This window comes from Pseudomonas syringae group sp. J254-4 (assembly GCF_032586855.1).
GTDB lineage: Bacteria > Pseudomonadota > Gammaproteobacteria > Pseudomonadales > Pseudomonadaceae > Aquipseudomonas > Aquipseudomonas amygdali.
In genome coordinates this window covers 228831-286501 of record NZ_JAWHOO010000002.1, presented here as the reverse complement: position 1 = coordinate 286501, position 57671 = coordinate 228831, and the positions used below count along the sequence as shown (strand labels likewise).

General features: G+C 59.9%; 49 protein-coding genes (1 of these 49 only partly in view). 27 read left to right on the top strand and 22 right to left on the bottom strand.

The window, feature by feature from the left end; genetic code table 11:
- The 7 genes in view from mdcH to mdcA are tightly spaced (at most 1 nt apart) and all read right to left on the bottom strand, a layout consistent with a single transcriptional unit that may run on beyond the window.
- Positions 1-136, bottom strand: partial view of a malonate decarboxylase subunit epsilon gene (mdcH, locus tag RYB09_RS04480; protein WP_316887589.1) — the beginning only. It extends 800 nt beyond the left edge of the window; the window shows 136 of its 936 coding nt (coding positions 1-136); its start codon is at positions 134-136; its stop codon lies beyond the left edge, outside the window.
- On the bottom strand, positions 133-771 hold the full coding sequence (locus tag RYB09_RS04475) for a malonate decarboxylase holo-ACP synthase (RefSeq protein ID WP_316887588.1): 639 nt from the start codon (positions 769-771) through the stop codon (positions 133-135). The genes mdcH and RYB09_RS04475 overlap by 4 nt, the downstream gene beginning before the upstream one ends.
- The gene (gene mdcE / locus RYB09_RS04470) at positions 765-1565 is read right to left on the bottom strand and encodes a biotin-independent malonate decarboxylase subunit gamma (protein ID WP_219170821.1); all 801 of its coding nucleotides are present in this window, start codon (positions 1563-1565) and stop codon (positions 765-767) included. The genes RYB09_RS04475 and mdcE overlap by 7 nt, the downstream gene beginning before the upstream one ends.
- Positions 1562-2413, bottom strand: a complete 852-nt coding sequence (locus RYB09_RS04465) for a biotin-independent malonate decarboxylase subunit beta (RefSeq protein ID WP_005747356.1) — start codon at positions 2411-2413, stop codon at positions 1562-1564. The genes mdcE and RYB09_RS04465 overlap by 4 nt, the downstream gene beginning before the upstream one ends.
- Complete coding sequence (locus RYB09_RS04460) at positions 2406-2705, bottom strand: malonate decarboxylase subunit delta (RefSeq protein ID WP_004654333.1); 300 nt, start codon at positions 2703-2705, stop codon at positions 2406-2408. Before RYB09_RS04460 ends, RYB09_RS04465 begins: the two co-directional genes overlap by 8 nt.
- A gap of 1 nt (position 2706) precedes the next feature.
- Complete coding sequence (locus tag RYB09_RS04455) at positions 2707-3582, bottom strand: triphosphoribosyl-dephospho-CoA synthase (RefSeq protein ID WP_316887587.1); 876 nt, start codon at positions 3580-3582, stop codon at positions 2707-2709.
- Positions 3582-5258, bottom strand: a complete 1677-nt coding sequence (gene mdcA / locus RYB09_RS04450) for a malonate decarboxylase subunit alpha (protein WP_058399827.1) — start codon at positions 5256-5258, stop codon at positions 3582-3584. Before mdcA ends, RYB09_RS04455 begins: the two co-directional genes overlap by 1 nt.
- Positions 5259-5520: 262 nt before the next feature.
- Between mdcA and RYB09_RS04445 the strand changes: the two genes are divergently transcribed.
- Complete coding sequence (locus tag RYB09_RS04445; RefSeq protein ID WP_316887586.1) at positions 5521-5913, top strand: PAAR domain-containing protein; 393 nt, start codon at positions 5521-5523, stop codon at positions 5911-5913.
- A 221-nt stretch (positions 5914-6134) separates the two neighbouring features.
- Here the strand turns inward: RYB09_RS04445 and RYB09_RS04440 are convergent, their stop codons facing one another.
- Positions 6135-6914 (bottom strand): ParA family protein, encoded by a 780-nt coding sequence (locus RYB09_RS04440; RefSeq protein ID WP_122259101.1) that lies wholly within the window; start codon positions 6912-6914, stop codon positions 6135-6137.
- Between the two features lie 308 nt (positions 6915-7222).
- Here RYB09_RS04440 and RYB09_RS04435 point away from each other — a divergent pair, with 308 nt between their 5' ends.
- Genes RYB09_RS04435 through RYB09_RS04345 form a run of 19 tightly spaced genes read left to right on the top strand, consistent with a single transcriptional unit; the run spans position 7223 to position 24144 of the window.
- Positions 7223-7942, top strand: a complete 720-nt coding sequence (locus RYB09_RS04435; RefSeq protein WP_002551689.1) for a beta-ketoacyl synthase chain length factor — start codon at positions 7223-7225, stop codon at positions 7940-7942.
- Positions 7918-8730, top strand: coding sequence for a lysophospholipid acyltransferase family protein (locus RYB09_RS04430; protein ID WP_058399824.1), 813 nt, complete (start codon positions 7918-7920; stop codon positions 8728-8730). The genes RYB09_RS04435 and RYB09_RS04430 overlap by 25 nt, the downstream gene beginning before the upstream one ends.
- Positions 8705-8965, top strand: coding sequence for a phosphopantetheine-binding protein (locus tag RYB09_RS04425; protein WP_002551687.1), 261 nt, complete (start codon positions 8705-8707; stop codon positions 8963-8965). Before RYB09_RS04430 ends, RYB09_RS04425 begins: the two co-directional genes overlap by 26 nt.
- A gap of 9 nt (positions 8966-8974) precedes the next feature.
- Complete coding sequence (locus RYB09_RS04420) at positions 8975-9229, top strand: acyl carrier protein (RefSeq protein WP_002551686.1); 255 nt, start codon at positions 8975-8977, stop codon at positions 9227-9229.
- Entirely contained in the window at positions 9226-9771 is a 546-nt protein-coding gene (locus RYB09_RS04415) for a hypothetical protein (RefSeq protein ID WP_316887585.1), read from the top strand. The genes RYB09_RS04420 and RYB09_RS04415 overlap by 4 nt, the downstream gene beginning before the upstream one ends.
- Positions 9772-9781: 10 nt before the next feature.
- Positions 9782-11464 (top strand): acyl-CoA synthetase family protein, encoded by a 1683-nt coding sequence (locus tag RYB09_RS04410; protein ID WP_193601002.1) that lies wholly within the window; start codon positions 9782-9784, stop codon positions 11462-11464.
- Entirely contained in the window at positions 11457-12191 is a 735-nt protein-coding gene (locus RYB09_RS04405) for a glycosyltransferase family 2 protein (protein ID WP_122259098.1), read from the top strand. The genes RYB09_RS04410 and RYB09_RS04405 overlap by 8 nt, the downstream gene beginning before the upstream one ends.
- On the top strand, positions 12188-13135 hold the full coding sequence (locus tag RYB09_RS04400) for a glycosyl transferase (RefSeq protein WP_316887584.1): 948 nt from the start codon (positions 12188-12190) through the stop codon (positions 13133-13135). The genes RYB09_RS04405 and RYB09_RS04400 overlap by 4 nt, the downstream gene beginning before the upstream one ends.
- Positions 13116-14663 (top strand): histidine ammonia-lyase, encoded by a 1548-nt coding sequence (gene hutH / locus RYB09_RS04395; RefSeq protein WP_058407752.1) that lies wholly within the window; start codon positions 13116-13118, stop codon positions 14661-14663. Before RYB09_RS04400 ends, hutH begins: the two co-directional genes overlap by 20 nt.
- Positions 14653-15078: an acyl-CoA thioesterase gene (locus RYB09_RS04390; protein ID WP_057412034.1), complete on the top strand. Its 426-nt coding sequence runs from the start codon at positions 14653-14655 to the stop codon at positions 15076-15078. Before hutH ends, RYB09_RS04390 begins: the two co-directional genes overlap by 11 nt.
- Positions 15075-15689 carry an outer membrane lipoprotein carrier protein LolA gene (locus RYB09_RS04385; protein ID WP_316887583.1) on the top strand — a complete coding sequence of 205 codons (615 nt, stop codon included), beginning with the start codon at positions 15075-15077 and terminating at the stop codon, positions 15687-15689. Before RYB09_RS04390 ends, RYB09_RS04385 begins: the two co-directional genes overlap by 4 nt.
- Positions 15673-18036, top strand: coding sequence for a hypothetical protein (locus tag RYB09_RS04380; RefSeq protein ID WP_316887582.1), 2364 nt, complete (start codon positions 15673-15675; stop codon positions 18034-18036). Before RYB09_RS04385 ends, RYB09_RS04380 begins: the two co-directional genes overlap by 17 nt.
- 54 nt (positions 18037-18090) lie before the next feature.
- On the top strand, positions 18091-19338 hold the full coding sequence (locus RYB09_RS04375; protein ID WP_316887581.1) for an NAD(P)/FAD-dependent oxidoreductase: 1248 nt from the start codon (positions 18091-18093) through the stop codon (positions 19336-19338).
- On the top strand, positions 19335-20069 hold the full coding sequence (locus tag RYB09_RS04370; RefSeq protein ID WP_219170813.1) for a class I SAM-dependent methyltransferase: 735 nt from the start codon (positions 19335-19337) through the stop codon (positions 20067-20069). Before RYB09_RS04375 ends, RYB09_RS04370 begins: the two co-directional genes overlap by 4 nt.
- On the top strand, positions 20066-20548 hold the full coding sequence (locus tag RYB09_RS04365; protein ID WP_057403621.1) for a hypothetical protein: 483 nt from the start codon (positions 20066-20068) through the stop codon (positions 20546-20548). Before RYB09_RS04370 ends, RYB09_RS04365 begins: the two co-directional genes overlap by 4 nt.
- Positions 20545-21741, top strand: a complete 1197-nt coding sequence (locus RYB09_RS04360) for a beta-ketoacyl-[acyl-carrier-protein] synthase family protein (RefSeq protein WP_122259091.1) — start codon at positions 20545-20547, stop codon at positions 21739-21741. Before RYB09_RS04365 ends, RYB09_RS04360 begins: the two co-directional genes overlap by 4 nt.
- Complete coding sequence (locus RYB09_RS04355; protein ID WP_058407757.1) at positions 21738-22193, top strand: hotdog family protein; 456 nt, start codon at positions 21738-21740, stop codon at positions 22191-22193. Before RYB09_RS04360 ends, RYB09_RS04355 begins: the two co-directional genes overlap by 4 nt.
- The gene (gene fabG, locus RYB09_RS04350; protein WP_058399814.1) at positions 22190-22918 is read left to right on the top strand and encodes a 3-oxoacyl-ACP reductase FabG; all 729 of its coding nucleotides are present in this window, start codon (positions 22190-22192) and stop codon (positions 22916-22918) included. Before RYB09_RS04355 ends, fabG begins: the two co-directional genes overlap by 4 nt.
- Positions 22918-24144 carry a beta-ketoacyl-ACP synthase gene (locus tag RYB09_RS04345; RefSeq protein WP_122259090.1) on the top strand — a complete coding sequence of 409 codons (1227 nt, stop codon included), beginning with the start codon at positions 22918-22920 and terminating at the stop codon, positions 24142-24144. The genes fabG and RYB09_RS04345 overlap by 1 nt, the downstream gene beginning before the upstream one ends.
- Positions 24145-24575: 431 nt before the next feature.
- Here the strand turns inward: RYB09_RS04345 and RYB09_RS04340 are convergent, their stop codons facing one another.
- Positions 24576-25469, bottom strand: coding sequence for a LysR family transcriptional regulator (locus tag RYB09_RS04340; protein WP_122259088.1), 894 nt, complete (start codon positions 25467-25469; stop codon positions 24576-24578).
- A gap of 116 nt (positions 25470-25585) precedes the next feature.
- Here RYB09_RS04340 and RYB09_RS04335 point away from each other — a divergent pair, with 116 nt between their 5' ends.
- From RYB09_RS04335 to RYB09_RS04310, 6 genes are all read left to right on the top strand, one after another.
- Positions 25586-26842 carry an MFS transporter gene (locus RYB09_RS04335; RefSeq protein ID WP_219170810.1) on the top strand — a complete coding sequence of 419 codons (1257 nt, stop codon included), beginning with the start codon at positions 25586-25588 and terminating at the stop codon, positions 26840-26842.
- A 77-nt stretch (positions 26843-26919) separates the two neighbouring features.
- A complete protein-coding gene (locus tag RYB09_RS04330; protein ID WP_316887580.1) occupies positions 26920-28197 on the top strand; it encodes an AAA family ATPase in 1278 nt (425 codons plus the stop codon).
- Positions 28194-28835: a retron system putative HNH endonuclease gene (locus RYB09_RS04325; protein WP_316887579.1), complete on the top strand. Its 642-nt coding sequence runs from the start codon at positions 28194-28196 to the stop codon at positions 28833-28835. Before RYB09_RS04330 ends, RYB09_RS04325 begins: the two co-directional genes overlap by 4 nt.
- Before the next feature lie 297 nt (positions 28836-29132).
- The gene (locus RYB09_RS04320; RefSeq protein ID WP_058408260.1) at positions 29133-30482 is read left to right on the top strand and encodes a GntP family permease; all 1350 of its coding nucleotides are present in this window, start codon (positions 29133-29135) and stop codon (positions 30480-30482) included.
- On the top strand, positions 30483-31343 hold the full coding sequence (locus tag RYB09_RS04315) for a MurR/RpiR family transcriptional regulator (RefSeq protein ID WP_005743109.1): 861 nt from the start codon (positions 30483-30485) through the stop codon (positions 31341-31343).
- A gap of 3 nt (positions 31344-31346) precedes the next feature.
- The gene (locus tag RYB09_RS04310; RefSeq protein WP_219170808.1) at positions 31347-32822 is read left to right on the top strand and encodes an N-acyl-D-amino-acid deacylase family protein; all 1476 of its coding nucleotides are present in this window, start codon (positions 31347-31349) and stop codon (positions 32820-32822) included.
- Between the two features lie 60 nt (positions 32823-32882).
- Here RYB09_RS04310 and hemE read toward each other — a convergent pair whose 3' ends face one another.
- The 13 genes from hemE to RYB09_RS04245 all read right to left on the bottom strand — a co-directional run bounded on the left by hemE (position 32883) and on the right by RYB09_RS04245 (position 54029).
- Positions 32883-33947: a uroporphyrinogen decarboxylase gene (hemE, locus tag RYB09_RS04305; RefSeq protein ID WP_004666485.1), complete on the bottom strand. Its 1065-nt coding sequence runs from the start codon at positions 33945-33947 to the stop codon at positions 32883-32885.
- A gap of 142 nt (positions 33948-34089) precedes the next feature.
- Positions 34090-37314 (bottom strand): dermonecrotic toxin domain-containing protein, encoded by a 3225-nt coding sequence (locus RYB09_RS04300; protein ID WP_316887578.1) that lies wholly within the window; start codon positions 37312-37314, stop codon positions 34090-34092.
- A 328-nt stretch (positions 37315-37642) separates the two neighbouring features.
- Positions 37643-39190: an amidase family protein gene (locus RYB09_RS04295; protein ID WP_122259084.1), complete on the bottom strand. Its 1548-nt coding sequence runs from the start codon at positions 39188-39190 to the stop codon at positions 37643-37645.
- A 165-nt stretch (positions 39191-39355) separates the two neighbouring features.
- Positions 39356-40774 carry an FAD-dependent oxidoreductase gene (locus RYB09_RS04290; protein ID WP_002551661.1) on the bottom strand — a complete coding sequence of 473 codons (1419 nt, stop codon included), beginning with the start codon at positions 40772-40774 and terminating at the stop codon, positions 39356-39358.
- A gap of 122 nt (positions 40775-40896) precedes the next feature.
- A complete protein-coding gene (gltB, locus tag RYB09_RS04285) occupies positions 40897-45342 on the bottom strand; it encodes a glutamate synthase large subunit (RefSeq protein ID WP_058408266.1) in 4446 nt (1481 codons plus the stop codon).
- Positions 45343-45702: 360 nt separating this feature from the next.
- Entirely contained in the window at positions 45703-47316 is a 1614-nt protein-coding gene (locus RYB09_RS04280; RefSeq protein ID WP_058408267.1) for an SPOR domain-containing protein, read from the bottom strand.
- Positions 47317-47326: 10 nt separating this feature from the next.
- Positions 47327-48430: a 3-dehydroquinate synthase gene (gene aroB, locus RYB09_RS04275; protein ID WP_044322855.1), complete on the bottom strand. Its 1104-nt coding sequence runs from the start codon at positions 48428-48430 to the stop codon at positions 47327-47329.
- A gap of 115 nt (positions 48431-48545) precedes the next feature.
- Positions 48546-49064, bottom strand: coding sequence for a shikimate kinase AroK (gene aroK, locus RYB09_RS04270; RefSeq protein ID WP_058399805.1), 519 nt, complete (start codon positions 49062-49064; stop codon positions 48546-48548).
- 4 nt (positions 49065-49068) lie between these two features.
- On the bottom strand, positions 49069-51174 hold the full coding sequence (pilQ, locus tag RYB09_RS04265) for a type IV pilus secretin PilQ (protein ID WP_005743117.1): 2106 nt from the start codon (positions 51172-51174) through the stop codon (positions 49069-49071).
- Positions 51175-51221: 47 nt separating this feature from the next.
- Entirely contained in the window at positions 51222-51749 is a 528-nt protein-coding gene (gene pilP, locus RYB09_RS04260; RefSeq protein WP_002551655.1) for a type 4a pilus biogenesis lipoprotein PilP, read from the bottom strand.
- Complete coding sequence (pilO, locus tag RYB09_RS04255; protein WP_002551654.1) at positions 51746-52369, bottom strand: type 4a pilus biogenesis protein PilO; 624 nt, start codon at positions 52367-52369, stop codon at positions 51746-51748. Before pilO ends, pilP begins: the two co-directional genes overlap by 4 nt.
- Positions 52366-52965: a PilN domain-containing protein gene (locus tag RYB09_RS04250; protein WP_004654254.1), complete on the bottom strand. Its 600-nt coding sequence runs from the start codon at positions 52963-52965 to the stop codon at positions 52366-52368. The genes pilO and RYB09_RS04250 overlap by 4 nt, the downstream gene beginning before the upstream one ends.
- Positions 52965-54029 carry a pilus assembly protein PilM gene (locus tag RYB09_RS04245; protein ID WP_002551652.1) on the bottom strand — a complete coding sequence of 355 codons (1065 nt, stop codon included), beginning with the start codon at positions 54027-54029 and terminating at the stop codon, positions 52965-52967. Before RYB09_RS04245 ends, RYB09_RS04250 begins: the two co-directional genes overlap by 1 nt.
- Positions 54030-54238: 209 nt before the next feature.
- Here RYB09_RS04245 and RYB09_RS04240 point away from each other — a divergent pair, with 209 nt between their 5' ends.
- Complete coding sequence (locus RYB09_RS04240; protein WP_373561872.1) at positions 54239-56680, top strand: penicillin-binding protein 1A; 2442 nt, start codon at positions 54239-54241, stop codon at positions 56678-56680.
- Positions 56681-57671 lie beyond the last annotated feature (991 nt).

Genomic DNA, 57671 nt, shown 5'->3' with positions numbered 1-57671 from the left:
CCAGCGCCAGTACGTCTTCGCCCAGAGCATCGGCAGCTTGCTGCAGGCAATCGTGGACGACAGGGTCGTCAGGCAACTGATGCAGCATGCCGGCCTGCTGCGCGCCCTGACCGGGGAACACCCACAGGCTGCTCATGCGCACGCCTCGATCAGATGCCACGGATCTGCAACCAGCCGCGCCCCTGCTGCGGTCTTGAGCAACACCCGCCCCGCTGGCCGCGCCCATTCACGCAGCGCCACAGCGCCATGATCGAGTTGCAGCTGCACATCGACCCGGCAGACCGATGTTTCCAGCGCCTCGACCAATTCGGCTGCGCAACTGCGACTTAACGGCTCAGGCGTACGCAAAATCAGGTCCAGATCGCTGTCCTGATTCAACGCCGCAATACCACTGGCCAATTCGAACCCGGCGCTGCCACCGACACCCCAGACCAGTTCCAGCGCATCCATCACCGGGCGGACCTGGCGCAAGGCACGCAATGCGGGCCAGTCCTGAGTATTCTCGGTCGGGCACAAGACCAGTTGCTCGGGGATTACCCGCCGATAGACATCCGCCAGCAGCATGCTCGCGGCATAGCGCTGCTCACGACCGTAGCCGCGCAACCCTACGGCCACCTGACCGGCTGGCATGGCCTGCCGACGCACCACGACCGGCTGCCCGGCCAGCACCGTTTCGACCGCCCATTTGGGCGCATCGCCCGGCAAGGCAGACAGCGGCATGCCCCACAGCAAATCATGGGGCAGTACTGCGCAAGCGCTGTCGATCACCATTGCGCCCGCAGCAACTGGCGCACGGTGGCCGATGCCGCACGATTGCTCGCGCCCAGACGGCTGCTCAGGTCGACCCCGCTGGCCCGCACGTCTCTGATCGCACTGCTCAGAACATTGCGAACCTGAGTCAGGTCATCCGCAGTGGGCTGCTCGATCTGGCTGACCGAAAGGGTTTCCCACAGCAGACCAAGGCTGGCATAGCTGTCGATGTCGTAGGCCATTGGCGGGATGCTGGCGGCGAGCTTTTCCAGGTCTTCGACACTGCGCAGCGTTACCCGAGCGGCGGAAGCCTTGCCCATCGCATGCACCATCACGCCGGGATCACGCAGTGCGATCAACCGATTGGCCTGATACCCGTGGGCCAGAAACGCGCCGGACATAGCCTTGCCGACCAGCAGACCAATCACCGCATGCCCGGCAAGACGTGCCCGCGCATAGCTGTCCACCGCACCGGCCAGCGCCTGATGAATGCCCAGCGCTTCTTCGCGGCGGCCATAGGCCTGGCTCGGCACATCGACAATCGCAATCAGTGCACGTTTTTCGGCGCGGTCGCGGTCCTGCTCGATGGCATCATCCACAGCTTTGGCCAGGCCCCAGCCTTCCAGCAGACCGACCTCGCCCTGACGCGCCCGAGGGAAACGATTGCCGGTATCGGCAACCACCGCCACAAAGCGCACTGGCTGGTCGCCCAGCAAGCCATCGGCGACCTTGAGCGAGGCAGGCAGACCGTCAACTTGCGTAGCACCTGCGCTCAATGCGTTGAACCAGTGCAAACCCCGTTGTGAATAGCTCATGACCGGGCTCCTTGATAAAGGGTACGTACACTCTGCGGATCGATTTGCGCTTCGGTGTCGAGGCTGGTGAGGCGCTGCAGAAACAGTTCGTACTGGCTACTGCGATGCGCTGCCGGTACGCCCTGCTTGAGCCAGCCGCTGACCTGCTGCCGGACATCGGCCACATCGTCTGCGGCAAAACCGTCCACCAGATCACTGGCAAACCGCTGCTCGCCACCGGTCAGGCTCCAGATGAACGGGCGGTCACGGGAATCGTATTCTTCGATGCCGGCTTCCTGCTCGATCACCTGCGGGCCGTTCAGGCCCAGGCGGGCTTCCTGGGTCACCAGCAAATAGCTGCACAAGCCCGCAGCAATGGACATCCCGCCAAAACAGCCGACGCTGCCAGCCACTACGCCGATCACCGGCTGGTACTGACGCAAGTCGACCATCGCGGCATGAATCTCGGCAATCGCTGCCAGACCCAGATTGGCTTCCTGCAAACGCACGCCACCGGTTTCCAGCAGCACGATGGCTGCGGTGGGAATACCGTTGCGGTTGTCTTCGGCGGCCAGCTCAAGCGCACCGGCCATTTTTGCGCCGCCGACTTCGCCCATGCTGCCGCCCTGAAACGAGCCTTCGATGGCCGCAATGACTACCGGCCGTCCATCAACAGTGCCCTTGGCGACCACCACGCCATCGTCGGCTTGAGGGACAACGCCTTGTCGGGCAAGCCAGGGCGACATGACGCGATCAAACGGGCCAAGCAATTCGCGGAAGCTGTCGGCATCCAGCAGAGCGCGGGCGCGCTGTCGGGCACCGAGTTCGATAAAACTGTGCTGGCTCAGCAAACGTGCATTATCAGTCATGACCGATCTCCTCGAAGCCCTGCTCCAGGCGCAGGCGCACCACGCCGGGCGTGGCCCCGAAGTCATGGATGTCGATGCTCAGCGCAGGCGGGGTCTGGCCGTCGAACATGCGCTCGAAAAGATGCTTCCAGCGCAGCGAGGCACCGTTGACCGAGGTCACCACCTGAATCGACAACTTGCCGGGCGAACCGGGCTCCAGCAGTACTTCCAGATCACCCGAGCCAACCACGCCCACCAGCGCGCGGCCTTTGGGCGGCTGTCCGGCAGGAAATTCAAAAGACAGGGTTTCCATTTCAGGCACTCCTCGAAACACGGCCGAGCATAGGCTCCAGGCCGTCGATAAACAGGCAGGCAGCCAGCAGATCAGCCGCGCCGCCAGGCGAAGCATTAAGCGCCAGCAGTTGCTGATCCAGCTGGTTCAGTGCGCGACGCCCGGCAAGGCTGGCACTGCCGCCAACGTCCAGCACGTGCTGAGCGCCGCGCTGCATAGTGTGCAAGCCTTCGATACCGGCACGATGCAGCACGCAGGTGTCGGACAGGGTGGTCATGATCGCCAGCAACGCATCCAGCCGGGCGTTCTGCTCGCCACTGCCCGCCGCGCGACTGCGTTGCAGTTGCGGCAAGGCGAAATCCCTGACTGCCGGGAAGCCTTGCTGCGCCTGTTCCCGGGCACCCATTACACCGTAACGGCGAACCACTTCATTACCGTGACTGCCCTGCACGAGCACCTGGCGATCCTTGATCTGCGCCAGGCTGGCAGCCCGCGCGAGCACGGCTTCGGGTGCGCAGTTGCGGGCGTCCAGCGCGGCAGCCGTCACCAGCAGGCCCAGTGCCCAGATCGCACCTCGATGAGTATTCACACCCTGGGTGGTGCGCAGCATCGTGGCTTCACCTTCGCGACCGAGACGACCGAGCGCCTCACGTAATGGCTGGCCCACTGTGTTGAATTGCCCGGCGGCGTCAGCCATTAACTTGAAGGTCGGCCACAGTGACAGCGCCGAGGAATGCATCAGGCCCAGATGCAGATCGGTGTGCGCGCCGCTTCCACGCCGGTCCACCAGTGCTGGCTTGGGCGACAGGTCGGCTTCGGCGATCAGGGCATCGACGGCCAGATCGGCCAGTCGCTCGGCAAGCGAAGCAGCTTGCGGTGTCAATTGAAGTGCGCTCATCACCAACTCCTGAATTTGGCAGGCGGGCTGTACAGGCCACCGGACCACTGAACCAGATCGGCAATGCTCTTGGCCGCAAGCAGTTCACGGCTGGCATCGGTACGCCGGATACCCAGGTCTTCCGGCAGCGCGATCAGCCCTTCACGACGCATACGTGCAGTGTCTTTCGGGTTATGGCGCAAGCCGATCACGGTCACGCCCGCCACGGCGGCGATCATCGCCTGACGCTCTTCCAGGCTGCGCGCCTTGTAGAGGTAGGCGATGCCTTCTTCGGTCAACAAGTGGGTGACGTCGTCGCCGTAAATCATGATCGGTGCCAGCGGCATGCCGCTTTTCTTTGCCACCTCGACCGCATCGAGGGTTTCAACGAAGGTGGGTTTACCGCCTTCCTGAAACGTCTCGACCATCTGCACCACGAGCTTTTTGCCGCGTTCCAGATAGGCATCCGGGCCGCTCTCGTGCTGTTGGCGCATGTCCAGCCAGGCAGGGGTGGCATGACGTCGGCCGCGCGGATCATGGCCCATGTTCGGCGCGCCGCCAAAACCTGCCAGCCTGCCACGGGTGACGGTCGAGGAATGCCCGTCGCCATCCACCTGCAGGGTCGCGCCGATGAACAGGTCAACGGCATATTGGCCAGCCAGCTGACAGAGTTGGCGATTGGAACGCAGCGAGCCGTCGCGTCCGGTGAAGAACACATCCGGGCGCGCAGCGATGTAGTTTTCCATGCCCAGTTCGGTGCCGAAGCAATGCACGCTCTCGACCCAGCCGCTTTCGATGGCCGGGATCAGCGTCGGATGCGGGTTAAGCGTCCAGTTACGGCAGATCTTGCCCTTGAGGCCCAGCGACTCGCCGTAAGTCGGCAGAATCAGTTCAATGGCTGCGGTATTGAAGCCAATGCCGTGGTTCAGCGACTGAACGTTGTGTTTTTCGTAGATGCCGCGAATCGCCATCATCGCCATCAATACGTGCACTGGCTTGATGTGCCGCGGGTCGCGGGTGAACAGCGGCTCGATGTAGAACGGCTTGTCGGCCACCACCACAAAATCGACCCACGAGGCCGGAATGTCCACGCGAGGCAGTTCGCTGACGTCATCCACCAATTGATTGACCTGAACGATGACGATGCCATCGCTGAATGCGGCCGGCTCGATCAGCGCCGGGGTGTCCTCGGTGCTCGGGCCGGTGTAGATGTTGCCTGCCCGGTCGGCCATGAAGCCTGCGGCCAGCACCACGTTGGGAATCAGGTCCACCACCAGCCGCGAATACAGTTCGATGTAGGTGTGGATCGCACCGATTTCCAGCAGGCCGTCTTCCAGCAGTTGGCTGATGCGCAGGCTTTGTGTGCCGGCAAACGAGAAGTCCAGTTTGCGTGCGATGCCTTGCTCGAAAAGGTCCAGATGCTCGGCGCGGCCAACGCTTGGCATGATCATGTGCAGGTCATGCACCTTGCCCGGATCGACTTTGGCCAGCGCGCGGGACAGGAAGTCCGCCTGCTTCTGGTTGTTGCCCTCAAGCACCACCCGATCACCGGAAACCAGCAAGGCCTCCAGCGCCGAGACAATCTTGTCGGTCGGCAGCACTACGCCATCGGCCAGCGCCCGCACCTGCTCCAGACGCCGCTGCTTCTCGGTGCGACGGCGTGTCCAGCGTGCGTCGGGGGAAGTTGTTGTTGTCATGATCGCTCCACGATTTTGCTGTCGTGGGCCACCTTAGGAGCGATAGGGGCACGCATCAATCAAGCAGCGAGGCGAATCGTTACGGCTGGAGTAACGATAGTAAAAGTGTTCATTTTTTGATCACCTTTATTGATGCCTGTAACATCCGCGAAACGCCCTGCTGATCTTTGTGTAGGACCGGTCTTTAACAGAACGTCTGCGCACCTGAGTAGCGGTTTTACGCCTAGCCTTCAGGCTTCCAGACCTCAAAGGAAGCACTGCCATGTCGTTCATAGTCAGGGAAGGCGATCTCACCACCACCGGCGGTTTTGTACTGAGCGCATCGGCAAGCGAGGTCATCGACCTGCGTCGCGTGGCCCGGATGGGCGACCCGGTGTGGTGCCCGGCCTGCAGGCAGATTGGCTTCATCGCCCAGGGAAACCCCACCTACATCGACGAACTTGTGGCGGTCGCTACTCAGGGTCATGAGGTGCAGTGTGGCTGCGCACCCGGCAGCAATACGCTGACCACCTCGCAGCAAGACATCCAGGCAGATATGGACGCAGCTGTCACCATATCCACAGAACGGGCTTCGACAGCGAGGCTGAATGCCGAACAGCTGGCGCGCTCACTGAGAGACGGCAGCTATACACCCGAGGTGCTCCGGCCACGATGATTTCTGTGTCTGAGCGTTATGCATAAGTCTTGAGATGCTCACAGATTGGCTTCTGCCCGCAGGGCGTGGGAGCGAACTTGTTCGCGAATACGGTAGTTCAGACGATACATTTTCTGTGACTATACCGGCCCTTTCGTGAACAAGTTCACTCCCACGGCCTTCGGCCAGAATCAAAAGCGGACTTGTTTGCGAAGCTGAGTGCTAAGCGTGGTGCATACCCATCACGGATGGGCATTGGTCTCCAGCAAGTGATGCAGGTCCACGAACTGCTGCGTCAGTTTGTGCCGTGGGTCCAGGTGGATCAGCGGCAGGTTGGCCTGATGAGACTCGCGCATTTTCACCGATGCGCCCAGATAGACCGGCAACACCGGCAGACCCTCGGCGATCAGCTCGTCGAGCATCTGCTGCGGCAGGCTGGCTCGGGGCTGGAACTGGTTGACGATGATGCCTTCAACCTGAAGATCTTCGTTGTGATCCTCTTTCAGTTCCTCGATCTCGCGCATCAGCCCGTACAGCGCCTGTCGGGAAAAACTGTCGCAGTCGAACGGGATCAACACACGATCAGACGCAATAAGTGCCGAAACCGCATAAAAGTTCAGTGCTGGCGGCGTATCCAGATAAATCCGCTCGTAATCCTCACTCAATTCGTCGAGCAGTTTGCGCAGCTTGTTGATCTTGTGTTTCGCCTCAAGTTTGGGCTGCAAGTCGGCAAGCTCGGCAGTGGCCGTGACCACATGCAGGTTATCGAACGGTGTTTCATAGATATCGACGTGGTTTTTCTTGGCGAACGGTGCTGCTGACAGCGTGTTCTTGAAGAACTCGGCAATACCCATCGGAATATCCTGACCGGTAAGCCCGGTGAGGTACTGAGTCGAGTTGGCCTGGGCATCGAGATCGATCAACAACGTCCGATAGCCTTCGTGAGCGCTGACTGCAGCCAGATTGCAGGCGATGCTCGATTTGCCTACACCGCCCTTCTGATTGAATACCACGCGACGCATGCTTTGGGTTCCTTGAAAGATGAAGAAACAGCAGGTGTGGCCGATAACGACCTTAAGAGGTGTAGAGTCTAGGCAGTGCATATGACAACAGCGAGCTTATCGCAAAACGGCACGTACCTGCCTGTCATCCTGAAACCAGACTTGAACTTTAAAATACACGTCTGTAAACGGTTTTTATGTAACAAATTTGCTAGTAATGACCCCCATCGGGATAATGCGCGCACTCGGTCAAATTACCGCACCCAGGCTGATATCTACCTGATATCGATGTAGCGAGAAACAAGCCCGCAGGGGCGGGAAGAGAAGTCTTGATCACCTTCAACATTGCACGATGGCATGCCTGGGCTCCGGGCCTGGCGAGCGCTGACGACTGGTTGCAATGGAGCCGCAATCCGACTTTGCTGGAAACCAGTGACGCCGCGCCAGACGTGTCTTTCCTGCCTGCCATGCAACGCCGCCGCCTGGGCCGCATGGCCAGAATGGCATTTGCCGTCGGCTGGCCATTGACTGAAGGCTTGGGACGCGTACCGCTGGTGTTTGTCTCGCGCCACGGAGAAACCCCGAGAACGTTTGAAATTCTGCGCGATCTGGCCGCGAACGAGCCGGTTTCACCGACCCAGTTCAGCCTTTCAGTGCATAACGCAGTGATTGGTCTGTGGTCGATCATGCGCGGTGAAACAAGTGAGATGACAGCCCTGGCCGCCGCAGGCGACGGGCTGGAGTATGGAGCGTTCGAGGCCGCAGCGTTGCTGGCCGAGGGTGCAGAAGCAGTATTGCTTGTGGTGACTGAAGAGCAGCCACCACACGCTTATGCACAATGGATTGATGACGTGCCCTTTCCCTACGCGGTCGGCTTGCTGCTGACGCCCGGCAACGAGTGGGAATTGTCTTTGCACAGCGACACACAAGGGAACCCGCAGACTCGATGGCCCCACGCATTGAATCTGCTGCAAGCCTTGCACACTGATCAATCCGTCTGCCTGCACCCCTGGAATAACCGGTTATGGAACTGGCAACGCAAGAACTGAAAAAACGTCAGGATGCTTATTACTGGCGTTTGCTGGCAACCGCCTTCAGCTTTGCCCTGTTCGGGTTCAGCGGCCTGTGTCTGCGCTTGTTCGTTTTTCCGATACTGAGTTGCCTGCCCGGCAGTGTAGCCAGTCATCAGCGCCGCGCCAGGCGGACCATCAGCCGCCTGTTCTGGCTGTTCATCCGCATCATGGCGCGCATGGGCGTGTTGACCTACGAGGTCCAGGGAGCCGAAAAGCTCGGCCGCCCCGGGCAGATGATCATTGCCAACCACCCGTCACTGATCGACGTGGTGTTCCTGATCGGGCTGGTGCGTGACGCCAATTGCGTGGTCAAGCGCAGCCTGTGGGAAAACCCGTTCACCCGCGGCCCGGTGCGCTCCACCGGTTACATCAGCAACGACGGCAGCATGGACATGCTCGACGCCGCCGTGGAGCGCCTGCAAAGCGGCCAGACACTGATTATTTTCCCCGAAGGCACCCGCACCCAGCCGGGTCAGCCGCCGGTCTTTCACCGGGGCGCGGCCGCCATTGCACTGCGTGGCGCGAGCATGATCACCCCGGTGACCATCAAGGTCCAGCCGACCACTCTGACCAAGGCCGAGCCCTGGTATCGCATTGCACAACGCCGCGTGCACTTCAGTTTGCGCGTCGGTGCCGATATAGACCCCACCGCCTTCAGTTCGCTGGGTCCGCCGCCCGTGGCGTCCCGCAAGCTCAACGATTACCTGCATGACTATTTCACCAAGGAGCTCGCCTCAGATGAGCGATCTGCACCAGGACATTAAATTGTTGATCATCGATGCCCTGGGCCTCGAAGACATCACCCCGGAAGATATCGGCAACGATATGACGCTATTCGGCGAAGGACTGGGACTGGACTCGGTGGATGCGCTCGAACTGGGCCTGGCCATCCAGAAGCGCTATGGCATCAAGATCGATGCCGATGCAAAGGACACCCGTAACCATTTCGCCAGCGTCGACAGCCTTGCGGCCTTCGTCAGCGCCAGACAACCGGCCTGAGAATTGAACATGCAAACCCGTGAAGACATCTTCGAAATCCTGCGCGCCGCAATGGTGGAACTGTTCGAACTGGAGCCTGAGAGGGTCACACTTGAAGCCAACCTGTATCAGGACCTGGAAATCGACAGCATCGATGCCGTGGACCTGATCGACCACATCAAACGCAAGACCGGCAAGAAGATTGCCGCTGAAGAGTTCAAATCAGTCAGAACCGTGAACGACGTGGTAGAGGCCGTCTACAAACTGGTCAATACGGCCGAATGAAGCGGCTGATTGGCCTGATTCTGGTACTGGCCGGTGTGCTGTATCCGTTTGCCGTCTACTGGGGAACCGAACACTTCGCCCCGTGGCAGTTCGCGCTGCTGCTGGGCAGCCTGTGGCTGGCGCGCGCACTGACCGGCGAGCGCAAGCCAGGCAGCCTGGCGATGGCGATTGTCGCCCTGGTTTTTTGCGTGGCGCTGGGCGTACTCGACAGCCACCTGATGCTGCGCTGGTATCCGGTACTGGTCAGCGCGTTCATGCTCGGCCTGTTCGGTTCAAGCATGGTCTACGGCCCGCCGATCGTGGAAAGAATGGCGCGCATAAACCGCCCTGAACTGCCCGAGTCCGGCATCCGCTACACCCGTAAAGTCACGCAGATCTGGTGCCTGTTCTTCCTCGCCAATGGCCTCACGGCAGCCATACTGACGCTCTGGGCACCGTTGTCCTGGTGGACGCTGTACACCGGCCTGGTTTCCTACGGGTTGATGGGCCTGTTGTTCGCTGTTGAATGGATAGTCCGCCCACCCGCTGCGGGCGGCAAATGAAATGGATCGCATGAACTGGTTGAACCTTGAACACTTGCTGCTCGACGCCCTGCCCGACCGGCTGCTGACGCTGGCCCCGACCCTGGACCACGCGCAATTTCGTGATCAGGCACTGAGCGTGGCCGCAGGGCTGCAAGCCCGCGGTATCAAAAACCTCGCAGTACACCTTGAAGATGCCGCTGACCTGGCCGTCGCCTTGTTCGGCGCCTGGCGCGCCGGTGTGCATGTGTTGCTACCCGCTGACTTGCAAGGCCAGACCCGCGAGCGCTGGGCCAATCAGGTCGACCTGTGGCTGACCGACTTGGCGCACGACACGCATTTAAGCGATCTGCACGCCGCGCAGCTGGCTCCGGCAGCGCTCGACCTTGACCAGTGCCGGTTGAGCCTGTGCACCTCGGGTTCCAGCGGCGAGCCCAAACTGATTGAAAAAAGCCTGCGCCAGCTGGCCAACGAAGTCTGCGGGCTGGAACAGTTGTGGGGCGCGCAGCTTGGTTCGGCATGCATGATCGGCAGCGTCGCGACGCAACATATTTATGGGCTGCTGTTCCGTTTGCTATGGCCGCTGTGCGCCGCACGCCCGTTCGTGCGCCGCCAGTTGCCGTTTGCCGAAGACCTGCAACGCGCCAGCCGCGAATACCCGTCCTTTGCCTGGGTCGCCAGCCCGGCACTGCTCAAGCGCATGGGCGACAACCTCGACTGGAGCAGCCTCAGTGCCGTGCGCCGGGTGTTTTCATCCGGCGGCGCATTGCCAGCCGAAGCGGCGCAAAGCCTGCAACAACGTCTTGGCCAGTGGCCGACGGAAATTCTCGGCAGTTCAGAAACCGGTGGCATCGCCTGGCGGCAGGGCGAACAACGCTGGCAAGCCTTCGATGGCGTAGAGCTGAGTCAGAACGACGAAGGTGCGCTGCGCATCAGCTCGCCCTATCTGCCGCCCGGCCATGTCGAGCAGACCGCCGATGCGGCGCTGATCGGTGCAGACGGGCGCTTCGAACTGCTGGGCAGGCTCGACCGCATCGTCAAACTCGAAGAGAAACGCGTGTCCTTGCCGCTGATCGAGCAGGCCCTCGCGGCTCACCCGTGGGTGAGTGAAGCGCGCCTTGGCGTGGTGCAGGCAAACCGTGCCTCGCTGGGCGCGCTGCTGGTGCTGAGCGACGCGGGCTTGCTGGCCCTGCGCAATCAGGGCCGTCGGGCGCTCACCGAAGCCTTGCGACAGTACCTGCAACCGCATTGCGAAACCATCGCTCTGCCGCGTCGCTGGCGTCTGCTGCGGCAGATGCCGCTCAACGCCCAGGGCAAGCTGCCTCAGGCAGAGGTCGAGGCGCTGCTGCTGGCGCCACGCTCGAAACAGCCAGAAGTGCTTGAGCAACAGAACGTCGAAGGCGAGCTGCACCTGCAATTGAGCGTCCCGCCAGATCTGGCATTTTTCAGCGGCCACTTTCCCAAGGCACCGGTCTTGCCCGGCGTGGTTCAGGTCGAATGGGCGATCAGTCTGGGTCAGCGCCTGTTGAATCTGCCAACCGACTTTGCCGGCATGGAAGTGCTCAAGTTTCAGCAACTGGTGCGCCCCGGCGACCGCCTGAAACTGACCCTGCGCTTCGATGCCGCACGCTCAAAGCTGCATTTCGCCTTTCACAACAGCGAAAACGCACCCTGCTCCAGTGGCCGGATTGTGCTGGAGGGCGGCCATGCATAAGCCTTGCGTGATCATTCCGGTGTTCGACCACGAGCTGGCCGTGCCCAACGTGGTCAAGGCCGTCCGCAATGCAGGCTTGCCCTGCATACTGGTGGACGATGCCAGCAGCCCGGCTTGCGCCGCGGTGTTACAGCAACTGGCGCAGGGTAAGGATATCTACCTGTTGCGCCTGCCGGTCAATCAAGGCAAGGGCGGCGCGGTCATGGCCGGGTTTCGCGAGGCGGCACGCCTGGGTTTCAGCCATGCGCTGCAGGTCGATGCCGATGGTCAGCATGACCTGAGCGATATTCCGGTGTTTCTGGAGCAGTCACGCCAGTACCCGCAAGCGTTGATCTGTGGCTATCCGCAGTACGACGAAAGCGTGCCCAAAGGCCGCCTGTACGCCCGTTATCTCACCCACGTCTGGGTATGGATCAACACCCTGTCGCTGCACATTCGCGATTCCATGTGCGGCTTTCGGCTCTACCCGCTGGCCCCGGTTCTGGCGCTGATCGACAGCGTGCAGATCGGCAGGCGCATGGACTTCGACTCGGAAATTCTCGTGCGCCTGTCATGGCGCGGCCAGGCGATGCGCTGGCTGCCGACCCGCGTTCACTATCCGCAGGACGGCCTGTCGCATTTCCGCCTGTTTCACGACAACGCCCTGATCTCGAAAATGCACGCCAAGCTGTTCTTCGGCATGCTGATGCGTCTGCCGGTGATCCTCTGGCGACGGTGGCGCTCATGACCATTAAAAAATCGCCCAAGGAACATTGGGCCAGTCACGAAGAGCGTGGCAGTTTCCTGCTCATGAAGCTTACCGCCTGGGGCATGCGCGTGCTCGGTCGTCGCCTGCTCAGCCCGGTGCTGTATGGCATCGTCCTGTATTTCTTCGCCTTCGGCCGCCGTGCCCGACACAGCATTTGGGAATACCAGCAGCGCCTGGCGGACTGGAGCGCCAGACCCGAACTGCGCCCCAGCCAACGGCGCGTGTTTGGCCAGTTCATGGCCTTCGCCGAGGCACTGCTCGACAAGCTTGACGTATGGAACGGCAAGCTGGGCATCGAGCAGATCGAGATCATCGACCCTGCCCTGCTACGCCACAACCTGCGCGGCGAGCGCGGGCAGATGCTGGTGGGGGCGCATCTGGGCAACCTTGAGGTGTGCCGCGCACTGGCCGAGCTCGGCGAAAAAGTCACCATGAACGTGCTGGTACACACCAAGCACGCCGAACGCTTCAATCGCCTGCTCGGTGAAGCCGGGGCGACCAACCTGCGCCTGATTCAGGTCAGCGAGCTGGACCCGGCGATCATGCTGCAACTGAGCCAGCGTCTGGACGAAGGCGAGTGGCTGGCCATCGCCGGTGACCGCGTTGCCCTGCACGGCGGGCGCAATGTGCGGGTCGACTTTCTGGGCAAGCCCGCGACGTTTCCGCAAGGCCCGTGGCTACTGGCCGGTCTGCTCAAGTGCCAGGTCAATCTGTTTTTCTGCCTTAAAGGCCCGAAGGGCTATCGGGTGATTCTCGAACCGTTCGCCGACGCCATCGAATGGCGGCGCAGCGACCGCGCCCAGGTCATCGCCCACTGGGCCACACGTTATGCCGAGCGTCTTGGGCACTACTGCCTGGAAGCCCCGCAGCAGTGGTTCAATTTCTACCCATTCTGGAAGTCCGATGATGATTCAAGCTCCTGACCCGATCATTTTCGGTGAGCGCGCCTTGTGTATCGAAGACGTACTGGCCCTGGCCAATCGTCAGGCGCCGAGTGCGTTGCAAGGCGACGCTGAATTTCGCGCACGCATCGCCAGGGGCGCGCAGTTTCTCGATTCGTTACTGAACAAGGAAGGCGTGATCTACGGCGTCACCACCGGCTACGGCGACTCCTGCGTGGTGGCCGTGCCGCTGGAGCATGTCGAGGCGCTGCCGCAACATTTGTACACGTTTCACGGCTGCGGGCTGGGCAAGCTGCTGGACGCCCAGGCCACCCGGGCAGTGCTGGCGGCGCGTTTGCAGTCACTGTGCCAACGCGTTTCCGGGGTGCGTGTCGAACTGCTTGAGCGTTTGCAGGCGTTTATCGATCACGACGTGCTGCCGCTGATCCCGGAAGAGGGCTCGGTGGGTGCCAGCGGTGATCTGACCCCGCTGTCTTACGTGGCCGCGACCCTGTCCGGCGAGCGCGACGTGATGTTCCGTGGCGAGCGCCGTCCGGCCAGCGATGTGCACCGCGAACTGGGCTGGACACCGCTGGTGCTGCGCCCCAAGGAAGCGCTGGCGCTGATGAACGGTACCGCGGTCATGACCGGCATCGCGTGCCTGGCGTTCGCCCGCGCCGATTACCTGCTGCAACTGGCGACCCGTATCACCGCCATGAACGTGGTGGCGCTGCAAGGCAACCCGGAGCACTTCGACGAGCGCCTGTTCGCCGCCAAGCCGCATCCGGGTCAGATGCAGGTAGCCGCATGGTTGCGTCAGGACCTGGCCATCGACGCGCCAACCGCACCGCTGCATCGCTTGCAGGACCGCTATTCGCTGCGTTGCGCACCGCATGTGCTGGGCGTGCTGGCCGACAGCCTGAACTGGCTGCGCTCGTTCATCGAGATCGAGCTGAACAGCGCCAACGACAACCCGATCATCGATGCCGAAGCAGAGCGCGTGTTGCACGGCGGGCATTTCTACGGCGGGCACATTGCGTTTGCCATGGACAGCCTGAAAACGCTGGTGGCCAATGTCGCAGACCTGCTCGACCGGCAACTGGCGCTGCTGGTCGACGAACGTTACAACCACGGCTTGCCGAGCAATCTGTCGGGGGCCAGCGCCGAGCGGGCCATGCTCAATCACGGTTTCAAGGCGGTGCAGATAGGCACCAGCGCATGGACCGCCGAAGCATTGAAAAACACCATGCCGGCCAGCGTGTTCTCGCGCTCCACCGAATGCCACAATCAGGACAAGGTGAGCATGGGCACCATCGCTGCGCGTGACGCCATTCGGGTGCTGGAGCTGACCGAGCAGGTTGCCGCCGCCACGCTGATCGCCGCCAACCAGGGTATATGGCTGCGCAGCAAGGCCGCCGATGCGCGCCCGCTGCCACCGGCACTGGCGGCCATGCACCAACAACTGGGCGAGGACTTTGCCCCTGTCATCGAAGACCGGGCGCTGGAGAATGAACTGCGCCTGTGCCTGAAACATATTGCCAACCGCCGCTGGAGGTTGCATGCGCAGTAAGGGTTTTCTGCACGTCGACACCGAAATCGTGGTGCCGTTTTTCGACGTCGACATGATGAACATCGTCTGGCACGGGCATTACGTCAAATACCTGGAAGTCGCCCGCTGCGCATTGCTCGACCACATCGGTCATAACTACATGCAGATGCTCGAATCCGGTTATGGTTGGCCGGTGATCGACCTGCAATTGCGCTATGTGCGCAGCGCGGTGTTCGGCCAGACACTGAACGTACGCGCCAGTCTGGTGGAGTGGGAGAACCGTCTGAAGATCAACTACCTGATCACCGACGCACACACCGGCGAACGCCTGACCCGCGCCAGCAGCGTGCAGGTTGCGGTCGACAGCCAGAGCCGGGAAATGCAACTGGCTTCGCCCCAGGTCTTTATCGATGCAGTGAAGAGAGCCTTGCCATGAACCGTTCGTTTCGCGCCTTGCTGCTACTGGGGTTGCTGTGCCTGTCTTCACTGGCGCAGGCTTTCGATCTGCAACAACTGAGTGACCAGCTGGCTAAACCTGCGGTGGTGCAAGGGCGCTTCATTCAGGAAAAACACCTGCGCGCCCTGCCGCAACCGCTGCTCAGCAAGGGCCGCTTCGTGCTCGCCAGGGATTTCGGGCTGCTCTGGCTGCTGGAAACACCGCTGAAACAGGATTACCGCATCAATGCCAGCGGCATTTCCCGCCGCGAAAGCGTGGGCGACGTCAGCACCTGGAAGCCCGTACCGAACAAGAATGCCGGGGCCGAGCAGAACCGCTTGTTCCTTGCTGTATTGCAGGGCGACAGCAGCGGCCTGCAACGGGATTTCGACTTGCAGCTCAAGGGCGACGCGAGCGCCTGGCAACTCACGCTCACGCCGCGCTCGATGCTGCTGCAACAAGTGTTCAAACAGATCAACATCGATGGCGGCGAACTGGTCCAGCGTATCGAGTTGCTGGAAACCCAGGGCGACAGTACCGTCCTGAAAATGATCGACAGCAGCAGTGCCCCCACCCTGACCGATGCGCAGCGTAATGACTTCAAAGACTGAGCGGCTATTGCCGCGACTGTTCCTGCTGATTCTGGCAAGCGTGCTGGCGCTGGCCGGCTGGCAGTGGCACGACCGCTCACCGCTGTCGGCCAACCTCATGGAACTGGTGCCGGGCACTGACAACGACGAACTGGTGGTGAGCGCCGAAAAGCGCATGCAGGAGCCGCTCAATCGCGAAATGCTCGTGCTGGTGGGACACACCGACCGCCAGCAGGCTGTGGAACTGGCTCGCACGCTGGCGGAGCAATGGCAAGCGAGCGGCCTGTTCGAGAAGGTTCAGTGGTCGCTGCAAGCCGATCTGCCCGCGTTGCGCACCCAGTTGCTGCAAGGGCGAATCGCGATGTTGCCGGCAGCCGATCGCGCTCTGTTGATCGATGAGCCGAAGACGTTCATCGAGCAGCGCGTACAAACACTCTTCGACCCGTTTGCCGGGTTCAGCCTGGTGCCGGGTCAGGATGACTGGCTGGGGCTGACCGGACGTATCCAGAACGGCTTGCCGAAACAGGGCTCGGTCGAGGCGGATCTGGCCAGCGGCGCGCTGATTGCCAGCGCCGAGGGCAAAAGCTGGGTACTGCTGCGTTCGCGAACCCGAACCGATGCCTTCGACCTGCACCTGCCCGGTCAGGTCGCCGACCTGCTGGCGAAAGCGCGGGTGCAGGCGCAGCAGGCCGGTGGGCAATTGCTCGCCGCCAGCGGCCTGCTGTACGCCGCTAACGGGCAGAAGCAGGCCAGCCGGGAAATCACCTGGGTGGGCGGCGGCGCAACGCTCGGCATCCTGTTGCTGCTGTTGCTCGCATTCCGCCGCTGGAGCGTGCTGCTGGCGTTCGTACCGGTGGTGGTCGGCATGCTCTTCGGCGCAGTGGCTTGCGTGGCGCTGTTTGGCAGCATGCACGTCATGACGCTGGTGCTGGGCTCCAGCCTGATTGGTGTGGCGGTGGATTACCCGCTGCATTATCTGTCCAAGAGCTGGAGCCTGAAACCCTGGCGCAGCTGGCCCGCCTTGCGCCTGACCCTGCCGGGCCTGACGCTGAGCCTGATCACCAGTTGTATCGGCTATATCGCCCTGGCCTGGACGCCGTTCCCGGCACTGACACAAATTGCCGTGTTCTCCGCCGCTGGCCTGATCGGCGCTTACCTGACCGCGGTGTGTCTGCTGCCTGCACTGCTTGCAAAAGTCGAAATCAGCCCCGCGCAATGGCCGCTGAAACTGGCGCAACTGATGCTCGATTGCCGCGCTGCGCTGTTGCAGCGCATCAGCACGCCGATTCTGCTGGTGCTGCTGTTGGCCTTCTGCGGTGGCGGGCTCTGGCATCTGGCTACCAAGAACGATATTCGCCAATGGGTCTCGGCACCTCAGGCATTGACCGACGAAGCCCAGGCTATCGCGCGGATTACCGGTTATCAGCCCACCAGCCAGTTCTTTCTGGTGCGCGGCAAGGATCAACAGCAGTTGCTGGATCGGCAGTCGGCACTGACTCAGCGGCTCGATCAACTGGTCAGCATGGACAAGCTGCAGGGTTACATGGCGCTCAACCAGTTGCTGGATTCGCCTGCCGAGCAGCAACTGACCCGTGATGCACTGGGCAAATTGCCGCAACACTGGGCGCCACTGGTACAGCTTGGCGTTCCGGCCAACGCACTGAAAACCGAACTCGCGCAATTGCAGGCACTGCCAACGCAAGACATTGATCAGGCGCTTCAAGGCCCGCTCAGCGAACCGTGGCGTACGCTCTGGCTGGGCGCCAGCGAAGATGACGAAGGCGACGCTCAGGTAGCCAGCATCGTCAGCCTGCGTGGCATGAACAGCATGGCGTTGCTGCGCGTGCAGGCCATCGGCCTGGAGGGCGTGCAACTGGTCGACCGCTTGGGGGAACTCAATGAGGTGTTCGCCCACACGCAGATCAGCGCAGCGGAATTGAAGCTGGCATCGTGCGTACTGATCGTCCTGCTGCTGATCGCTCCGTTTGGCTTCGGCGGTGCGTTGCGCATTGTCGCCCTGCCCCTGCTGGCGGCCCTGTGCAGCCTCGCCAGCCTGGGCTGGCTCGGTCAGCCGCTGACTCTGTTCAGCCTGTTCGGCCTGCTGCTGGTCACGGCGATCAGCGTCGATTACGCCATTCTGATGCGCGAGCAGATAGGCGGCGCGGCGGTCAGCCTGCTGGGCACGCTGCTGGCAGCGGTCACCACCTGGCTGTCGTTCGGCCTGCTGGCTGTTTCCGGCACCCCGGCGATCAGCAACTTCGGCCTGTCGGTCAGTCTGGGGCTGGCGTTCAGCTTCCTCCTGGCGCCCTGGGCCAGCCCGCGTAAAGGGCTTCATTCGCCAGCCAATGCTGAAGGGCCACACGCATGAGTCTTGCAGCGTTGTCGTCACTCCCAGCCACCGCCCAACCGAAAAGGAATACCTGTGCCCATCACTGATAGGGAAATTCGTCAGGTCGTCATCATCGGTGCCGGCCCGGCCGGTTCAATAGCGGCTGCCCTGCTCAAACGCCAGGGCCATGACGTGCTGATCATCGAGCGCCAGCTGTTCCCGCGCTTCTCCATCGGCGAAAGCCTGCTGTGCCATTGCCTGGACTTCGTCGAAGAAGCCGGGATGCTCGACGCCGTGCAGGCCGCCGGTTTCCAGCTCAAGAACGGTGCTGCCTTTGCGCGCGGCGAGCAGTACAGCGATTTCGATTTTGGCGATACCTTCAGCAACGGCAAGCCGACGACCTTTCAGGTGCAGCGCAGCGAGTTCGACAAACTGCTCGCCGATCAGGCTGCGCTGCAAGGCGTGGACATCCGCTATCAGGAAGAGATCATCAGCGCCGACTTCGATGGCCCGCAGCCGGTTTTGCGTGTGAGGCGTGAGGACGGCAGCGAATACAGCGTGCAGGCCAGCTTCGTACTCGACGCCAGCGGCTATGGCCGCGTACTGCCGCGCCTGCTGGACCTGGAAGCGCCGTCGGGCTTTCCGGTGCGTCAGGCGGTGTTTACCCATATCGAAGACCATATCGAAAGCCCGCCCTTCGACCGTCAGAAGATCCTGGTCAGCATCCATCCGCAGCACAGCGATGTGTGGTTCTGGTCGATCCCGTTCAGCGAAGGTCGCTGTTCGATAGGCGTCGTGGCCTCGGCCGAGCGCTTCAACGACAAGCCCGAGGACCTGGATGCCTGCCTGCGCGCCTTTATCGATGAAACACCGCAACTGGCCAGCGTGCTGAAAAATGCGGTCTGGGATACACCGGCAAGGACCATCGGCGGTTACTCGGCCAACGTCAAAACCCTTCATGGCAAAGGCTTTGCGCTGTTGGGCAATGCGGCGGAATTCCTCGACCCGGTGTTTTCATCTGGCGTGACCATCGCCATGCGTTCGGCGAGCATGGCCGCTGGCGTGCTGAATCGACAATTGCAGGGTGAGAGCGTGGACTGGGAAAGCGAGTTCGCCGTTCCGTTGAAACGTGGCGTCGACACCTTTCGCGCCTATGTCGAGGGCTGGTACGACGGTACGTTCCAGAGCGTGATTTTCTACCCCGGCAGCGCTCCGGACATCCGCCGCATGATCAGCTCGATTCTGGCTGGTTATGCCTGGGATGAGCGCAACCCGTTTGTCAGCGAGCCTAAACGTCGCTTGCGCACACTCTCGGAAATCTGCGCGGACGGTGACTCATGAATCGACCGTTCCTGAGTGACAGCTATGTCGAGGAAACCCGCTTCGGCCTGTGGTTTCTGCGCAGTAACATCTGGCAGTACCGCGTGCTGCGCGTGGCGATAGACGACTTGCGCAGCCTGTTCGATAGCGCGCTTCCGCCAGCACCGGTTTTGCTCGACGCCGGTTGCGGGCAGGGCAAGTCGTTTCAGCACCTGAGCAGGGTTTTTCAGCCTTCAAGGCTGATTGGTGTCGATGCCGACCTGCACAGCCTGGAGATGAGCCGTCAGGAGGCGCGCGCCAGAGGCATAGAGGTCGAGCTGATCGGCAGTGACTGCGCGGCGTTGCAAGTGCCGGACGCCAGCGTCGATCTGCTGTTCTGTCACCAGACCTTTCATCATCTGGTCGAGCAAGAGCAGGCGCTGGCCGAGTTTTATCGTGTACTCAAGCCAGGCGGCTACCTGCTGTTCGCCGAGTCGACCGAGGCGTACATCGACACCTGGGTGATTCGCTGGCTGTTCCGTCACCCCATGCACGTTCAGAAAAGCGCGGCGCAGTATCTGCAGATGATCCGCGACCAGGGTTTCGAGTTCGATGCACCGAATGTTTCGTACCCTTACCTGTGGTGGAGCCGCGCCAGGGACTTCGGCCTGCTCGAAGTCTTGAAACTGCAAAAGCCCAGGCCGTTCGGGCAACGTGAGGAAACGCTGGTCAATGTCGTGGCCCGCAAACCGCTACAAGGTGGCGCATCATGATCCGGGTATTATTTCTGGCCTTTCTGCTGCTGGGCGGCTGCGCTGCACAGGCACCGCTGCCGACCACCGCACCGACCATGCAATTGCCGATGCAGCTGCACATCGAGCGTCGCCAGGCCGATCAGCATCAGGACTGGTTACTGATCATCCAGCGCGAAAACGGCGGATTGCGCTGGTCGATGATGGACCCGCTGGGTATTCCCCAGGCTCGCCAGTTGCTGATCAACGGACAATGGCAAGCCGACGGTCTGCTTCCCCCCAACCCCGAAGCACGCGAGCTGTTTGCGGCAATAATGTTCGCCATGACCTCGGATCTGGAAATGCATGGCCGCTACCCCACGGCGTACCGCCAGGGCATGCAGCGGCGTCTGGATGATCGCTGGCTGGTCGAATATCAGTCAGCCAACGCCTACACCATCCGTCTCAAGGACGGGTTGAGCTACAGGGTTACACCGCTGAACGACGAGAGCATGCCATGACTGCCTATCTCAATGCGCTGGGCCTGATCTGCTCGCTGGGCGACAGCCGTGAAGAGGTGTCGCGCAGACTGTTCGCAGGCGACAGCTCGGGCATGGTGTTCGAAAGCGGCTGGGTGCCGGAACGCGCGTTGCCGGTCGGCGCGGTCAAATCCGCATTGCCGCCCATTCCGCCCACCATGCAATCGCAGCGCAGCCGCAACAACCAGTTGCTGCTGGCCGCGGCCTTGCAGATCGAAGATGACATTCGTCAGGCTATCGCGCGCTACGGAGCCGGGCGGATTGGCGTGATCGTCGGCACCAGCACCTCGGGTATCGATGAAGCAAGCGAGAGCATGGCAAGCTGGCTGCGTGATAAGACCTTCCCCGACGATTACGATTATCGCCAACAGGAACTGGGCGCACCGGCGAACTTCCTGGCCAGCTGGCTGCAATTGAGCGGCCCGGCCTATGTGATTTCCACAGCCTGCACGTCCAGCGCGCGGGCGCTGCTCAGCGCACGCCGGGCGCTGGACATGGGCCTGTGCGATGCGGTGCTGTGCGGCGGAGTCGACAGCCTGTGCAGGTTGACCCTCAATGGGTTCTCGGCGCTTGAAGCCATGTCGCCACAACTGTGCAATCCGTTTTCCACGCACCGCAACGGGATAAACATCGGCGAGGCGGCAGCGCTGTTTCTGATGACCCGCGAAGCTGCCAACAGCCACTCGATTGCCCTGCTGGGCGCGGGTGCCAGTTGCGACGCCCACCACATCTCGGCCCCCGAACCTACCGGGCGGGGTGCGCGGGATGCCATGCTGCAAGCGTTAGGCAGTGCCCGACTCGATGCCGCACAGATCGGCTATCTGAACCTGCATGGCACCGCTACGCCGCATAACGATGCGATGGAAAGCCTGGCCGTGCAGGCGGTATTCCCGAACGGTGTGCCCTGCTCGTCGACAAAGCCGCTCAGCGGCCACACGCTGGGCGCGGCGGGTGCGCTGGAAGTCGCGTTTTGCTGGTTGAGCCTGGCACCGGACAACAGCGAACAGGCACTGCCCCCGCACTTGTGGGATGGCGAAGCTGACCCGCTATTGCCTGCACTGCAATGGACACTGCCAGGTTCGCGCCTGGCACCTGCAAATGCTCGTTACATGATGAGCAACTCGTTTGCCTTCGGTGGCAACAACATCAGCCTGATTATCGGAGATGCCCCATGACCGAGTGGCCGCTCGCCGAACTCATCCCCCATGCTGGCGACATGATTCTCATCGATCAGGTGCTGAGTTTTGACCAAGAGCAGATTAAAACCCGCCTGACCGTGCGCGCCGATGGTCTGTTCAACCAGCCGGACGGCAGCCTGCCCGCCTGGCTTGGCGTAGAGCTGATGGCCCAGAGCGTCGCGGCCTATGCCGGTTGCCAGGCGCGCACCAAGGGTGAAGCGGTCAAGCTGGGGTTTCTGCTCGGCAGCCGCAAGTTCGAATGCAACGTAACGCGCTTCCCGCTGGGCAGCGAGCTGCATATCCATGCCGTGCGCTCCTTGCAGGACGACAGCGGCATGGGCGTGTTCGAATGCACCCTGACCGGACCGGATATCAAGGCTTTTGCCCGACTCAATGTATATTGCCCGCCCAACACTGCTGACTATCTGGCTGAAGGAGCCCCGGCATGACTGAATCGATACTGGTCACCGGCTCCAGCCGTGGCATCGGCCGCGCCATCGCCCTGCGTCTGGCCCAGGCCGGATACGACCTGATCCTGCATTGCCGCACAGGTCGCAGCGAGGCCGAAGCCGTACAGGCCGAAATCGTTGCGCTGGGCCGTCAGGCGCGCGTGCTGCAATTCGATGTCTCGGACCGGGCCGCCTGCAAGGCGATTCTGGAAGCTGATGTGGAGACCCACGGCGCTTATTACGGCGTGGTGCTCAACGCCGGGCTGACCCGCGACGGCGCTTTTCCGGCACTCAGCGATGATGACTGGGATCAGGTGCTGCGTACCAACCTGGACGGTTTCTATAACGTGCTGCACCCGCTGACCATGCCGATGATTCGCCGTCGCGCGGCGGGCCGTATTGTCTGCATCACCTCGGTTTCCGGCCTTATCGGCAATCGTGGCCAGGTCAATTACAGCGCCTCCAAGGCCGGCCTGATCGGTGCCGCCAAGGCCCTGGCCATCGAACTGGGCAAACGCAAAATCACCGTCAACTGCGTCGCGCCAGGGCTGATCGACACCGCAATGCTGGATGAGAACGTGCCAGTCGACGAACTGATGAAGATGATCCCGGCGCAACGCATGGGCACGCCCGAGGAAGTGGCGGGTGCCGTGAATTTCCTGATGTCGGCCGAAGCAAGCTACATCACCCGTCAGGTGCTGGCCGTCAACGGAGGGCTGTGTTGATGAAGCGTGTGGTCGTCACCGGGATGTCCGGCATTACCTCGGTGGGCAGCGACTGGCCGACAATCGATGCGAGCTTCACCGCCAATCGCAGCGGCATCCGCAGAATGGACGAGTGGAACCGTTTCGCCGAACTGAATACCCGACTGGCTGGCCCCATCGACGATTTCGCGGTGCCCGCACACTGGACACGCAAGCAACTGCGCAGCATGGGCCGCGTGTCGCGACTGGCGGTGGCTGCTGCGGAGCAAGCGCTGATCGACGCCGGGCTGCTGAATGATCCGCTCATTCGCGACGGACGCATGGGCACTGCCTGCGGCTCGTCGACCGGCAGTACCGACGAGATCAAGGCCTTCGGCAACATGCTGATCAACTCGGTGGCAGTGGGCCTGAACGCCAACTCCTACGTACGGATGATGCCGCACACCACCGCCGCCAACATCAGCATTTTCTTCGGCCTGACCGGACGCCTGATTCCGACCTCCAGCGCCTGTACCAGTGGCAGTCAGGGCATCGGCTATGCCTACGAGGCAATCAAGTTTGGCCGTCTGCCGCTGATGCTGGCGGGCGGGGCCGAAGAGCTGTGCCCGACCGAGGCCATGGTCTTCGACGCGCTGTACGCCACCAGCCTCAAGAATGACGCGCCACACACCACACCGCGCCCCTACGACAGCGGGCGCGACGGTCTGGTGATCGGTGAAGGCGGCGGCATGCTGGTGCTCGAAGAGCTCGAGCACGCCCAGGCACGTGGCGCACACATCTACGCCGAAATCGTCGGCTTCGGCAGCAATGCCGACGGCGCCCACAGCACTCGTCCCGAGCAGGCCACCATGCGTCGCGCCATGGAGCTGGCCCTGGAAGATGCCAACCTGTCGCCCGACGCCATCGGTTACGTCAACGGTCACGGCACCGCCACCGAACAGGGCGACATCGCCGAAACCCTTGCCACGAGCAGCTTGTTCGGCTCACGCATGCCACTGAGCTCGCAGAAAAGCTTCCTCGGCCACACACTGGGAGCCTGCGGCGCACTGGAGTCATGGTTCAGCATCGAAATGCTCAACAGCGACCGCTATATCCACACGCTGAACCTGGTCGACATCGACTCACAGTGCGGCGAACTGGACTACATCGTCGGAGAACCTCGGCGGATGAATAATGAATATGTGATGAACAACAACTTTGCCTTTGGCGGGGTGAATACGTCATTGATATTCAAGCGTTGGGGGTGAGACCACGCACGTCTCAACTCTCGTACGTCGCTCCGCGTCGCATGACGTTCTGGACGCTCTGCGTCCGGTCTTGAATATGCGGCGCGGCGCAAATTTGTGACGCAGAGCGTCACGACAGGCATTCCCACGCGGAGCGTGCGGAACGATAACCTCAACTATCGTGCGGCGCTCCGCGTCGCATGCAGTTCTGGACGCTCTGCGTCCGATCTTGAATATGCGGCACGGCGCAGATTTGTGACGCAGAGCGTCACGACAGGCATTCCTACGCGGAGCGTGCGGAACGATAACCTCAACTATCGTGCGTCGCTCTGCGTCGCATGCAGTTCTGGACGATCTGCGTCCGGTCTTGAGTCTGCGGCACGGCGCAGATTTGTGACGCAGAGCGTCACGACAGGCATTCCCACGCGGAGCGTGCGGAACGATAACCTCAACTATCGTGCGACATTGCGCGTTAAAAGCTCGGTAAATGCCTTGGCCATTGGTGACTGTTCGTCCTTGCGCTGCACCAGCCACACCGCGCTGGTCGCGCCGGGGTCGAGGACGTTGCGGTAGACCACGCTATCGATGCGCATTCGGCGGTAGGACGCTGGCAGCACGGTGACGCCCAGTCCAGCTGCGACCAGGCCGATGATGGTCATCACTTCGCCCGCTTCCTGAGTGATCAGCGGGCTGAAACCCGCGGCGCGTGCCAGACTCAGAACCTGCGCATAAATGCCGCTGCCATAAGTGCGCGGGAAGAACACGAACGGCTCGGCGGCCAGTGCCGACATATAAATCCCGTCCTCGCTTTCTGCCGCCAGGGGATGGTCGGCACGCATGATCGCCACCAGCGGCTCGTTCAGCAGCTCAAACACCACCAGCGAATCGGGTAACGCCAACGGGCGCATGATGCCGACCTGAATGGTCTTGTCTTCAAGCCCTGCTGCCACTTCCTGGCTGGTGATTTCGGTCAGGGTCAGGTGCACATCCGGATAAGCCTGACGGAAAGCAAAAATCGCCTGCGGAATGCTGGAAGTGAACGGTGCCGACGACGTGAAGCCAATCTTCAGCTCGCCGATTTCACCCAGTTGCGCACGCCGGGCAACATCAGTGGCTTTATCGACCTGCGCCAGCACCAGACGCGCCTCATCGAGAAACAGCCTCCCGGATTCACTCAGTTCGACACGCCGGTTGGTGCGGTCAAACAGACGCGTGCCCAGCTCCTGCTCCAGCGTCTGGATCTGCTGGCTCAGCGGCGGTTGGGAGATACCCAGCGCCTGGGCTGCACGACCGAAATGCAGCTCTTCGGCAACCGCGATGAAGTAACGCAGATGACGCAATTCCATGCGGCCTCCATTAAGTCGTTTTACCTATCAAACAGGTCGAACAATATATTGGATGGAATGATTGGCGGGCTATATGATTTTTTCACTGCCTGCCCAATCGTGCTCCGAGGTCTACCTTGAATCCTGCCGTCGCCCCATCCACCACAGACCTGAATGCCTCCGCTAAAACGTCTGGCGACACTTACATCGAGAAGAACACACCGCTTTTCAAACGCACCGCACTGGCGCTGTTCGCTGGCGGGTTCTCGACGTTCACCCTGCTGTATTGCGTCCAGCCGATGATGCCGACGCTGTCCGGCGAATTTTCCCTTTCAGCAGCCCAGAGCAGCCTGATTCTGTCCGTCGCCACGGCGATGCTCGCCATCGGCCTGCTGATCACCGGACCGATATCCGATCGGCTGGGGCGCAAATCGGTGATGGTCATGGCGCTGTTCTGTGCATCGCTGTTCACCATCGCCAGCGCGCTGATGCCCAGCTGGGAAGGCGTACTTATCACACGGGCACTGGTGGGCCTGTCGCTGAGCGGTCTGGCGGCAGTGGCGATGACTTACCTGAGCGAGGAAATCCACCCCACGCATCTGGGCCTGGCAATGGGGCTGTATATCGGCGGCAGCGCGGTCGGCGGGATGAGCGGACGACTGATCGTCGGGGTCATGATCGATTACGTAAGCTGGCGCGCGGCGATGCTGGTGGTCGGTGGGCTGGCCCTGATCGCAGCTATGGTGTTCTGGAAGATCCTCCCGGAATCGCGCAACTTCCGACCCCGCTCACTGCACCCTCGCAGCCTGCTGGACGGCTTTGTGGTGCAGTTCAAAGACGCCGGGTTGCCGCTGCTGTTTCTGGTCGGGTTCCTGCTGATGGGCGCATTCGTCACGCTGTTCAACTACATCGCCTACCGCTTTTTGAGCGCCCCCTACAACCTGAGCCAGGCCGTGGTCGGGGTGTTTTCCGTGGTGTATCTGTCGGGTATTTACAGTTCGGCAAAGATCGGCTCATTGGCCGACCGTCTTGGCCGCCGACGGGTGCTATGGGCCGTGATCGTGATGATGCTGGCCGGCCTGCTGCTGACCCTGTTCACACCGCTGCCACTGGTTATCGCAGGCGTGCTGATATTCACCTTCGGCTTCTTTGGTGCGCATTCGGTAGCCAGTAGCTGGGTGGGACGCAGAGCCACAACGGCCAGAGGTCAGGCTGCTTCGCTTTACCTGTTCTGCTATTACGCGGGCTCAAGCGTAGCCGGAACCGGTGGCGGAGTGTTCTGGCATTACGCGGGCTGGAACGGCATCGGGCTGTTTATCGGGGTGTTGCTGTTGATTGCCCTCGGGGTAGCGTTGCGGCTGGCGAGGTTGCAGCCGCTGGGGGCGAAGGTTTAGTCACAGATAGGGCGATGGCGGATAGAGTGAGCCAAGGTACACTGGCGCATCCGCCAGTTCTGGTAAAGGAAACCGACATGCGCCTCGACCACCTCCATCTGCAGAATTTTCGTTGTTACGAAGATGCTCATTTTGATTTCCAGCCGGGGTTCAATCTGGTGGTGGGGGTTAATGGCAGTGGGAAGACGTCGTTGTTGCAGGGGGTGGCTTGTTGTTTCAGGAATTTTCTACAAACGATGGATACGAGCTACTCACCAAATCATTCTCTTATTACTGAGACTGACGCCAGATTCACCATTGTGAGATTTGAGGACAGAATTCGTTTTGAGCGCAATTTCCCCCTGAAACTTTCAGCTAAAGGTGATGCGTTTGACTTCCCGAATTGGGACGTATCATTTGAACGCAACAGCCCCATCCCTAGCTACAACGTGCCCATAAGCCTGAAACTTCAGGAAAAGCTACGCACATTAGACTCGACTCTACCGACTGACTTACCGGTGCTCGCCTTCTATAAAGCCAATCGACGCTGGCTAGCATCGCCGGTATCCCCAGAGCATGCAGCGCAAAGCAAGCCGTCAAGACTGAACGCTTATACCGGGTGGTCTGACGCTGCCTCTAATTTAGAGAGCTTTGAAAACTGGCTTATAGGAAAAACACTGGAGCGTTTACAAAGGATGTCAAGGGCACGCCATAACGGAGTGTTCGACGACGAGCTGACCTGGATAAATACAGCTATCCAGTGCGCATTACCTGATTCCAGGGGGATCGAGTACGACATGGAGCTTCGAGGCTTGGTTGTCGATGTAGGCGAAAAATCGATCCCGTTCAACGACCTGAGCGACGGACAACGCGGAATGGTCGCACTCTTCGCCGATATCGCTCGCCGTATATGCCTGCTCAACCCGCACATGGGGAAGGATGTGCTAAGCAAGACAAACGGCATCATCGTGATCGACGAACTAGACATCCATCTGCACCCCGGCTGGCAACGCACTATTGCTCCAGCGCTGAAAAAAGCATTTCCCAGCGTACAGTTCATCGCCGCCAGCCACTCGCCACAGGTCATCGGCAGCCTGCAACCGGGCGAGGTCATCCTGCTGAATAACCATGACGGCTCTCACCCAAGAGCAACCTACGGCCTGGACTCCAGCAGTATTCTGGAAGAAGTCATGGGTGTACCGCAGCGCGAGCCTGAAATTGAAGCACTGCTCGACGAGCTATTCAGCACACTGGAAAACAACGAACTTGAAAAAGCCAGGCTGCAGCTTGATGCGTTAAAACAGAAAGCGCCCGATCTGCCCGAGTTCGCAGGTGCCGAAGCGTTGCTCAAACGCAAGGAGCTCATTGGACGATGAGACGCGTTATCAAAGGAGCTGAGCCTGCGTCATTCACCGAATGGAAAGCCAGCGCAAACGAAGACTGGATGCCCACCTATCCAACCCTGCAGAACCCGCAAAAACGCGACTTGCATAATTGCTTGCTGCAAGAGCAGAACTTCTCATGCTGCTATTGCGGCAGGGAAATAGAGCTTGATAGCAGCCACATCGAACATTTCAGACCGCAGGATCATTATCTGCCATTGGCACTGGAATACAGCAATCTTCATGCGTCTTGCCTGCGCGAGACCACACCAGGAAACCCGTTGCACTGCGGCCACTATAAAGGCAACTGGTTCGATGAGGACCTGCACATTTCCCCGACAGAGGACGATTGCGAACAGCGCTTCCGTTATTTGCTCACAGGGAAAATCCAAAGCACGTCCCACACAGATATTCCCGCCACGACGATGATCGAAAAGCTCGCACTCGATATCGCGTATCTGACTAAAAGACGTCAGGAGGCCATAACGGGTGTGTTCGATGAACAATTCTTATCCAGCGCCAGCGATGCTGAGCTTAGGCACCTTCTGGAAAGCCTGCGATCGCAAGCTGCCAACAATCCGACCAGCTTTGGTCATGTGATTGCACGTTATGCGGAACAATTACTGGCGTAGAGGCAGTCAGTCCGGAAAGCAGGGCTAAGGAGACGCATTGCGCGTCCTCCCATCGGTTATTCACAACATTGAGCAAGAAATTTATTTTCATATATTTGTTTATATTTCATTTTCGTGTAATTTATTTTCATCACGAAAACAGAGATAAAAATAATGAATACCTGTGATCGCCTCGAAACCTGCTTCACTCCTTTTCCTCCGTCATCCCTGCCGAGTACCCCCGAGTCGCCTTCCCGCTGACGGCTTCAGCCGTCGGTATTGCGCTCTCGCCTACCCATTCTGCAAGGAACCGCCGCTATGTCGCCGTCACCCGGTATTTCGCTGTTGGTCTACGCCGCTGTCGCCATCATTGCCTTGATCGTGCTGATCGCGCGCTATCGTCTCAATCCGTTTATCGTCATTACGCTGGTTTCGGTCGGTCTGGCGCTGGTTGCCGGGATGCCGGCCAGTGGCGTGGTCGCCTCTTACGAAGCGGGAGTGGGCAAAACGTTGGGGCATATCGCGCTGGTCGTGGCGCTGGGCACCATGCTCGGCAAGATGATGGCCGAGTCCGGTGGTGCCGAGCAGGTGGCGCGCACGTTGATTGACCGCTTTGGCGAGCGTAACGCGCACTGGGCTATGGTCTGCATTGCGTTTCTGGTGGGCTTGCCGCTGTTTTTCGAAGTGGGTTTCGTTCTGCTGGTGCCGATTGCCTTTACTGTCGCGCGGCGTGTCGGGGTGTCGATTCTGATGGTCGGCCTGCCGATGGTCGCTGGTCTGTCGGTGGTGCACGCACTGGTGCCGCCGCACCCTGCGGCAATGCTCGCCGTTCAGGCTTATCAGGCGTCGGTAGGGCAAACCCTGTTCTATGCCATTCTGATCGGCATACCCACGGCCATCATCGCCGGTCCGGTATATGCCAAATTCATCGTGCCGCATATCCATCTACCGGCTGAAAACCCGTTGGCGAAGCAGTTTCTCGACCGCGAACCAAGAGCAAAACTGCCCAGTTTCGGCCTGACCATGGCGACCATTCTATTGCCGGTGGTGCTGATGCTGCTGGGTGGCTGGGCCAACCTGATCAGCACACCGGGCAGTGCGTTCAATGGCTTTTTGCTGTTCATCGGCAACTCGGTGATCGCCCTGCTGCTGGCCACCCTGCTGAGTTTCTGGACGCTGGGCATCGCTCAGGGTTTCAATCGCGACTCGATCCTGAAATTCACCAATGAGTGCCTGGCACCGACCGCCAGCATCACGTTGCTGGTCGGTGCCGGTGGCGGTTTGAACCGTATTCTGGTCGACAGCGGTGTCACCAACCAGATCGTTGGTCTGGCGCAGGACTTTCACCTCTCGCCCTTGCTGATGGGCTGGCTGTTCGCTGCACTGATGCGTGTGGCGACAGGCTCGGCGACGGTAGCAATGACCACAGCATCGGGGATCGTTGCACCAGTGGCGATGGGCCTGGGTTATCCGCACCCCGAGTTGCTGGTGCTGGCGACAGGCGCAGGCTCGGTGATCTTTTCCCACGTCAACGACGGCGGTTTCTGGCTTATCAAGGAATACTTCAACATGACCGTAGCGCAAACCTTCAAGACCTGGACGGTACTGGAGACGCTGATCTCCATCGTCGCCTTTGCTTTGACGCTGGGTCTGGCGCAGGTGCTCTGAGTGGACATTCTGTACCAGATACGTGCCCGTCAGGATTCACTCAGCGCGGGAGAAGGCCGGATCGCCAGGCTGGTGCTCAGCGATATCGCCTTCGCCGCAAGTGCCAGTCTGGACGAGCTGGCCAGCCGCGCCGGGGTCAGCAGCGCTACGTTGTCACGCTTCGCGCGTAGCATCGGTTGTCGGGACCTGCGCGACTTGCGCCTGCAACTGGCCCAGGCGAGCGGCGTGGGCAGCCGATTTCTCAACCCTGAACCGGCCCCGGAGCAGTCGGCCTTTTTCACCCGGATTGTCGGTGACATAGAAGCCACTCTGCATCAGCACCTGGCCGGGTTTGATGAGTCGCGCTTTGCCGCAGCCGTAGCGTGCCTCAGCGATGCACGCATGATTCATGCGTTCGGCATGGGCGGTTGCTCCAGCCTGTGCAGCGAGGAGCTACAAACCCGATTGGTACGTTTGGGCTACCCGGTGGCGGCCTGCCGCGACCCGGTGATGATGCGCATGATTGCGGCCACGCTTGGTCCGCAACACAGCCTGATTGTCTGCTCGCTCAGCGGGCGCACGCCGGAACTGCTCGACGCAGTAACTCTGGCGCGGAGCTATGGTGCTCGCGTGCTGGCCATTACCTTGCCCGACTCCCCTCTGGCGCAACTGGCCGAGGTGGTGTTGCCGTTGCAAATTGCTGAGACCAATTTCATTTATAAACCCACCGCCGCGCGCTACGGCATGCTGCTGACCATTGATGTGCTGGCCACTGAACTGGCGCTGCTGAGCCCTGAAGACAATCAGGAACGGCTGCGTCGGATCAAGCTTGCACTGGATGAATACCGTGGCGGCGAAGACGGCCTGCCGCTGGGAGACTGAAGCATGATTTACGACCTGATCATTCGCGATGCGCTGGTCATCGATGGCAGCGATACGCCGGGAGTACGCGCCGATGTAGCGATTAGCGACGGACGCATCCAGCGCATCGGCAACCTGATCGATGCCACTGCGCAGGAAGAGGTCAACGCTGCCGGTCGCGTGCTGGCCCCAGGTTTTATCGACGTCCACACCCATGACGACACGGTAGTGATTCGCAAGCCCGACATGCTGCCCAAGATCAGCCAGGGCGTGACCACGGTTATCGTCGGCAATTGCGGGATCAGCGCGTCACCGGTCTCGCTGCTCGGCAACCCGCCAGACCCCATGAACCTGCTGGGCGACGCGGCAGCGTTTGTCTATCCGCGCTTCGCCGACTATCGCGCAGCCGTGGATAACGCCCGGCCCGCCGTGAATGTGGCCGCTTTGATTGGCCATACGGCCCTGCGCAGCAACCACATGGATGACTTGTTTCGCAGCGCCAGCCCGGAAGAGATCGCCGCGATGCGCGAGCAGTTGCGCGACAGCCTCGAAGCCGGCGCGCTGGGTTTGTCGACTGGCCTTGCTTACGCTTCGGCCTTCTCGGCCGAGACCAGCGAAGTCAAGCAGCTGGCTGAAGAGCTCAGCGCTTTTGGCGCGATCTATACCACCCATTTGCGCAGCGAATTCGAGCCGGTATTGGAGGCGATGGCGGAGGCCTTCGACATAGGCCGCCATGCGCGCTCGCCAGTGGTGATTTCCCACATGAAATGCGCTGGCGCGGGTAACTGGGGCCGCAGCCCGCAACTGCTGGCGGCCTTGGAAAAAGCTGCGCAGGACCATCCGGTCGGTTGCGATTGTTACCCTTATGCAGCCAGCTCTTCGACGCTGGACCTGAAGCAGGTCACCGACGCATTCCGTATCACCATCACCTGGTCAACGCCGCACCCGGATCAGGGCGGCCGGGATTTACAGGACATTGCCGCCGACTGGGGGTTGTCATTGCTGGACGCCGCACGCAAGTTGCAGCCTGCGGGTGCGGTGTACTACGGTATGGATGAGGGCGACGTCGAACGCATCATGTCTCACCCGCTGTCGATGATCGGTTCCGATGGCCTTCCGGAAGATCCGTTTCCGCATCCGCGCTTATGGGGAGCATTCCCCAGAGTGCTCGGGCATTTCAGCCGGGACAAAGGGTTGTTTGCGTTGCACACCGCGGTACACAAAATGACCGGGCTTTCGGCAGCGCGCTTTGCCTTGCACGAGCGCGGCTTTATCCGCGAGGGCTACTGGGCGGATCTGGTGCTGTTCAACCCGCAAACCGTGCGCGATGTGGCAGATTTCAAAGACCCTCAGCGAGCGGCACAGGGCATTGACGGCGTCTGGGTCAACGGCCGATTGAGCTATGCCGAAGGCAAGCCGCAAGGCGAGCGACAGGGTAGATTCCTGCCGCGCAGCGGTTCGCTGCTGGAGGGCTTTACGGATGGAAAAGCGCCGACGTAAGCGTCGGCGCTGAAAAGAGCCGATGCGCCCTGATGTATCGACGCATCGTCAGCCGGACAATTACTGGTGATACTGCGCCGACAACTCGTGTACCGCGTTGATGAACGCACCGGCATTGGCCGGGTCGACTTCAGGGGTGATGCCGTGGCCGAGGTTGAAGACGTGACCGGTGCCGCTGCCGTAGCTGGCAAGGATGCGTGCGACTTCCTGGCGGATGGCTTCCGGGCGTGCGTAAAGCACGGTCGGGTCCATGTTGCCCTGCAGCGAAACCTTGCTGCCGACACGCTGACGCGCTTCGCCGATGTCGCAGGTCCAGTCCAGGCCCAAGGTATCGGCGCCGATGTCGGCGATGCTTTCCAGCCACAGACCGCCGCCTTTGGTGAACACGATGACCGGCACCTTGCGCCCATCGTGCTCGCGAATCAGGCCGTTAACGATCTTGCGCATGTAAGCCAGCGAGAATTCCTGATACGCCGCCGAAGACAGGCTACCGCCCCAGCTGTCGAAGATCTGCACCGCCTGGGCGCCCGCGAGAATCTGGCCATTCAGGTAGGCCGTGACTGACTGCGCCAGTTTGTCGAGCAGCAGGTGCATGGCTTGCGGGTTGTCGTAGAGCATGGCCTTGGATTTGCGGAAGTCCTTCGAGGAGCCGCCTTCGACCATGTAGGTCGCCAGGGTCCACGGGCTGCCGGCAAAACCGATCAGCGGCACACGGCCGTTGAGTTCGCGACGGATGGTGCTGACCGCGTCCATCACATAGCCCAGGTCCTTCTGTGCATCCGGGATGGGCAGTGCTTCGATGTCAGCCAGCGTGCTGACGGTTTTCTTGAAGCGCGGGCCTTCGCCGGTCTCGAAGTACAGGCCCAGGCCCATTGCGTCGGGAATGGTCAGGATGTCGGAGAACAGAATCGCCGCATCCAGCGGGTATCGATCCAGTGGCTGCAGCGTGACTTCACAGGCGAACTGCGGGTTCTTGCACAAGCTCATGAAGTCCCCGGCACTGGCGCGGCTGGCGCGGTATTCAGGCAGGTAACGGCCTGCCTGGCGCATCATCCATACCGGCGTGACGTCTACGGGTTGCTTGAGCAAAGCGCGAAGGAAACGGTCGTTCTTCAGGGCAGTCATGTCGGCATCCGCAATAAAAGTGCCGGCATTTTCTCAGAGCGCGACGCAAAAGGCACGGCAAGAGCCGTGCCTTTTGTCTATCGTGCCGATTTGCTGTGCCAATACAGCTCCGCGCCCGGCGTAAGACTGGGGCGGGCCTGCGCTATTTGTGGGGATCTATGACGTCAAACGCCTTGATAACGCCTTTTTCAGCCGGGGCAAGTATCAGGCGCCAGGCACCTCTGCCGGTGCCCCTGCCTATACCGGGAAGGTCCAGCGAGAACTGGCTTTTACCATACTTGTGCAGACTGCCATTGCCATCTAGCACATATCTATCAACTGCTTTTTTGACAGCAGCTTCAAGGTCATCGTTAGGGAGGTCATTTTCTGCATGCCTGAAACGCCTACTTGCAAAAAAGCCATCGGTGTCCACTTTGTATCTTTTTACCCGATTGCTATCCGAGGAATCGCCATCACTCCCCGAGCCGCTCGATGGTCTGCCTTTTAATCGTTTGTTGCCGCCGCGCAACCCTGCCGACGCATGTACCCAGACCCCTTGCCTATCAAGCTGAATCGGCAATTGATAATGCGCATCTGGCCGCCGGGGATCGATCACCCTCCATGCTGCGAAATCGGCATCGTATCTGACGGCATAGGTCTTACCTTGTTGCACAGCATAAAAGCGGCTTGGCGCACCTTCATGAGTCTTTTCATAAACGCCGTTGTAAAACCCGCTGTCGAGCAGTTTCAATCCACCGGGTGTTTTTGCCACTGCTGTTTTCGGATCAAGGACAGAACGGCCGATTGATGTTGTCGACGATGTCTGGACCCTTCGTGCTCTGGGCAGCGTCAAACCTTCAGCCAGCAGCAACGCCGCCTGGACAAAATACAAGGGGGCACCTTGCTCTTCACCGCCAGCTTTTGCGATGCCCTGCCAGATGGCATAAAAGCTGCGCAATGCTGCAATCGGCAGCCTTACCTTGAAAGGCGCGAAGGTGAGCACGATGTCGCCAACGACTTTGGTGATTTCCCAAGCACTTTCCCAATAGGTTTCCCAGTTGGTGTTGGTCTGTTCATCGACAGCAGAAATCACCCTCCCGACTTCAGAGTCATAGACTGCCTCAAGAAAACTTCCAGTGCAGGGCTGCAGTTCCATGAACAGCGTTTCACGGCGGACGGTCAGAATACGCCTGACATCGTCCCGGGAGGCCAAAGGCGCCCTGCCCACCAGATAGTCCAGCAAACCCGGTTCAAGCAGTATCCGCTGCTGAAACTCCTGCGGATCGCTCATTTCCCGGAAGCATATTCCGTCAGGAGCCTGCGGGGTGAAAACCACAAAAGCGGCGACGCTCGAGCGCGACTCTGCGCCGATCACCAGTACGCCGCTCAATGACACGTCATTGATGGATAACTGGCTGACCTGAATGCGATGCCCCTCTACCGTTGCGCGGTCATCACTGTCAGTTGGGTGATCAAGCACGGCAGCAACCCATTTGTAGCCCCTGCTCGCCAGCTCGGGAGGAAGCCCACCATCGCCCAGAAAGTCACCCGCCATCTTCGCCTCTATCACATCGAGGCGCATTTGCGCGCGCATGACGCGTGCATAACGCTCACGGTGCCATTGCCCTGCCGCCGACGTGGACAGTACTGTGCGGAGGTATCTTGAATAATCTTCGCCAATGTTCAGATCACGAATCAGGCCGAACAGATAACCGGCGTTGAGGAAACTGACCAGTTGCCCCTGATCGTCAAACGCGCGGCTGGTGAGCAGAAAGTTGATATTGGTGAGTGCAATGTTTTCCAGCGACAGATCTGTAAGGCTGCGCTCATGCGTTTCATAATGCGGCTCCATTTCTGAAGGGCCGATATATTCGTAATCGGTATCAATAATAATGCCTGGATCAATCTCGATGCTGACGGTATGCACGCTGATATGGTCAGGATCCACTGCAATACCGTGGTCGAGCAAAATCCGTTCCTGCAGCTTTTGCCGTGCATATTTGCGCAATTGGTCGGGCTGTGCGTAGCCGGAAGGATCCAGCAGGTCAGGTGCCTGAGCTTCGAGCAAGGCTTGACTGTAGTCCTGCACCGCCATTTTCCAGCTTTGTTTTTCGGCAGCCGTCGCGTTCGCGAACCAATCAGGCAGAAACCCGCTTTCGATTTCGGTTGGTTTGCCGGGGTCGAACCAGCCGCGATTTTCCTCGATCGCGCGCCGCGTCAGAACGTCGCGAAAGCCCTGTACGTCCTGCTCGAATTGCATACCCAGCGATGCCCGCTCGTCAGCCTTCAATTGCGAACTGATTGCCAGATAGAAGCTGTCAGTGCCCTGTTTGAATGAAGTTATCTCACCGTTGCCGGTGTCCTTTGCGCTGTAATTTCCGTAGTTGTCGTGCAGCAGAATAATACGGTTATCGTCAGTATCTGCCGGGGCGTAATTGCTCGCACCAGCGTCGAAGATCAACACGTCCCGACCCGATTCGGCCGCCAGTAATTCCCGGACGATACTGCGGGCCAGCTCATCCGTGTACGAATTGAAGCTTCGCGTTCGCGACAGCCCGTCGATAGCCAGACTGTTGCTCCACTCATCCAGCGAAATGTTCATCGCCTCGCCAAAAGCGTCCGGCAGAACAAGATTGTTCAGGAAATCGGCCTCTTCCTGTTCTGTCAGCGGCATCTGCTGCAACAGCTCTTCGAGACGTCCTGCCGGAACCTCGGGGCATAAGGCGCACAGCACGCTCAGGGCCGGAGACAGCGGCGTCTGCTGACGAACCCAAAGAGGCAGGAAAGGATTGTGTTCGCGGGTATCCAGTTGGCCCTTTGAGGTGCCTTCATCAGCTGCAACCAGCGCATCGAATAACAGCGGTCTCTGGTCTTTTGCCAGCCCCGCTATTTGCTCACGCAGGGTAACGATTCGTCCGGCATCACTGCCACTGCCCGGAAAGTTACCCCCCATTCCAACGCTGGAACCTGCCGGCAACTGACTGAACACCCAGCGCAGTAACGGCTCGTCATCGGCGACCTGAACATTGTCCGGGACGATGTAAGCGTCGCCATTTTGCGTCAGGACAATGCTGTCTTGAACAACGCTTTCATCACTGCCTTTAAGAAAAACCGCGAGTACTTCATCGTTTTCGTTGTGAATCCTGATGGACAGGTCTGCTGGCCAGTCTGGCAACTGAACCAGCAAGGAGAACAGCGCGCCTTCACCGTCTTCAGGAAAAAAATCCTTTTCTGTAAAGCGCTCGACGAACTGGTCGATTATCCGGTCCGCGCGTTCTCGGGTCCGGTGTTCGCGCACGGCAACCGTGCTGGGCGTAAACCTGTCCGGCCCGAGAGATTTCTGCTCATTGGATCGAGCAAGTTTGCCCATGGGTGCTGCTTTCAACATGGCTATTTCCTTATAGCGACATGGATGGCGGGAGTATCTAAGGCGATGAACTCCCCAAAAGGATCAGGAGCCTAAACCTTTTTAAGAGCAGGTACAGAGGGCGGAAAACAGCTGTAAACAATCGCTTGTCGCAGACGCCGGAACAGGCCTTGATCGGGACCTGGACAAGAGGGTTGAAACCTTGATGCGCCGCCTCTGGCGGGGCGACGCGACTTAATGAAAGGCGGTTGTAATACCGGGACCGGATTATTTCAAAACGTCACAAAACCGTTTTCCGACGCCCGCCCCTGACATCCAGGCCTGGCCTGCACCAGACTGGAATATGGAATCAATCAGCCTGGCTAATACCCGAATGAACCAAAGCTGCAGATGTTGCAAGCGCCTGTTCAAGTGCGTAGGCATAGCTCAGCAAAGCACCTTCATCCCAGGCAGTGGAAAGGAAATACAACCCTCTTGGCAGGCCATTCTCTTCGAGCCCGACAGGCACGGTTATTCCCGGATAACCTGCGATAGCGCCAACCGCTTTGAAAGAAACCTCTGACCAGTCAATGAGCACGTCGAGCGAGTGTTGCTGCAAGAGCCCATCAATCAATTGTCGATGAGCAGCACGCAAGTTGGTTGCAATCGACAGGTAATCCTCCTGATCTACAGACACGCTGGAGGAGTCAATCAATAAATCCTGATCATAGGCTTGCGCTCCAGGAAACGCGGTGTTGAATGCAATGATCTCATCCAGCGTGCTGACACCCAGCCCGGTGCGTGTGCTCAAGTAAGCGTTAAGCTCGCGCTTGAAATCATGCACCAGCACTAAATACTCTGAAGTGCTATCAATCGACGGAACATCGACGGGAACCAGTATCGCCCCGGCAGCACTCAGACGACGCTTCACCTTTTGGAATTCAGGATCGTCGTCCATTGGCATGCCGTCATGGGTGTGACTTGGATAGCCCAGGCGCTTGCCGCTCAAGGCGTCCGTCCTGAGGTGGTCGACATAGTTCACTACATCGGTGGAGGCTCGGGCGGTGGCTTCGTCGAGAGGGTCGTTGCCGCTCATCGCCGTCAGCAGGATCGCGGTATCCGTGACCGTTCGCGCCATTGGGCCGGGGGTGTCCTGACGACTGGAGAGCGGAATCATACCGGTACGACTGAGCAGACCCAGCGTAGGCCTAAGCCCTATGACACCACTCGTGGCGGCAGGTTGAATGATCGAACCATTGGTCTCGGTGCCTACCGCCAAAGGTGAAAATCCAGCTGCAAGACCCACTGCCGAACCTGAGCTGGAGCCAAGCGGATCAGCGCTCAAGTCATAGGGATGACGCGTCTGCCCGCCTCGGCCGCTCCAGCCGCTAGGTACCTCGTACCCACGGAAATGCGCCCATTCGCTGAGATTGGCCTTGCCGATAATGATCGCGCCGGCATCGCGAAGCCGCTGCACCACAAAAGCATCGCGTGGAGCAGGCAATCCGACCATTGAGAGAGCGCCCGCAGTGGTCTGCATCTGATCGCCCGTATCAAGATTGTCTTTTACCAGTATGGGGATGCCATGCAGCGGCCCACGTTTTTCCCCGCGAGAACGCTCCCCGTCCATTTGCGCGGCTATCTGCAGAGCGTCGGGGTTGATTTCAATGACAGCGTTGAGCGCCGGGCCATTTTTGTTCAGCACTTCGATGCGCTGGAGCAAGTCTGTCACCAGCCCGACAGAGGTCAGATTGCCTGCACTCATGCGTCGCTGAAGCTCGACACCGGATTCAAAGTAAACGGCCTTGTTTTCGATGATCGAACCGAAAACGGGTCCATCGAAGTTGGCGGGTGTCTGGCTGGCAAATGCAAAGGGCGCTATCGAGAGCGCGAGGCAGAAACCAAACTGATTTTTCATGATGTCCTTCCCTGGTTGATAAAACGCTCGTCTTGAGCGAGTTACACCGAGCTTAGGAAGGAGGGCGCAGAAGGGATGTCAGAAAAGTCGGTAAATCACCCGTGATGGGTAGACGCCTGTTGTCAGAGCGCGCCTCAGTAACGGCGCGCTCTGGCAACACAAGGCTTAGACGCCCAGGTAATCCAGAATCCCTTCAGCCGCATTACGGCCTTCGAAGATAGCGGTCACCACCAGGTCGGAGCCGCGCACCATGTCGCCACCGGCGAAGATCTTCGGGTTGCTGGTCTGGTGCTTGTACTGTGCTTGTTCCGGGGCCACCACACGGCCCTGGCTGTCAGTACTGATCGTGAACTGCTCGAACCATGGCGCAGGGCTTGGGCGGAAGCCGAAGGCGATGACCACGGCTTCGGCCGGGATGATCTCTTCGGAGCCCGGAATCGGCTCCGGGCTGCGACGACCCCGAGCATCAGGCTCGCCGAGACGCGTCTCGACCACCTTCACGCCTTCGACCTTGCCATCGCCCACGATGGCGATAGGCTGACGGTTGTAGAGAAACTTCACGCCTTCTTCCTTGGCGTTCTTCACTTCCTTGCGCGAGCCTGGCATGTTCTCTTCGTCGCGACGATAAGCGCACGTCACCGACTTGGCACCCTGACGGATCGAGGTGCGGTTGCAGTCCATCGCCGTGTCACCACCGCCCAGAACCACGACCCGCTTGCCCTTCATGTCGACGAAGTCTTCCGGGGCCTTTTCAAAGCCCAGGTTGCGGTTGACGTTGGCGATCAGGAAGTCGAGCGCATCGTGCACGCCCGGCAGATCCTCACCGGGGAAGCCGCCTTTCATGTAGGTGTAGGTGCCCATGCCCATGAACACCGCATCGTATTCTTCGAGCAGTTGATCGATGGTGACGTCCTTGCCGACTTCGGTGTTGAGCCGAAACTCGATGCCCATGCCGGTGAACACTTCGCGACGATGGCTGAGTACGGATTTTTCCAGCTTGAACTCGGGGATGCCGAAGGTCAGCAAACCACCGATTTCCGGATTCTTGTCGAACACCACCGGCGTCACGCCGCCACGCACCAACACGTCGGCACAGCCCAGGCCCGCAGGCCCTGCACCAATGATGGCGACGCGCTTGCCGGTCGGCACAACTCTGGACATGTCCGGACGCCAGCCCATGGCAAACGCGGTGTCGGTGATGTACTTCTCGACCGAGCCGATGGTGACCGCGCCGAAACCGTCGTTCAGCGTGCAGGCACCTTCACACAGGCGATCCTGCGGGCACACGCGGCCGCAGACTTCCGGCAGAGTGTTGGTCTGATGAGACAACTCCGCCGCCGCGAGAATATTGCCCTCGGCGACCAGCTTGAGCCAGTTGGGAATGAAGTTGTGCACCGGGCACTTCCACTCGCAATACGGGTTGCCGCAACCCAGGCAGCGATGCGCCTGATCGGCGGACTGCTGGGGCTTGAACGGTTCGTAGATTTCCACGAACTCCTTCTTGCGTTGACGCAGCAGTTTCTTCTTCGGGTCTTTACGTCCGACGTCGATGAACTGGAAGTCGTTACTGAGACGTTCAGCCATTCTCTGGAGCCTCTTTACGGCAGCTTCAGGTTACAAGCCTGAAGCTGCAAAAAATCGTGATCGCAGGCAATTCGCGCACTGCCGTTGGCTTGCGGTTTGAAGCTCACCGCTAGCAGCTGCTTTTACTGTGGATTCGCCCGAGTGCTGGAAAGCAGCGATTTCAGGTTGGCAGCCTTGGGCTTGACCAGCCAGAAACGACGCAGGTAGTCGTCCAGGTTTTCCGCAAGATTGCGGCCCCATTCGCTGTCGGTTTCAGCCACGTACTCGTTGAGAACGCTCTGCAAGTGAGTGCGATAGGCTTCCATCGACTCGCCGCTGATGCGCTGGATCTCGACCAGCTCATGGTTGACCAGGTCAACGAAGGTGTTGTCCTGGTCGAGCACGTAAGCGAAACCGCCAGTCATACCGGAACCGAAGTTGTAGCCGGTCTTGCCCAGTACACAGACGAAACCACCAGTCATGTATTCGCAGCAGTGGTCGCCAGTGCCTTCCACAACAGTGTGGGCACCCGAGTTACGCACCGCGAAACGTTCGCCCGCCGTGCCCGCCGCAAACAGCTTGCCGCCGGTTGCGCCGTACAGGCAGGTGTTGCCGATGATAGCGCTCTCGTTGGTCTTGAACGGGCTGCCCTTGGGCGGCACGATCACCAGCTTGCCAGCGGTCATACCCTTGCCGACGTAGTCGTTGGCATCGCCTTCCAGATACATGTTCAGGCCACCGGCGTTCCACACCCCGAAGCTCTGACCGGCAGTGCCTTTGAAGCGGAAAGTGATCGGTGCCTTGTTCATGCCCTGGTTGCCGTGCAATCGGGCGATTTCACCGGAAATCCGTGCGCCAATGGAACGGTCGCAGTTGCAGATGTCCAGTTCATACTCGCCACCGCTGAGGGATTCAATGGCCGGCTTGGCCATCTCCACCATCTGCTCGGCCAGCAGGCCCTTGTCGAACGGCGGGTTGCGATCCACCAGGCTGAACTGAGGCTTGTCAGCCGGAATATGGTCGCTGCCCAGCAACGGTGTCAGGTCCAGATGCTGCTGCTTCTCGGTTTCGCCCGGCAGGATATCCAGCAGGTCGGTACGACCGATCAGCTCTTCCAGCGTGCGAACGCCCAGCCTGGCCAGCCACTCACGGGTTTCTTCAGCTACGTAGGTGAAGAAGTTGATCACCATATCGACGGTGCCGATGTAGTGGTCCTTGCGCAGCTTTTCGTTCTGCGTCGCAACGCCGGTAGCGCAGTTGTTCAGGTGGCAGATACGCAGGTATTTGCAGCCCAGCGCGATCATCGGCGCGGTGCCGAAACCGAAGCTTTCAGCACCGAGAATGGCTGCCTTGATCACGTCCAGGCCGGTTTTCAGACCACCGTCGGTCTGCACCCGGACCTTGCCGCGCAGGTCGTTGCCGCGCAGGGTCTGGTGAGTTTCGGCCAGACCCAGTTCCCACGGCGCGCCAGCGTACTTGATCGAGGTCAGCGGCGATGCACCGGTGCCGCCGTCGTAACCGGAAATGGTGATCAGGTCGGCATAGGCCTTGGCCACGCCAGCGGCAATGGTGCCAACGCCCGCTTCTGCCACCAGCTTTACCGACACCAGCGCCGCCGGGTTGACCTGTTTCAAGTCAAAAATCAGCTGCGACAAGTCTTCGATGGAATAGATGTCGTGGTGCGGAGGCGGCGAAATCAGCGTTACGCCCGGTACGGCATAACGCAGCTTGGCGATCAGGCCATTGACCTTGCCGCCCGGCAGCTGCCCGCCCTCACCCGGCTTGGCACCCTGTGCAACCTTGATTTGCAGCACATCGGCGTTCACCAGGTATTCTGGCGTGACACCAAAGCGGCCAGTGGCAATCTGCTTGATCTTGGAGCTGCGGATGGTGCCGTAACGCGCCGGATCTTCGCCGCCTTCACCGGAGTTGGAGCGCGCGCCCAGACGGTTCATCGCCTCGGCCAGCGCTTCATGAGCCTCCGGCGACAAGGCACCCAGAGAAATACCGGCCGAATCGAAGCGCTTGAGGATTTCGCTCAGCGGCTCGATTTCGTCGATGTTCAACGGCTGCTCAAGCGTCTTGACCTGTAGCAGGTCGCGAATCATCGACACCGGACGCTGGTCTACCAGCGAGGTGTATTCCTTGAACTTGCTGTAGTCGCCCTGCTGCACGGCGGCTTGCAGGGTGCTGACCACGTCCGGGTTGTAGGCATGGTATTCGCCACCAAACACGAACTTGAGCAGACCGCCTTGCTGGATCGGCTTGCGCGTGCTCCAGGCTTCGGCTGCCAGCGCTTTCTGTTCGGCTTCAATATCGACGAAACGCGCGCCTTTCAGGCGGCTCGGCACACCGCGGAAACTGGTGTCGCAAACTTCCTCGGACAGACCGATGGCTTCAAACAACTGCGCGCCACGGTAGGACGCAACGGTCGAGATACCCATCTTCGACAGGATCTTGAGCAGGCCCTTGGTGATGCCTTTGCGGTAGTTCTTGAAGACTTCGTACAGATCGCCCAGCACTTCGCCAGTACGGATCAGATCGCCCAGCACTTCATAGGCCAGGAACGGATAGACCGCCGACGCGCCGAAGCCGATCAACACCGCGAAATGGTGCGGGTCACGCGCGGTTGCGGTTTCGACCAGGATGTTGCTGTCGCAGCGCAGGCCCTGTTCGGTCAGACGGTGGTGAACCGCGCCGACCGCCAGCGAAGCATGCACCGGCAGTTTGCCCGGTGCGATGTGTCGGTCGCTCAGCACGATCAGGGTACGACCGGCACGCACGGCCTCTTCGGCCTGATCGGCAACGCTGCGCACAGCGGCTTCAAGACCCAGGCTTTCATCGTAGTTCAGGTCAATGATGTGGCGTTCGAAGCCCGGACGCTCCAGGTTCATCAGCGAACGCCATTTGGCTGGCGAAATGACCGGCGAACTAAGGATTACGCGTGAGGCGTGCTCTGGCGATTCCTGGAAGATATTGCGCTCGGCACCGAGGCAGATTTCCAGCGACATGACGATGGCTTCACGCAGCGGGTCGATCGGCGGGTTGGTCACCTGCGCGAACTGCTGGCGGAAGTAATCGTAGGGCGAACGCACACGACGCGACAACACCGCCATCGGTGTGTCGTCACCCATAGAGCCCACAGCTTCCTGGCCCTGTTCACCCAGCGGGCGCAGCACCTGATCGCGTTCTTCGAACGTGACCTGATACATCTTCATGTACTGCTTGAGCTGCTCGCTGTCGTAAAAAGCCGAGCCGTGGTCGTTGTCTTCCATGGTGGCCTGAATGCGCAGGGCATTCTTGCGCAGCCATTGCTTGTAGGGATGACGCGACTTGAGACGGTTGTCGATGGCGTCGGTGTCGAGGATCTGACCGGTTTCAGTGTCCACGGCAAAGATCTGCCCAGGACCGACGCGGCCCTTGGCGATAACGTCTTCAGGCTTGTAGTCCCACACGCCGATTTCCGACGCCAGGGTGATGTAGCCGTTCTTGGTCGTGACCCAGCGCGCCGGGCGCAGGCCATTGCGGTCGAGCAGGCAGACGGCATGACGACCTTCGGTCATCACGATGCCGGCCGGGCCGTCCCACGGTTCCATGTGCATGGAGTTGTATTCGTAGAAGGCGCGTAGATCCGGGTCCATGGTCTCGACGTTCTGCCACGCAGGCGGAATGATCATGCGCACGCCACGGAACAGGTCGATGCCGCCGGTCACCATCAGCTCAAGCATGTTGTCCATGCTCGATGAGTCCGAACCCACGCGGTTGACCAGCGGGCCCAGCTCGTCCAGGTCCATCAGATCGTTGGTGAACTTGGTGCGTCGCGCCTGTGCCCAGTTGCGGTTGCCGGTGATGGTGTTGATCTCGCCGTTATGGGCAAGAAACCGGAACGGCTGCGCCAGCGGCCATTTCGGCAGGGTATTGGTGGAAAAGCGCTGGTGGAACACGCAAATGGCAGTCTGCAGACGCTCGTCGCTCAGGTCCGGGAAGAAGGCCGTGAGATCGGCCGGCATCATCAGGCCTTTATAAATGATGGTCTTGTGCGAAAAGCTGCAAATGTAATGATCGGTATCTGCGGCGTTGGACACTGACGAACGGCGGCGTGCGCTGAACAGCTTGATGGCGAATTCCTGATCGCTCAGGCCTTCACCGCCAATGTACACCTGCTCGATTTTCGGCAGGCGCTCCAGTGCCAGACGGCCCAGGACGCTGGTATCGATCGGCACCTGACGCCAGCCGACCAGTTCCAGGCCCTCGGCGAGGATCTCGCGGTTCATGTTTTCGCGTGCGGCGTCAGCCTTGGCGTCGTCCTGATTGAGGAACACCATGCCCACAGCATATTGGCGGGGCAGGTCGGCACCGAAGTGCTCTTTGGCCATCGCACGCAAGAAGCCATCGGGCTTCTGAATCAACAGACCGCAACCGTCACCGGTCTTGCCGTCGGCGTTGATACCGCCACGGTGGGTCATGCAGGTCAGGGCCTGAACGGCCGTCTGCAACAGGTGATGACTGGGCTCGCCCTGCATATGAGCGATCAGGCCGAAGCCGCAGTTATCCTTGAATTCATCTGGTTGGTACAGACCTGCTTTCATAGACACTTTCTCACCAGGCTGCCTCTATTCGAGGCAAATTTCCTTTTAATTCAACCAATTACCTGTCACGCCGAACGTGCGCCAGCTTCGGACAGGCAAAACGGAGGTCATTGTACACAGCGACACAAGGGCTAACAAATTTAACGACGACTGGTTGATAATCAATGTCGCAATTATGAAAGTTTTAAAACGGGTCGCTGTGCTAGTCAAAGCATTTCTTCAAGTATCTGACTGACGCGACGGGAGACTGTAAAGCGCTTGTAACGCAGACGCCGCAAGGCGCGCACCAATCTGGTGGCGCGCTTTGCGGGTTAAGTCAGGCTGGCTGGGTGAAGCGGCCCGGATAAGGCCGCTGCGACTTCAGCGACTGGCACCAAGCTCTTGTTGGACGCTGGCGACAGTACGGGGCCAAGGTTTACCAGCCTGAACCTTGGCTGGCAATACCTTGATGGCTGCCAGGGCGGCAGCACGGTCAGGAAAGTTGCCATACGTGATGACGTACAGCGGCTTGCCCTGCAGGGTTTTCTTGAAATAACGGTACTCGCCACCTTGCTCTGCGATGTAGGCCTGAGCGGTCGCTTCGGAGCTGGTGCCCAGAATCTGTACCACATAGTGGCCTGGCGCCTGACTGCTGTACCAATTGCTACCGGCAGCCGGTTTGGCGGCTGCTGGCGCAGGTTTTTCCGCAGGCTTGGCAGCCGGGGCCGGAGCTGGCTTGGCTGTGGCGACCTGAGCAGGTGCAGGTGCAGGCGCTGGCTTGGCGGCTGGCGCAGGAATAGACGAGCGTGGCGTCTGGGCAGCAGCCTGACCGGCGGGCACGCCCGCAGGCGGCGCAGTGGTGGTCACGGTCGGCGGCTGGGCAGGCGAACCTGTCGGCACCGCGTCTTCGTCGGAATCAGTCGACCCGGCCGCTTCAGCCAGCGGGCCGCGCATCACCGGTTGCGAGTTGCCATTCATCGGCAGCGGCATCGGCTGGGAATTGCCCGCGAACTCGATGGCCGGGCTACCGTTGTTCGATTGCTGAGCAGTTGGCTTGCCCTCGCCCAGCGGCAATTGCGCCTGAGCAGAAGCAGGGGCATTGGCTGGCGTGCCCGTTTTGTCACCGCGACCGGGGATCAGCACTGCTGCTGCCACGGCCACTATGACGACGGCACCCAAGGCCAATACGTGTTTTTTCGGCATGTTAAACCCCACACTTGGACGCTTGACCGCAGAACGACTCGCGATCATCGCCTCGATCATTGAATCGCGGGCTACCTGGTTGATTGCCCCAGGCCAGCCATCGGACTGTTCATGAATATCGGTGATCTGGTCGGCAGTGAACAACGCGATTCCTTGCCCTGCACCCTCCAGACGCTGAGCCAGATACTCCCGGGTTTCCTCTTCCGTATAGGGTTGCAGCTCGATGACGTGAAAGCGTTCGCCTTCGACATCGCCCTGCAGGTCGGCACACATCTGATCGAGACGATCGAGCAGCGATGGCTCTCCGAACAGGAATACATGCGGACGCCCTTCAGGCGTTCCCGCAGCAAGACCCAGCAACGCTTCGAGCGCCGAATCGCCCAGTTGTTCCGCATCGTCAACCAGCAAGTAGACTTCCTGGCCGGTCAGCCCGAGCTGCACGACCTGCGACAGGATCGCCTGCATTTCAGCCTGGGCAACGCTCAGCGCCTGAGCAACCTGCTGCAGCACACCTGCCGCATCGCCAGCGCCGCGTGCAGAAACCACGACGCTTTGCACCGACTGCTTGTTGGTGCTTGCTACCAGCGCCTGACGCAGCAGGGTCTTGCCGCTGCCCTGCGGCCCGGTCACTGCCAGCAACAACTGGCTGTAACGCGCCAGATGATGAAGCTGACCCAGTACAGGCTTGCGCTGGGCAGGAAAGAATTTGAAGCCAGGTACCCGCGCCGCAAAGGGGTCATGACTCAACTGATAATGGCCGAGGAAGGCCTCGTCGGCATGCAAACTAGTCATGGGTTTTCCGTTAACCTCTAAGCTGATCCACCAGGGCGCGATAGTCCGCAACCAGGGTGGCCTGTAATACTTCTTTTGGATAATCGTCCGTGATAACCGCTTCACCCATCTGGCGCAACAGCACCAGACGCAAGCGACCGTCGATGACTTTCTTGTCGATCGCCATGTGTTCGAGGAAATTGTCTTCCGTCATGTCCTGTGGTGGCACCACCGGCAGCCCGGCGCGCTGAAACAGGCGAATACCGCGATCCCGTTCCTGCGTGCTGATCCAGCCCAGACGCGAGGACATTTCCAGCGCCATGACCGTACCGGCAGCTACCGCCTCGCCATGCAGCCAGACACCATAGCCCATATGCGTCTCGATGGCGTGACCGAATGTGTGACCAAGGTTCAATGTGGCGCGAACACCGGACTCACGCTCGTCGGCGCCGACCACCAGCGCCTTGGCCGCACAGGAGCGTTCGATGGCCACGGTCAGCGCTGCCTGATCCAGCCCGCGCAGCGCGTCGACGTGCTCTTCAAGCCAGGTCAGAAACGGCTCGTCGCAGATCAGGCCGTACTTGATGACCTCTGCCAGCCCGGCGGACAGTTCACGCTCGGGCAGGGTATTGAGCGAGGTGGTATCGATCAGCACGACGCTTGGCTGATAGAAGGCCCCCACCATGTTCTTGCCCAACGGATGATTGATGCCGGTCTTGCCGCCCACCGATGAGTCTACCTGGGACAGCAACGTGGTCGGGATCTGGATGAAATTCACGCCGCGCTGATAACAGGCGGCAGCAAACCCGGCCATGTCACCAATCACACCGCCACCCAGGGCGATGACTGTAGTGCGACGATCATGACGAGCGGTCAGCAGGCCATCGAAAATGGTCTGCAGGGTTTCCCAGTTCTTGAACGCCTCGCCATCGGGCAGAACAATCGGAAGAACGTTGTAACCGGCCAGGGTCTGCGTCAGACGCTCCAGATACAGCGGTGCCACTGTCGTGTTGGAAACGATAGCCACCTGACGCCCGACGATATGCGGGGTCAGGAGCTCTGGCTGATCCAGAAGGCCTTCGCCAATATGGATCGGGTAGCTACGCTCACCAAGCTCGACCTTAAGTGTCTGCATGTGTCCCCACATTGATTACCGGTTGGACGGTTTGTGCTTCAGCAGGTCATGACGCAAGGCCATGCACCGTCGCTGTTTTGCTGGTCGACGAGAATAGCGCATTTTCGCCTGCGCTTTAACGGGGAGGAAGCTCTGCAAGGCGCGCCAATATCTCGAGAACCACCATTCGGGGTGGCCGCTCATCGGTTTCAATCACCACGTCGGCGATTTCCCGATACAGCGGGTCGCGGATAGCCAGCAATTCGCTCAGCACCCGGGCCGGATCGGCGGTACGCAACAAAGGACGATTTCTGTCACGCGCGGTGCGCCCGACCTGCTGTTCTATGGAGGCATGCAGATACACCACGCGCCCACCGGCACGCAGCGCATGACGGTTTTCACTGCGCATGACGGCGCCGCCACCGGTGGCCAGAACCAGGCCATCGGCTTCGCACAGCTCGGCAATCATGGCCTGCTCGCGCTCACGGAAACCCGGCTCACCTTCCTTGTCGAAGATCCACGGGATATTGGCACCCGTGCGCAACTCGATCTCCTTGTCGGAATCCTTGAACGGCAGTCGCAACTCTTTGGCAAGCAAACGGCCGATGGTGCTTTTGCCAGCACCCATCGGCCCCACAAGTATTAAATTTCGCACAAAATCAACGACTCACAGAAATCGCCTGGTTGTTCATGATACGCGGAGTCAAAAATACCAACAGCTCGGATTTGGACTCGGATACCACATCGCGCCTGAAAAGCCGGCCAAGATACGGTACATCGCCAAGAAATGGCACTTTATCGACAACTTTACTTTGCGTATTTGAGAACACACCACCAATGACGATGGTTTCGCCATCGGAAATAAGCACTTTGGCGTTGACCTCGTTTTTCTTGATCGGTGGTACGCCAAGCACCGCATTCAGGTAGTCCGGCTCATCCTTGGTGACCTTGACCTCCATGATGATGCGGTTATCCGGCGTGATCTGCGGCGTTACTTCAAGCGACAGCGAGGCTTCCTTGAAGCTCACCGTGGTTGCACCGCTGGAGCTGGATTCCTGATACGGGATCTCGGTGCCCTTGAGGATCTTGGCGGTTTCCTTGTCGGAAGTGACTACCTTGGGCTGGGAGACGATTTCACCGTTACCGGTCTTCTCCATCGCGCTCAGTTCAAGGTCCAGCAACGTATTGTTGGTGACGAAGCCCAGGCCAATGCCGGAGGTTGCGCCAGATGCGCCCATATCGACAAACGGCACGTTGGAGGTCACGTTGCTGCCAGTGTTACCTGCCTCATCGCCATTATTATCAAGGCCATAGGTTGTCCATTTTCCATTGCCGCTGGTGTTGGTCGAGCCGCCCCAGCGCACACCCAGTTGCTTGTTGTAATCGACGTTGGCCTCGACGATGCGCGCCTCGATCATCACCTGACGCACCGGAATGTCCAGTTGCGAGACGATGCGACGCAGTTCGTCGAGCCGGTCCTGGGTTTGATAGGCAATGATGTTATTGGTCCGGTCGTCCACAGTGATCGAACCACGCTCGTCGGTCTTGGACTCGGCGCTGGTCACCGACTGGAACAGCTTGGCGATATCGGCAGCCTTGGCGTAATTGACCTGCAGCAGTTCGCGACGCAGGGGCGCCAGCTCGGCGATCTGCTTGAGCGATTCAAGCTCCTGACGCTCGCGGGCAGCAATTTCATCGGCGGGCGCGACCAGCAGGACGCTGCCGACCTTGCGCTTGTCCAGGCCTTTGGTTTTCAGCACCAGGTCCAGCGCCTGATCCCATGGCACGTTCTGCAGACGCAGAGTAATACCGCCCTGAACCGTGTCGCTGGCTACCAGATTGAGGTTGGTGAAGTCGGCAATCAGTTGCAGCACCGAGCGTACGTCGATGTCCTGGAAGTTCAGCGACAGCTTTTCACCGGTGTACACCGGTTTGTCAGCGGCGCGGCGGTCCAGATCCTCATTGGTCAACGGCCGCACACTGATGGTCAGCTTGTTTTCGGTCTGAAACGCCGAGTAGTCGAAGGCACCCGACGGCTCGATCAGAATACTGGCCTTGTCACCCGTAGCCGACGCACTGACAAACTGCACCGGCGTGGCGAAGTCCTTGACGTCCAGCCGGACGCGCAGCGGTTCGGGCAGTTGGGTCTTGGCGAAGTCGACACGGATCTTGCCGCCCTGCTCCTGAATATCCGGGGCAATGCCGGGGTTGCTCAAGTCTATGATCACATTGCCTTCACCCAGCTCGCCGCGCTGGAAATCGACATTCCTGATGGCCTTGACGCCCGCAGGGATAAACGGTTTGGCAGATGCCGGAGTGGGTGGCGGCACCGCTACCCGTTGCGCGCCCATCGCGGTGGTTGGCTGGGAAGCCTGCGCAGCGGCTGCGCCCTGACCGATAACCACGTACAGGTTGTTGCCGTCGACGCGGGAGCTGTAGGGCGAAAGCGTGGTCAGGTTAATGATTACCCGCGTGCGGTCCTGAGCCTGTACAACGACCACGCTGCGTGCGTTACCGTTACCGAGTTCACGGCTTTTGGTCGCCAACTGACTGGTCACGCCCGGCAGGTCCAGCGCAATACGCGCAGGTTGCGCCGTGGTGTAACCGCGCGGCGCAGGCACCGGCGAGTCGAATGCCAGCTTGAGCTCGATGCGATCACCCGGCAGGGCGGCGACATCCAGGGTCTTTAGGTTGGCAGCCTGGAGAACCGGCGAAAGCATCGCGATGCATAACGACACGCCGATAATCGAGAAAATCCGGGTCATGATCAATTTCCGTTGAGCGCTACTGTGCATACTTGGCCTTGCCCACTTCATGAGCGTTCTTTGAGGGCGATAGTGCGCGGCCTTTCCAGCCAGGCCCCCTCTCCATCAGGAACAATTTCAATGACATCTACCTGCGCATCACCGATTGACACTACCCGGCCGTTGTTACGGCCCAGGTAATCGCCCACCTTGACGCGATGAACGCCTCCGGCACCGCGCAGCAGGGCAAATGTCCCTGACTCGTTGCCAATCGTGCCGACCATCTCGAACGACTCGATATTGAACCCTTCCAGGAACTGCCTGACCCGGTGCTCGTCCGGTGCTACCAGCCGCGAGCCCTTCTGGCGGTTGAGCAGGTCGATCTTGACCGGTGGCTGAAAAGGACTGCGCAGCGTAGAGGCGTTGTAGGTGAACGCTTCATACGGACGAAACTTCGGCAGGGCCTCGATAGTGCCGCTCGGGCGCGCTCTGGCCTGATCCATGAACGCCGACAGGTCGGCAAAATCATTGTCATTACCGCAACCGGCCAACCCTGTCATAACCACACTGACGCACAGCAATCGCGCCGCCCTCATTTCTTCAGCCCTTCATCGTTGTAGCGGTAGGTCTTGGCCAGAATGCTCATGCGCAACTTGGTCGGCACCTTCGGGTCGACCGGCTTGATCTCGAAATCATGCAGCGTGACGATGCGCGGCAGGCTGGCGACACCGCTGACGAAGGTCGCCAGGTCGTGATAACCACCGACTACCGTGATCTGTATCGGCAGCTCGATGTAGAACTGCTGGACCGCCTCGGGCAGCAGTTTGATTTCCTCGAACTCAAGACCGCTTCCCAGCCCGGTCCGGGTTATATCCTCAAGCAAGCCAGGCACTTCGGTGTCGCTGGGCAATTGCCGCAGCAGGGCCCCGAAGGTGTTTTCCATTTCTTCCATCTGCTTCTTGTAAGGCTCAAGGTTGGCAGCCTGGAAGGCCTTGTTGGAAAACTGCTCCTTGAGCGTCACCTCACTGTTCTGTGCGCTTTCCAGCTGGGTTTCCAGGTCCTGAATAAAGAAGAAGTAGCCCAGTGCGAAAATCAGTACCGCGACCAGCACGCCGGCAATGGCCTTGACCGCTGCGGGCCAGGAACCCAGGTTGTTCAGGTCCAGCTCGCTCAGGTCAACCTTGCGAAGCCCTTCCAGCCATTCAGACATATTCATGGCTTGGCTCCTGTAGCAGGCGTAGTTGCAGCGGGTGCAGCCGCGGCAACCGGCGGCTGGGTCTGACGCACTGTCAACTGAAAGACGTTGGCCTGATCCACGGCCCCTGCAGTCGTGGCCTTCACTTCGGTCAGGCTCGGCGCTTCCAGCCAGTCAGAGGCTTCAAGGTTGCGCATCAGGTCGGAAACCCGGTTGTTCGATTCGGCAGCGCCACTGATGGCAATCAGCTTGTCGGTCATTTTGACCTGCGAGAAATAAACGCCATCCGGAAGAGTGCGCGCCAGTTGATCGAATACACGCCCTGTGATCGGGCGGTTGCCTTGCAGGTCCTGAATGATCTTCATGCGCTCAAGTAACTGTTTACGACGCGCCTTCAGGTCGCTGATCTCCTTGATGCGTATATCGAGCTGAGCGATCTGCGTCTGCACAAACGCGTTGCGCGCCATCTGATGCTCTATGGCATTGCTGACGTAACGATCAATCAGAAACAGAATACCGACTGACACCACCAATACGCCGACCAGCGCGGTCAGGAAGCGCTTTTTACGTTCTTCGCGAAGCTCTTCGCGCCACGGTAATAAGTTGATCCGCGCCATCAGTCGAAGCTCCTCAACGCCAGACCGCACGCGATCATCAACGCGGGAGCGTCACTGGCCAGCGCCCCGGCATTGACCTTGGAGCTCAGGGCCATGTCGGCAAACGGGTTAGCGACCATCGTCGGGGTGCCAATGCGTCGTTGAATCAAATGCTCCAGCCCTGAAATCGAAGCCGTGCCGCCTGCCAGCATGATGTGATCCACGGAGTTGTATTGACCGGCCGCAAAGAAGAACTGCAAAGAACGGGAGACCTGCTGCACCAACGCATCCTTGAAGGGGTCCAGCACCTCGCTGACATAGTCGTCGGGCAACCCGCCCTGCTTCTTGGCAAGCCCGGCCTCCTCCATGGAAAGCCCATAGCGGCGCTGGATTTCGTCAGTCAGCTGGCGGCCACCAAACAGCTGCTCGCGGGTATAGATAATCCGGCCATGATGCAGCACGCTGAGGGTGGTCATGGTGGCACCGATATCGACCACCGCTACGGTAAGCTCGTCATGACCGTTACCCAGTTGCGCAGCCAGCAGGCCGAACGAGCGTTCAAGGGCGTAGGCTTCGACGTCCACCACGCGCGCGGTCAGCCCGGCCAGCGCCAGCGCTGCCTCGCGCACTTCGACGTTCTCTTTGCGGCAGGCAGCCAGCAATACCTCGACGCGTTCGGGATTGCGCACCGAATAGCCCTGCACTTCGAAATCGATGGCGACTTCTTCCAGCGGATAAGGGATGTACTGGTCAGCTTCAAGCTTGAGCTGGTTTTCCATGTCGTCGTCGGAAAGACCGGCGTCCATTTCAATCGTCTTGGTGATCACGGCGGAACCGGCTACGGCGACCGCCACGATCTTGACGCTGGTCTTGGCCTTGGCGAGCACGCGAGACAGCGCCTGGCCAACCCCTTCGAGCTCGGCAATATTCTTTTCGACGACAGCGTTGGCCGGCAACGGCTCGACTGCGTAAGACTCGACCTTGTAACGAGTGCCGGAACGACTCAATTCCAGGAGTTTTACCGAGGTGGAGCTAATATCGATCCCTAGAAGGGTGTTGGCCTTCTTACTGAAGAGTTCGAACACAACCTGATTCCTATGAGTTTCCGCCACTTACGGAGTTATTTCGGGCCAACGTCACTGTCGACAGCCTTGACAGTAGCGCAAATCACGCTCGTGGACGAAAAATGCTTATAATGCCCAGCGATTTTTTCATTTAAGAAAGCTTCAAGGCGTGTTCATTTGTAAATGCCTGCGCTCAACCCATTATTTTTTCTGGAAATCCAAAAGCCTTGATACGCCTGCTGAAGTTTTTCTGGTGGTCCCTCGTCGCGGTATTCTGCTCGCTGTTGCTTGGCCTGAGTGGCGCGTTTCTCTACCTGAGCCCGACCCTGCCATCGGTTGAAGCGCTGCGAAGCATTCAACTGCAAATCCCCCTGCGCGTATTCAGCAGCGACGGCAAGCTGATTGCCGAGTTTGGCGAGATGCGCCGCACGCCGATTCGCTTCGCGGAAATTCCACCCAATTTCATCAACGCCCTGCTATCGGCCGAAGACGATAACTTTGCCAATCACTACGGCGTCGACCCGAGCAGCCTGATGCGCGCTGCCACACAACTGGTAAAAAGCGGCCATATTCAGTCAGGCGGCAGTACCATCACCATGCAGGTCGCGAAAAACTTCTTCCTGACCAGCGAAAGAAGCTTTTCACGCAAAACCACCGAGATTCTGTTGGCCTTGCAAATCGAGCGCCAACTTACCAAAGACGAGATTCTCGAGCTGTACGTCAACAAGATTTATCTGGGTAACCGCGCCTACGGAATCGAAGCCGCGGCGCAAGTCTACTATGGCAAATCGATTCGCGATGTAAGCCTTGCGCAAATGGCCATGATTGCCGGTCTGCCCAAGGCGCCGTCACGCTTCAACCCGCTGGCCAACCCGACCCGCGCCAAGGAACGTCGCGACTGGATCCTCGGCCGCATGTACCGCCTGGGCAAGATTGACCAGACCGCTTACCAGACAGCCTTGAACGAACCGCTCAACGCCAGTTATCACGTGCCAACGCCGGAAGTGAACGCGCCGTACATTGCTGAAATGGCACGCGCCGAAATGGTCGGCCGTTACGGCAGCGAGGCCTACACAGAGGGCTTCCGCGTTACTACCACGGTGCCGAGCGACCTTCAGGAACACGCCAACAAGTCCATCCAGCAGGGCCTGATCGATTACGACCAGCGCCACGGCTATCGCGGCCCGGAAAGCCGCTTCCCGGGCATGACCCGCGCCAACTGGGTACAGGAACTGACCAAACAGCGCATGATCAATGGCCTCGAACCCGGCATCGTGACCCAGGTCGACAAGACCGGCTTGCGCGTTCTGACCCGCAACGGCGAGAAAGAAGAAACCGTCGACTGGGCCACCATGAAGTGGGCGCGGCCTTACCTGAATACCAACAGTCTGGGGGCGAATCCGAAGCAGCCAGGCGATGTTGCGAAGGTGGGCGACCTCGTTCGTCTGCTGCGCCAGGACGACGGCTCGCTGAAATTCAGTCAAATTCCCGTCGCGCAGAGCGCTCTGGTCTCGCTTGACCCGCAAAACGGTGCCATTCGTGCACTGGTCGGCGGCTTCGCTTTCGAGCAGAGCAACTACAACCGCGCCATGCAGGCCAAGCGTCAGCCGGGCTCCAGCTTCAAACCGTTCATCTACAGCGCTGCACTGGATAACGGCTACACCGCCTCCAGTCTGGTGAACGACGCACCTATCGTGTTCGTCGACGAGTATCTGGACAAGGTATGGCGTCCGAAAAATGACACCAACACCTTCCTTGGGCCGATCCGCCTGCGCGAGGCGCTGTACAAGTCTCGCAACCTGGTATCGATCCGCCTGCTCCAGGCCCTCGGTATCGACAGCACCATCGACTACATCACCCGCTTTGGCTTCTCCAAGCAAGACTTGCCGCGCAACCTGTCGCTGGCACTGGGCACGGCTACATTGACCCCGATGGAAATCGCCACCGGCTGGGCCACCTTTGCCAATGGCGGTTACAAGGTCAGTCCTTATCTGATCCAGACCATCGAGAACCGTGACGGGCAGACCCTGTTTGTGGCCAATCCGCCAAGCGTTCCGGCCAACGACGTCAATACTGCGCCCAACACATCGACCTTTGCCGTGCATGACAGCCCGAGCGTGATCGCAGGCCCACCAGGGACACCGGCCCAGCCGCAAGCGCCCGCCGTTGCAGAGCGCGTTGTGGATGGCCGCACGACCTACATTCTGAACAGCATGCTGCAGGACGTAATCAAGCGCGGCACCGGGCGGCGCGCTCTGTCCATGAACAGGCCGGATATCGCCGGCAAGACCGGTACCACCAACGATTCCAAGGATGCGTGGTTCTCCGGTTACAACGCGGACTATGTGACAACTGTCTGGAGCGGCTTCGATCAGCCTGAAAGCCTTGGTCGTCATGAATTTGGCGGTACGGTCTCCCTGCCGATCTGGATGGACTACATGAGCGCTGCACTCAAGGACAAGCCACCGCATCAGCAGGCAGAACCGCCGGGCATCCTCAGCCTGCGAGTAGACCCACTGAGCGGCCGCGCTGCCACGCCCAGCACGCCGAACGCGTTCTTCGAACTGTTCAAAAGCGAAGACACACCGCCAAGCGTCAACGAACTGGGCGGCAGCAGCGCACCGGGCAGCCCGTTGCCAGCGGATGAGTCAGCACCGATCGACTTGTTCTGATAGCACTGCGCAGGTAGGTGACGCAGTGCGTCACATGGACCGTGAAGAACGATCATTTCAACTATCGTGCGACGCTCCGCGTCGCATGCCGTTCTGGACGCTCCGCGTCCTCTTTTGATTCAGCGGTGCGGCGCAGATTTGTGACGCGGAGCGTCACCCAAGGCATGCCCACGCTGGAGTGAGGAACGATAATCCCAACTATCCCGTTAATCCCAACTATCGTGCGACGCTCCGCGTCGCATGCCGTTCTGGACGCTACACGTCCGCTCTTGATTCAGCGGCGCTGCGCAGATTTGTGACGCAGAGCGTCACCCAAGGCATTCCCACGCTGGAGCGTGAGGAACGATAATCCCAACTATCCCGTTAATCTCAACTATCGTGCGACGCTCCGCGTCGCATGCCGTTCTGGACGCTCCGCGTCCTCTTTTGATTCAGCGGTGCAGCGCAGATTTTGTGACGCAGAGCGTCACCCAAGGCATTCCCACGCTGGAGCGTGAGGAACGATAATCCCAACTATCCTGTTAATCCCAACTATCGTGCGACGCTCCGCGTCGCATGCCGCTCTGGACGCTCCGCGTACTCCTTTGATTCAGCGGTGCCGCGCAGATTTGTGACGCAGAGCGTCACCCAAGGCATTCCCACGCTGGAGCGTGAGGAACGATGATCCCAACTATCCTGTTAATCCCAACTATCGTGCGACGCTCTGCGTCGCATGCCGTTCTGGACGCTCCGCGTCTTCTTTTGATTCAGCGGTGCCGCGCAGATTTGTGACGCAGAGCGTCACCCAAGGCATGCCCACGCTGGAGCGTGAGGAACGATAATCCCAACTATCCCGTTAATCCCAACTATCGTGCGACGCTCCGCGTCGCATGCCGTTCTGGACGCTCCGCGTCCTCTTTTGATTCAGCGGCGCTGCGCAGATTTGTGACGCAGAGCGTCACCCAAGGCATGCCCACGCTGGAGCGTGAGGAACGATAATCCCAACTATCCC

Excerpts from the sequence above, each read along its gene's own strand:
- pilO (WP_002551654.1), bottom strand. The coding sequence starts at position 52,369 with ATGAATATGTCTGAATGGCTGGAAGGGCTTCGCAAGGTTGACCTGAGC.
- RYB09_RS04420 (WP_002551686.1), top strand. The coding sequence starts at position 8,975 with ATGCAAACCCGTGAAGACATCTTCGAAATCCTGCGCGCCGCAATGGTG.
- RYB09_RS04370 (WP_219170813.1), top strand. The coding sequence starts at position 19,335 with ATGAATCGACCGTTCCTGAGTGACAGCTATGTCGAGGAAACCCGCTTC.
- RYB09_RS04280 (WP_058408267.1), bottom strand. The coding sequence starts at position 47,316 with ATGACTAGTTTGCATGCCGACGAGGCCTTCCTCGGCCATTATCAGTTG.
- gltB (WP_058408266.1), bottom strand. The coding sequence starts at position 45,342 with ATGAAAGCAGGTCTGTACCAACCAGATGAATTCAAGGATAACTGCGGC.
- RYB09_RS04440 (WP_122259101.1), bottom strand. The coding sequence starts at position 6,914 with ATGCGTCGCGTGGTATTCAATCAGAAGGGCGGTGTAGGCAAATCGAGC.
- RYB09_RS04465 (WP_005747356.1), bottom strand. The coding sequence starts at position 2,413 with ATGACTGATAATGCACGTTTGCTGAGCCAGCACAGTTTTATCGAACTC.
- RYB09_RS04400 (WP_316887584.1), top strand. The coding sequence starts at position 12,188 with ATGACCATTAAAAAATCGCCCAAGGAACATTGGGCCAGTCACGAAGAG.
- RYB09_RS04425 (WP_002551687.1), top strand. The coding sequence starts at position 8,705 with ATGAGCGATCTGCACCAGGACATTAAATTGTTGATCATCGATGCCCTG.
- RYB09_RS04445 (WP_316887586.1), top strand. The coding sequence starts at position 5,521 with ATGTCGTTCATAGTCAGGGAAGGCGATCTCACCACCACCGGCGGTTTT.
- RYB09_RS04320 (WP_058408260.1), top strand. The coding sequence starts at position 29,133 with ATGTCGCCGTCACCCGGTATTTCGCTGTTGGTCTACGCCGCTGTCGCC.
- RYB09_RS04360 (WP_122259091.1), top strand. The coding sequence starts at position 20,545 with ATGACTGCCTATCTCAATGCGCTGGGCCTGATCTGCTCGCTGGGCGAC.
- RYB09_RS04340 (WP_122259088.1), bottom strand. The coding sequence starts at position 25,469 with ATGGAATTGCGTCATCTGCGTTACTTCATCGCGGTTGCCGAAGAGCTG.
- RYB09_RS04385 (WP_316887583.1), top strand. The coding sequence starts at position 15,075 with ATGAACCGTTCGTTTCGCGCCTTGCTGCTACTGGGGTTGCTGTGCCTG.
- RYB09_RS04250 (WP_004654254.1), bottom strand. The coding sequence starts at position 52,965 with ATGGCGCGGATCAACTTATTACCGTGGCGCGAAGAGCTTCGCGAAGAA.
- RYB09_RS04365 (WP_057403621.1), top strand. The coding sequence starts at position 20,066 with ATGATCCGGGTATTATTTCTGGCCTTTCTGCTGCTGGGCGGCTGCGCT.
- RYB09_RS04345 (WP_122259090.1), top strand. The coding sequence starts at position 22,918 with ATGAAGCGTGTGGTCGTCACCGGGATGTCCGGCATTACCTCGGTGGGC.
- fabG (WP_058399814.1), top strand. The coding sequence starts at position 22,190 with ATGACTGAATCGATACTGGTCACCGGCTCCAGCCGTGGCATCGGCCGC.
- RYB09_RS04415 (WP_316887585.1), top strand. The coding sequence starts at position 9,226 with ATGAAGCGGCTGATTGGCCTGATTCTGGTACTGGCCGGTGTGCTGTAT.
- hutH (WP_058407752.1), top strand. The coding sequence starts at position 13,116 with ATGATGATTCAAGCTCCTGACCCGATCATTTTCGGTGAGCGCGCCTTG.
- aroB (WP_044322855.1), bottom strand. The coding sequence starts at position 48,430 with ATGCAGACACTTAAGGTCGAGCTTGGTGAGCGTAGCTACCCGATCCAT.
- hemE (WP_004666485.1), bottom strand. The coding sequence starts at position 33,947 with ATGACTGCCCTGAAGAACGACCGTTTCCTTCGCGCTTTGCTCAAGCAA.
- RYB09_RS04330 (WP_316887580.1), top strand. The coding sequence starts at position 26,920 with ATGCGCCTCGACCACCTCCATCTGCAGAATTTTCGTTGTTACGAAGAT.
- RYB09_RS04355 (WP_058407757.1), top strand. The coding sequence starts at position 21,738 with ATGACCGAGTGGCCGCTCGCCGAACTCATCCCCCATGCTGGCGACATG.
- pilQ (WP_005743117.1), bottom strand. The coding sequence starts at position 51,174 with ATGACCCGGATTTTCTCGATTATCGGCGTGTCGTTATGCATCGCGATG.
- RYB09_RS04380 (WP_316887582.1), top strand. The coding sequence starts at position 15,673 with ATGACTTCAAAGACTGAGCGGCTATTGCCGCGACTGTTCCTGCTGATT.
- RYB09_RS04295 (WP_122259084.1), bottom strand. The coding sequence starts at position 39,190 with ATGAAAAATCAGTTTGGTTTCTGCCTCGCGCTCTCGATAGCGCCCTTT.
- RYB09_RS04475 (WP_316887588.1), bottom strand. The coding sequence starts at position 771 with ATGGTGATCGACAGCGCTTGCGCAGTACTGCCCCATGATTTGCTGTGG.
- mdcE (WP_219170821.1), bottom strand. The coding sequence starts at position 1,565 with ATGAGCTATTCACAACGGGGTTTGCACTGGTTCAACGCATTGAGCGCA.
- RYB09_RS04460 (WP_004654333.1), bottom strand. The coding sequence starts at position 2,705 with ATGGAAACCCTGTCTTTTGAATTTCCTGCCGGACAGCCGCCCAAAGGC.
- RYB09_RS04410 (WP_193601002.1), top strand. The coding sequence starts at position 9,782 with ATGAACTGGTTGAACCTTGAACACTTGCTGCTCGACGCCCTGCCCGAC.
- RYB09_RS04455 (WP_316887587.1), bottom strand. The coding sequence starts at position 3,582 with ATGAGCGCACTTCAATTGACACCGCAAGCTGCTTCGCTTGCCGAGCGA.
- RYB09_RS04325 (WP_316887579.1), top strand. The coding sequence starts at position 28,194 with ATGAGACGCGTTATCAAAGGAGCTGAGCCTGCGTCATTCACCGAATGG.
- mdcA (WP_058399827.1), bottom strand. The coding sequence starts at position 5,258 with ATGACAACAACAACTTCCCCCGACGCACGCTGGACACGCCGTCGCACC.
- RYB09_RS04405 (WP_122259098.1), top strand. The coding sequence starts at position 11,457 with ATGCATAAGCCTTGCGTGATCATTCCGGTGTTCGACCACGAGCTGGCC.
- RYB09_RS04390 (WP_057412034.1), top strand. The coding sequence starts at position 14,653 with ATGCGCAGTAAGGGTTTTCTGCACGTCGACACCGAAATCGTGGTGCCG.
- RYB09_RS04430 (WP_058399824.1), top strand. The coding sequence starts at position 7,918 with ATGGAACTGGCAACGCAAGAACTGAAAAAACGTCAGGATGCTTATTAC.
- pilP (WP_002551655.1), bottom strand. The coding sequence starts at position 51,749 with ATGAGGGCGGCGCGATTGCTGTGCGTCAGTGTGGTTATGACAGGGTTG.
- RYB09_RS04290 (WP_002551661.1), bottom strand. The coding sequence starts at position 40,774 with ATGGCTGAACGTCTCAGTAACGACTTCCAGTTCATCGACGTCGGACGT.
- RYB09_RS04310 (WP_219170808.1), top strand. The coding sequence starts at position 31,347 with ATGATTTACGACCTGATCATTCGCGATGCGCTGGTCATCGATGGCAGC.
- RYB09_RS04300 (WP_316887578.1), bottom strand. The coding sequence starts at position 37,314 with ATGTTGAAAGCAGCACCCATGGGCAAACTTGCTCGATCCAATGAGCAG.